Annotated in this window: 55 protein-coding genes, 1 tRNA gene and 1 pseudogene (2 of these 57 only partly in view); 23 read left to right on the top strand and 34 right to left on the bottom strand. The window is 66.2% G+C overall.

The window, feature by feature from the left end; genetic code table 11:
- Together KW843_RS05410 and KW843_RS05405 are read left to right on the top strand one after the other, a co-directional pair.
- Positions 1–1,059, top strand: partial view of a sensor histidine kinase gene (locus KW843_RS05410; protein WP_218294047.1) — the 3' portion only. It extends 411 nt beyond the left edge of the window; the window shows 1,059 of its 1,470 coding nt (coding positions 412–1,470); the start codon falls outside the window, past its left edge; its stop codon occupies positions 1,057–1,059.
- Positions 1,056–1,481 carry an RNA-binding S4 domain-containing protein gene (locus KW843_RS05405; protein WP_218294046.1) on the top strand — a complete coding sequence of 142 codons (426 nt, stop codon included), beginning with the start codon at positions 1,056–1,058 and terminating at the stop codon, positions 1,479–1,481. Before KW843_RS05410 ends, KW843_RS05405 begins: the two co-directional genes overlap by 4 nt.
- 127 nt (positions 1,482–1,608) lie before the next feature.
- Here the strand turns inward: KW843_RS05405 and KW843_RS05400 are convergent, their stop codons facing one another.
- Both KW843_RS05400 and KW843_RS05395 read right to left on the bottom strand, forming a co-directional pair.
- Positions 1,609–2,973: a heavy metal sensor histidine kinase gene (locus KW843_RS05400; protein ID WP_218294045.1), complete on the bottom strand. Its 1,365-nt coding sequence runs from the start codon at positions 2,971–2,973 to the stop codon at positions 1,609–1,611.
- Entirely contained in the window at positions 2,970–3,659 is a 690-nt protein-coding gene (locus tag KW843_RS05395) for a heavy metal response regulator transcription factor (protein ID WP_218294044.1), read from the bottom strand. The genes KW843_RS05400 and KW843_RS05395 overlap by 4 nt, the downstream gene beginning before the upstream one ends.
- A gap of 165 nt (positions 3,660–3,824) precedes the next feature.
- Here KW843_RS05395 and KW843_RS05390 point away from each other — a divergent pair, with 165 nt between their 5' ends.
- Entirely contained in the window at positions 3,825–4,175 is a 351-nt protein-coding gene (locus KW843_RS05390; RefSeq protein WP_218294043.1) for a DUF4148 domain-containing protein, read from the top strand.
- A gap of 144 nt (positions 4,176–4,319) precedes the next feature.
- On the opposite strand, the gene KW843_RS05385 is transcribed toward KW843_RS05390, so the two are convergent.
- Both KW843_RS05385 and KW843_RS05380 read right to left on the bottom strand, forming a co-directional pair.
- Positions 4,320–4,760 (bottom strand): DUF6691 family protein, encoded by a 441-nt coding sequence (locus KW843_RS05385; protein WP_218294042.1) that lies wholly within the window; start codon positions 4,758–4,760, stop codon positions 4,320–4,322.
- A 51-nt stretch (positions 4,761–4,811) separates the two neighbouring features.
- Entirely contained in the window at positions 4,812–5,246 is a 435-nt protein-coding gene (locus KW843_RS05380) for a YeeE/YedE family protein (RefSeq protein ID WP_218294041.1), read from the bottom strand.
- A 100-nt stretch (positions 5,247–5,346) separates the two neighbouring features.
- Here KW843_RS05380 and KW843_RS05375 point away from each other — a divergent pair, with 100 nt between their 5' ends.
- A complete protein-coding gene (locus KW843_RS05375) occupies positions 5,347–6,207 on the top strand; it encodes an MBL fold metallo-hydrolase (RefSeq protein WP_218294040.1) in 861 nt (286 codons plus the stop codon).
- Positions 6,208–6,609: 402 nt separating this feature from the next.
- Here KW843_RS05375 and KW843_RS05370 read toward each other — a convergent pair whose 3' ends face one another.
- Positions 6,610–7,290: a GntR family transcriptional regulator gene (locus KW843_RS05370; protein ID WP_218294039.1), complete on the bottom strand. Its 681-nt coding sequence runs from the start codon at positions 7,288–7,290 to the stop codon at positions 6,610–6,612.
- Positions 7,291–7,481: 191 nt separating this feature from the next.
- On the opposite strand from KW843_RS05370, the gene KW843_RS05365 reads away from it, so the two are divergent.
- From KW843_RS05365 to KW843_RS05355, 3 genes are read left to right on the top strand one after another with little or no spacing between them, the layout of a single operon-like run.
- Complete coding sequence (locus KW843_RS05365) at positions 7,482–8,360, top strand: NAD(P)-dependent oxidoreductase (protein ID WP_218294038.1); 879 nt, start codon at positions 7,482–7,484, stop codon at positions 8,358–8,360.
- Between the two features lie 52 nt (positions 8,361–8,412).
- A complete protein-coding gene (locus tag KW843_RS05360; RefSeq protein WP_218294037.1) occupies positions 8,413–9,402 on the top strand; it encodes a tripartite tricarboxylate transporter substrate binding protein in 990 nt (329 codons plus the stop codon).
- Positions 9,403–9,447: 45 nt separating this feature from the next.
- Positions 9,448–10,122 (top strand): RraA family protein, encoded by a 675-nt coding sequence (locus KW843_RS05355; RefSeq protein ID WP_218294036.1) that lies wholly within the window; start codon positions 9,448–9,450, stop codon positions 10,120–10,122.
- Positions 10,123–10,241: 119 nt separating this feature from the next.
- On the opposite strand, the gene KW843_RS05350 is transcribed toward KW843_RS05355, so the two are convergent.
- The 3 genes from KW843_RS05350 to KW843_RS05340 all read right to left on the bottom strand — a co-directional run bounded on the left by KW843_RS05350 (position 10,242) and on the right by KW843_RS05340 (position 15,225).
- A complete protein-coding gene (locus tag KW843_RS05350; protein ID WP_218294035.1) occupies positions 10,242–13,082 on the bottom strand; it encodes an ATP-binding protein in 2,841 nt (946 codons plus the stop codon).
- Between the two features lie 29 nt (positions 13,083–13,111).
- Positions 13,112–14,440: an ABC transporter substrate-binding protein gene (locus KW843_RS05345; protein WP_218294034.1), complete on the bottom strand. Its 1,329-nt coding sequence runs from the start codon at positions 14,438–14,440 to the stop codon at positions 13,112–13,114.
- Between the two features lie 92 nt (positions 14,441–14,532).
- The gene (locus KW843_RS05340) at positions 14,533–15,225 is read right to left on the bottom strand and encodes a response regulator transcription factor (RefSeq protein WP_218294033.1); all 693 of its coding nucleotides are present in this window, start codon (positions 15,223–15,225) and stop codon (positions 14,533–14,535) included.
- A gap of 127 nt (positions 15,226–15,352) precedes the next feature.
- Here KW843_RS05340 and KW843_RS05335 point away from each other — a divergent pair, with 127 nt between their 5' ends.
- Positions 15,353–16,255 carry a LysR family transcriptional regulator gene (locus KW843_RS05335; protein WP_218294032.1) on the top strand — a complete coding sequence of 301 codons (903 nt, stop codon included), beginning with the start codon at positions 15,353–15,355 and terminating at the stop codon, positions 16,253–16,255.
- A 28-nt stretch (positions 16,256–16,283) separates the two neighbouring features.
- On the opposite strand, the gene KW843_RS05330 is transcribed toward KW843_RS05335, so the two are convergent.
- The 9 genes and pseudogenes from KW843_RS05330 to cysS all read right to left on the bottom strand — a co-directional run bounded on the left by KW843_RS05330 (position 16,284) and on the right by cysS (position 26,506).
- Positions 16,284–17,285: a tripartite tricarboxylate transporter substrate binding protein gene (locus KW843_RS05330; RefSeq protein ID WP_218294031.1), complete on the bottom strand. Its 1,002-nt coding sequence runs from the start codon at positions 17,283–17,285 to the stop codon at positions 16,284–16,286.
- 215 nt (positions 17,286–17,500) lie between these two features.
- Positions 17,501–18,958 carry an aldehyde dehydrogenase family protein gene (locus tag KW843_RS05325; protein ID WP_218294030.1) on the bottom strand — a complete coding sequence of 486 codons (1,458 nt, stop codon included), beginning with the start codon at positions 18,956–18,958 and terminating at the stop codon, positions 17,501–17,503.
- Positions 18,959–18,983: 25 nt separating this feature from the next.
- A complete protein-coding gene (locus KW843_RS05320) occupies positions 18,984–20,585 on the bottom strand; it encodes a GMC family oxidoreductase (RefSeq protein ID WP_218294029.1) in 1,602 nt (533 codons plus the stop codon).
- A 722-nt stretch (positions 20,586–21,307) separates the two neighbouring features.
- Positions 21,308–21,400: transfer RNA gene (locus KW843_RS05315), tRNA-Ser, on the bottom strand.
- A gap of 45 nt (positions 21,401–21,445) precedes the next feature.
- A pseudogene (locus KW843_RS05310) lies at positions 21,446–22,022 on the bottom strand (ACT domain-containing protein); the annotation flags it as partial.
- Positions 22,023–22,031: 9 nt separating this feature from the next.
- Entirely contained in the window at positions 22,032–22,997 is a 966-nt protein-coding gene (gene tilS / locus KW843_RS05305; protein ID WP_218294028.1) for a tRNA lysidine(34) synthetase TilS, read from the bottom strand.
- A gap of 202 nt (positions 22,998–23,199) precedes the next feature.
- Positions 23,200–24,177: an acetyl-CoA carboxylase carboxyltransferase subunit alpha gene (locus tag KW843_RS05300; protein ID WP_218294027.1), complete on the bottom strand. Its 978-nt coding sequence runs from the start codon at positions 24,175–24,177 to the stop codon at positions 23,200–23,202.
- A 226-nt stretch (positions 24,178–24,403) separates the two neighbouring features.
- Positions 24,404–25,075 (bottom strand): DNA-3-methyladenine glycosylase 2 family protein, encoded by a 672-nt coding sequence (locus KW843_RS05295; protein ID WP_218294026.1) that lies wholly within the window; start codon positions 25,073–25,075, stop codon positions 24,404–24,406.
- A 48-nt stretch (positions 25,076–25,123) separates the two neighbouring features.
- Positions 25,124–26,506, bottom strand: coding sequence for a cysteine--tRNA ligase (gene cysS / locus KW843_RS05290; RefSeq protein WP_218294025.1), 1,383 nt, complete (start codon positions 26,504–26,506; stop codon positions 25,124–25,126).
- A gap of 214 nt (positions 26,507–26,720) precedes the next feature.
- On the opposite strand from cysS, the gene KW843_RS05285 reads away from it, so the two are divergent.
- From KW843_RS05285 to KW843_RS05260, 6 genes are all read left to right on the top strand, one after another.
- Positions 26,721–27,803 (top strand): tetratricopeptide repeat protein, encoded by a 1,083-nt coding sequence (locus KW843_RS05285; RefSeq protein ID WP_218294024.1) that lies wholly within the window; start codon positions 26,721–26,723, stop codon positions 27,801–27,803.
- A gap of 94 nt (positions 27,804–27,897) precedes the next feature.
- Positions 27,898–29,193 carry a L,D-transpeptidase family protein gene (locus tag KW843_RS05280; RefSeq protein WP_218294023.1) on the top strand — a complete coding sequence of 432 codons (1,296 nt, stop codon included), beginning with the start codon at positions 27,898–27,900 and terminating at the stop codon, positions 29,191–29,193.
- Positions 29,190–29,771 carry a peptidylprolyl isomerase gene (locus KW843_RS05275; RefSeq protein ID WP_218294022.1) on the top strand — a complete coding sequence of 194 codons (582 nt, stop codon included), beginning with the start codon at positions 29,190–29,192 and terminating at the stop codon, positions 29,769–29,771. The genes KW843_RS05280 and KW843_RS05275 overlap by 4 nt, the downstream gene beginning before the upstream one ends.
- Positions 29,772–29,807: 36 nt before the next feature.
- Complete coding sequence (locus tag KW843_RS05270) at positions 29,808–30,314, top strand: peptidylprolyl isomerase (protein WP_218294021.1); 507 nt, start codon at positions 29,808–29,810, stop codon at positions 30,312–30,314.
- Between the two features lie 33 nt (positions 30,315–30,347).
- The gene (locus tag KW843_RS05265; protein ID WP_218294460.1) at positions 30,348–31,133 is read left to right on the top strand and encodes a UDP-2,3-diacylglucosamine diphosphatase; all 786 of its coding nucleotides are present in this window, start codon (positions 30,348–30,350) and stop codon (positions 31,131–31,133) included.
- A 36-nt stretch (positions 31,134–31,169) separates the two neighbouring features.
- Entirely contained in the window at positions 31,170–32,003 is an 834-nt protein-coding gene (locus tag KW843_RS05260) for a zinc-dependent peptidase (RefSeq protein ID WP_218294020.1), read from the top strand.
- Positions 32,004–32,091: 88 nt separating this feature from the next.
- Here KW843_RS05260 and mdeB read toward each other — a convergent pair whose 3' ends face one another.
- The gene (gene mdeB, locus KW843_RS05255; RefSeq protein ID WP_218294019.1) at positions 32,092–34,761 is read right to left on the bottom strand and encodes an alpha-ketoglutarate dehydrogenase; all 2,670 of its coding nucleotides are present in this window, start codon (positions 34,759–34,761) and stop codon (positions 32,092–32,094) included.
- Between the two features lie 101 nt (positions 34,762–34,862).
- Here mdeB and KW843_RS05250 point away from each other — a divergent pair, with 101 nt between their 5' ends.
- Complete coding sequence (locus tag KW843_RS05250) at positions 34,863–35,330, top strand: Lrp/AsnC family transcriptional regulator (RefSeq protein WP_218294018.1); 468 nt, start codon at positions 34,863–34,865, stop codon at positions 35,328–35,330.
- Positions 35,331–35,342: 12 nt separating this feature from the next.
- Here the strand turns inward: KW843_RS05250 and KW843_RS05245 are convergent, their stop codons facing one another.
- Positions 35,343–36,356: an AraC family transcriptional regulator gene (locus tag KW843_RS05245; protein WP_218294017.1), complete on the bottom strand. Its 1,014-nt coding sequence runs from the start codon at positions 36,354–36,356 to the stop codon at positions 35,343–35,345.
- Positions 36,357–36,430: 74 nt separating this feature from the next.
- Here KW843_RS05245 and KW843_RS05240 point away from each other — a divergent pair, with 74 nt between their 5' ends.
- Positions 36,431–37,678, top strand: a complete 1,248-nt coding sequence (locus tag KW843_RS05240) for an MFS transporter (protein ID WP_218294016.1) — start codon at positions 36,431–36,433, stop codon at positions 37,676–37,678.
- Between the two features lie 46 nt (positions 37,679–37,724).
- On the opposite strand, the gene KW843_RS05235 is transcribed toward KW843_RS05240, so the two are convergent.
- The 6 genes from KW843_RS05235 to KW843_RS05210 all read right to left on the bottom strand — a co-directional run bounded on the left by KW843_RS05235 (position 37,725) and on the right by KW843_RS05210 (position 41,994).
- Positions 37,725–38,624 (bottom strand): DUF3014 domain-containing protein, encoded by a 900-nt coding sequence (locus tag KW843_RS05235; RefSeq protein WP_218294015.1) that lies wholly within the window; start codon positions 38,622–38,624, stop codon positions 37,725–37,727.
- Between the two features lie 149 nt (positions 38,625–38,773).
- Entirely contained in the window at positions 38,774–39,445 is a 672-nt protein-coding gene (locus tag KW843_RS05230; protein ID WP_218294014.1) for an alpha/beta hydrolase, read from the bottom strand.
- A gap of 52 nt (positions 39,446–39,497) precedes the next feature.
- Positions 39,498–40,334, bottom strand: coding sequence for a class III extradiol ring-cleavage dioxygenase (locus KW843_RS05225; RefSeq protein ID WP_218294013.1), 837 nt, complete (start codon positions 40,332–40,334; stop codon positions 39,498–39,500).
- Between the two features lie 110 nt (positions 40,335–40,444).
- Positions 40,445–40,867, bottom strand: a complete 423-nt coding sequence (gene arfB, locus KW843_RS05220; protein WP_218294012.1) for an alternative ribosome rescue aminoacyl-tRNA hydrolase ArfB — start codon at positions 40,865–40,867, stop codon at positions 40,445–40,447.
- A gap of 76 nt (positions 40,868–40,943) precedes the next feature.
- A complete protein-coding gene (locus tag KW843_RS05215; protein ID WP_218294011.1) occupies positions 40,944–41,423 on the bottom strand; it encodes a type II 3-dehydroquinate dehydratase in 480 nt (159 codons plus the stop codon).
- A gap of 220 nt (positions 41,424–41,643) precedes the next feature.
- Positions 41,644–41,994: a hypothetical protein gene (locus KW843_RS05210; RefSeq protein ID WP_218294010.1), complete on the bottom strand. Its 351-nt coding sequence runs from the start codon at positions 41,992–41,994 to the stop codon at positions 41,644–41,646.
- A 172-nt stretch (positions 41,995–42,166) separates the two neighbouring features.
- On the opposite strand from KW843_RS05210, the gene KW843_RS05205 reads away from it, so the two are divergent.
- Positions 42,167–44,002 carry a glutamine--tRNA ligase/YqeY domain fusion protein gene (locus tag KW843_RS05205; protein WP_218294009.1) on the top strand — a complete coding sequence of 612 codons (1,836 nt, stop codon included), beginning with the start codon at positions 42,167–42,169 and terminating at the stop codon, positions 44,000–44,002.
- A 132-nt stretch (positions 44,003–44,134) separates the two neighbouring features.
- On the opposite strand, the gene KW843_RS26975 is transcribed toward KW843_RS05205, so the two are convergent.
- Positions 44,135–44,965 (bottom strand): serine hydrolase domain-containing protein, encoded by an 831-nt coding sequence (locus tag KW843_RS26975; protein ID WP_370628454.1) that lies wholly within the window; start codon positions 44,963–44,965, stop codon positions 44,135–44,137.
- A 636-nt stretch (positions 44,966–45,601) separates the two neighbouring features.
- Here KW843_RS26975 and KW843_RS05195 point away from each other — a divergent pair.
- Complete coding sequence (locus KW843_RS05195) at positions 45,602–45,919, top strand: hypothetical protein (protein WP_255594544.1); 318 nt, start codon at positions 45,602–45,604, stop codon at positions 45,917–45,919.
- A 78-nt stretch (positions 45,920–45,997) separates the two neighbouring features.
- On the opposite strand, the gene KW843_RS05190 is transcribed toward KW843_RS05195, so the two are convergent.
- The 3 genes from KW843_RS05190 to KW843_RS05180 form a co-directional block, all read right to left on the bottom strand.
- Positions 45,998–46,162: a hypothetical protein gene (locus tag KW843_RS05190; protein WP_218294007.1), complete on the bottom strand. Its 165-nt coding sequence runs from the start codon at positions 46,160–46,162 to the stop codon at positions 45,998–46,000.
- Positions 46,163–46,335: 173 nt separating this feature from the next.
- Entirely contained in the window at positions 46,336–46,686 is a 351-nt protein-coding gene (locus KW843_RS05185; RefSeq protein WP_218294006.1) for an RNA-binding protein, read from the bottom strand.
- A 122-nt stretch (positions 46,687–46,808) separates the two neighbouring features.
- Complete coding sequence (locus tag KW843_RS05180; protein WP_218294005.1) at positions 46,809–47,048, bottom strand: hypothetical protein; 240 nt, start codon at positions 47,046–47,048, stop codon at positions 46,809–46,811.
- Positions 47,049–47,403: 355 nt separating this feature from the next.
- Between KW843_RS05180 and KW843_RS05175 the strand changes: the two genes are divergently transcribed.
- Positions 47,404–47,733, top strand: coding sequence for a hypothetical protein (locus KW843_RS05175; protein ID WP_218294004.1), 330 nt, complete (start codon positions 47,404–47,406; stop codon positions 47,731–47,733).
- Between the two features lie 151 nt (positions 47,734–47,884).
- Here the strand turns inward: KW843_RS05175 and KW843_RS05170 are convergent, their stop codons facing one another.
- The 3 genes from KW843_RS05170 to KW843_RS05160 all read right to left on the bottom strand — a co-directional run bounded on the left by KW843_RS05170 (position 47,885) and on the right by KW843_RS05160 (position 49,484).
- A complete protein-coding gene (locus KW843_RS05170; RefSeq protein ID WP_218294458.1) occupies positions 47,885–48,511 on the bottom strand; it encodes a flavodoxin family protein in 627 nt (208 codons plus the stop codon).
- Positions 48,512–48,590: 79 nt separating this feature from the next.
- Entirely contained in the window at positions 48,591–49,064 is a 474-nt protein-coding gene (locus KW843_RS05165; RefSeq protein ID WP_218294003.1) for an SRPBCC domain-containing protein, read from the bottom strand.
- Positions 49,065–49,160: 96 nt separating this feature from the next.
- The gene (locus KW843_RS05160; RefSeq protein WP_057272387.1) at positions 49,161–49,484 is read right to left on the bottom strand and encodes a helix-turn-helix transcriptional regulator; all 324 of its coding nucleotides are present in this window, start codon (positions 49,482–49,484) and stop codon (positions 49,161–49,163) included.
- A gap of 209 nt (positions 49,485–49,693) precedes the next feature.
- On the opposite strand from KW843_RS05160, the gene KW843_RS05155 reads away from it, so the two are divergent.
- Positions 49,694–50,011 (top strand): DUF2322 family protein, encoded by a 318-nt coding sequence (locus tag KW843_RS05155; RefSeq protein WP_218294002.1) that lies wholly within the window; start codon positions 49,694–49,696, stop codon positions 50,009–50,011.
- A 148-nt stretch (positions 50,012–50,159) separates the two neighbouring features.
- Positions 50,160–50,624 (top strand): SRPBCC family protein, encoded by a 465-nt coding sequence (locus KW843_RS05150; RefSeq protein WP_218294001.1) that lies wholly within the window; start codon positions 50,160–50,162, stop codon positions 50,622–50,624.
- A 128-nt stretch (positions 50,625–50,752) separates the two neighbouring features.
- Here KW843_RS05150 and KW843_RS05145 read toward each other — a convergent pair whose 3' ends face one another.
- A complete protein-coding gene (locus KW843_RS05145; protein ID WP_218294000.1) occupies positions 50,753–51,535 on the bottom strand; it encodes a transporter substrate-binding domain-containing protein in 783 nt (260 codons plus the stop codon).
- Between the two features lie 400 nt (positions 51,536–51,935).
- Here KW843_RS05145 and KW843_RS05140 point away from each other — a divergent pair, with 400 nt between their 5' ends.
- Positions 51,936–52,184, top strand: a complete 249-nt coding sequence (locus KW843_RS05140) for a hypothetical protein (RefSeq protein WP_218293999.1) — start codon at positions 51,936–51,938, stop codon at positions 52,182–52,184.
- Between the two features lie 132 nt (positions 52,185–52,316).
- On the opposite strand, the gene KW843_RS05135 is transcribed toward KW843_RS05140, so the two are convergent.
- Positions 52,317–53,615: a phosphatidylserine/phosphatidylglycerophosphate/cardiolipin synthase family protein gene (locus tag KW843_RS05135; RefSeq protein WP_218293998.1), complete on the bottom strand. Its 1,299-nt coding sequence runs from the start codon at positions 53,613–53,615 to the stop codon at positions 52,317–52,319.
- A 148-nt stretch (positions 53,616–53,763) separates the two neighbouring features.
- On the opposite strand from KW843_RS05135, the gene KW843_RS05130 reads away from it, so the two are divergent.
- Positions 53,764–54,517 carry the 5' portion of a peptidoglycan DD-metalloendopeptidase family protein gene (locus KW843_RS05130; RefSeq protein ID WP_218293997.1) on the top strand. 173 nt of this gene lie beyond the right edge of the window, so the window shows 754 of its 927 coding nt (coding positions 1–754); it begins with the start codon at positions 53,764–53,766; the stop codon falls past the right edge of the window.

Here is a 54,517-nt window from a genome sequence, read left to right as displayed (position 1 = left end):
CGCGACCGCGACGTGCGCGTGGCCGTCCTGCTGCAGCCCGTGGCCAGCTCCGAAGGCCGGGCCATGGCCGTGATCCAGGTGGCAGAGACGCTCGAAGTGCGTGAAACGCTGGCCCTGCAGATCCTGCGCAACACGTTGCTGCGCCAGGCCCTGCTGATTGCCGTGATCGCCCTCACCGTGGTGCTGGTGGTGCAGCGGGCCATCCATCCCGTGCGGCAGCTGAGCCTGCAGCTGCAGGACCGCCGGGAGGGCGACCTGAGCCCCATCGCCGCCCCCTCCACGCCGCGCGAACTGCAGCCGCTGATCGACGCCACCAACGAAGTGATGCAGCGCCTGCGCCACCTGCTGCGCCACCAGAAGCGCTTCGTGCGCGATGCCTCCCACCAGCTGCGCACCCCCCTGGCCGTGCTGAAGACCCAGGTGCAATCGGCCCTGCGGGGCGACGTGGAGCCCCGGCAGGCCCTGCACGAGATCAGCGACACGGTAGACCGCGCCACCCAGCTGGCCAACCAGATGCTGGCGCTGGCGAAGGTGGAGCAACTGCGCCAGCAGAGCGCACCGCCCACCACGCGGCTGGACGATGTGCTGCGCACCGTGGCGCTGGAGATATCACCACTGATCGCGCAGCGCGACCTGGACTTCGGCATACAGACCGTGCCCGCGCGGGTCCAGGCCCACGAGTGGATGCTGCGCGAACTGAGCCGCAACCTGCTGCACAACGCCGTGCGCCATGCGCCGCAGGGCAGCGAGCTGACGGTGGACCTGCGCACCGACAGCCACCATGTGGCGTTGACCCTCAGCGACCAGGGCCCCGGCATCGACGGCGAGCTGGCGGCCCGCCTCTTCCAGCCGTTCTCGGCGGGCGACGTGCGCGCCGGCAGCGGCCTGGGCCTGGCGATCTGCCGCGAGATCGTGGAGGCCATCGGGGGCAGTATCTCGCTGACCAACCGCGTGGTGGGCCACCGGGTGGCGGGCCTGGATGCCGTTGTACGCCTGCCACTGGCTGCGCCATCGGCTGACAGTGCAAACCACGCACACGCGTCACAATCCTCCGCATGAACACCTCGGAGACAATGCGGCTGGACAAGTGGCTCTGGTGCGCCCGCTTCTACAAGACGCGCAGCCTGGCCACCGAAGAGATCGGCAAGGGCCGCGTGACGGTCAACGGCCAGCTGGCCAAGCCTGCACGCGACCTGCGCTGCGGCGATACCGTGGCCTTGCGCCAGGGCCCCCTCGCCCGCACGGTGCTGGTGCGGGGCCTGAGCGGGGCGCGCGGACCCGCCCCCATTGCGCAGCAACTGTACGAGGAAACGGCGGACAGCATCACGGCGCGTGAACAGGCTGCCGAACAGCGGCGGCTGGCCCCCGAACCCGCCGCCACGCTGCAGGAGGGCCGCCCCACCAAGCGCGACCGGCGCGATATCGAGCGCGTGGGCGCGCGCAGCTGGGGAGACCGCTGGAGCGCGTCGATCGACGAATAGGCCGTCCCCGAAACACCCGACCAGGCTCCGTGCCACCAGCCCTGGCTTGAAACACGCCAGGAGCAGGAGGGCCCGCCCCCGGGGGCTCCGCCTCCTTCGGCCCCGCGCGGACAGGATCGCCCCCTGCCTAGCTGGCAGGCAGCTCCAGGCCGATGGCCGTCACCCCGCCAGACGATGTGGCCACCGTCCGCCCGCCATGCATGCGGGCTATGGCGTCCGTGATGGCCAGGCCCAGGCCATGGTTCCTCTGGCCGTGGGCCCGCGAGGGATCCGCTCGGAAGAATCGGTCGAACAGCCGCGCCAGCACCTCGGGCGCCACGGTCTCCCCCTCGTTGACGACCATCACTCCGCCCCCGCCTCCCGGCAGGGGAGCGATGCGCACCTGCACCGCCGTACCCTGGCGGGCGTGGCGCACCGCATTGCCGATGAGATTGGACAGCGCTCGGTGCAGCAGCGGGACATCGAACTGCCCCGCCGCATCACCCGAGATGTGCAATGCCAGCCCCGCGTCCGCCAAGGCGGCCTCGTGAAATTCCGCCACCTGCGCCACCACCCGGGCGAGGCTGGGGGTGGACTCGCGGCGGGCGCCCGCGCCCCGGTCGGCCTGGGAAAGAAAAAGCATGTCGTTGACGATGCCCGTGAGGCGCTGCAATTCCTCCAGGTTGGAGGCCAGCACCTCGCCCAGCTCTCCCGCATTGCCCGCGCCGCCGCCAAGCAGCCCGCGCAACGCCAGCTCGTTGCTGGCCTGCAATGTCGCCAATGGCGTGCGCAGTTCATGGGCCACATCCGCGTTGAATCCCTCCACCTGGACATAGGCCTTTTCCAGCCGGCCGAGCAGGCCGTTGAACTGCTCGACGAGCGGCTGCAACTCGGCGGGCTGCCCTTCCGTGCCGAGGCGCTGGTGCAGCGTGTCGGGCGAAAGCGCCCGCACCTGCGCCGAGAGGGCGCGCACGGGCGACAACCCCAGGTGGACCAGCGTGAAGCCGCCCAGCGACACCACCACCGCGCCCGCCAGCGCAGCGACCCACAGCGTGACGGCCATGCGGCGCAGCAACTGCTCATCGGCCTGGATGTCCAGCGCCAGCCATACCCGCAGCACGCGGCCGGGCGCCTCTGGGCGCTGGGACGCCACCTCGAAGCTGCGCTCGCGCCAGGCCAGCAGCGGCGGATCGCCCCGCGCAACACGGGGGTAGAGCACCTCCCCCTCCCCGGTCGACACCCGCAGCCGGAAGTTGTCGTGCCCGGCCAGGAAATCATCCAGCAGATGGACGTCGTTCCAGGGCTGCGGCATGGGGTGCATTCCCCCGCCCGACAAAAGATGCCGCACCACGGCTTCCTTCTGCTCCAGCTGGCTGTCCTGCCGTTCGCGAAATCCCGCCGCCGTGACCAGATACACCAGCAGGCACACGGCGCCCAGGCCCGCCAGGCTCTGCGCGGCAAGCCACCAGGACAGCCGCCGGCGCAGCGACCCGGGTGCACGCGTGCCCGTCATGCGCCGCGCGCTTCCATCACATACCCCATGCCACGGATGGTGTGCAGCAGGGGTTCGGGAAAGGGCACGTCCATCTTGCTGCGCAGCCGCCGGATGGCGACCTCGACCACATTGGTCTCGCTGTCGAAGTTCATGTCCCATACCTGGGCGGCGATCTCGGTGCGCGAGAGCACTTCCCCCTGGCGGCGCAGGAAGAGCGTGAGCAACAGAAACTCCTTGGCCGTCAGGTCCAGGCGCTGGCCCGCGCGCGTGGCCTTGCGCCGCAACAGGTCCACTTCCAGGTTCGCCAGTTGCAGCACCGTGGCGCACGCCGATCCTGGTTGCGCCGCCCGGCTGCGCCGCACGATGACCTCGATGCGCGCCATGAGTTCGGAGAAAGCAAACGGCTTGACCAGATAGTCATCCGCGCCCGACTGCAGGCCCAGCACGCGGTCCTCCACCTTGGTACGGGCCGTGAGCATGAGCACAGGGGTCTGGCGGGTCTTGCGCAGCGCGGCAAGCAGGCTCAATCCGTCGATGCCGGGCAGCATCACGTCAAGCACCAGCAGCGCGTAGTCGCCCTCCAGGGCCATGTGCAGGCCATCGACCCCGTTGTGCGCCACGTCCACCACATATCCGGCCTCCGCGAGCCCCTTGCGCAGGTAGTGCGCAAGCTTGACTTCGTCTTCGATGAGCAGAACTTTCATGCCCGGATTGTCAAAGAACATGGCGGGGGCCGCGATTACAAATTCGTCAGGCAGCGGTGGGCACCCTGTCGGCATGGCGTTTTTACAGTATCCCCATGCACTGGCAGGCACCTGCGGCCAGGGCATGCAACCCCGGATCACTCCCCCTGAAAGGAAACACCCTCCATGTCCCGCAAAACCATCCTCAACGCACGCACCGCCTTGTTCGCGCCATTGGCAGCGCTCGCCATGGCGATGCCTGCCGTCGCCACCGCCTCATCCCTGTATCACCCGGCGGGCGGCGAGGTGGGCTACACCACGCACCCGGACCACCTGCAAGGGGGAAAGCAACGCAGCGACGTCCTGCGGGACATCGAAGCCGCCCGCAAGGACGGCAGCCTCGCCCTGCTCGCGCGCGGCTATGCCCTGCCGCAAAGGAATACCGGCACGCCCAAGACACGCGAACAGGTGCAGCGGGAATTCCTGGAGACGCCCGCCGCGGAGAAGCAGCGCCTGCAGGAAATGCACGGGGGCTGATGCCCCCCACGGATGCAGCCCCGCCAGCAAGGGCCCGGGCCAGCACCCCACCCGCAGTCACCGGTCCCTCCGGTCTGTGAAAGCGCCGCCTCGACCCAGCCACCATTTCTGCAAGCGTGGATCGTGCGGGCCCGTCCGCATCAATCAGCCAGCACGGGTGGCGCGCAAGGCCCGGCGGCGCTCGATCCATTCGAAACCGGCCATGCCCACCAGCATGGCCCCCACAAACGCCATGGCCTTGGGCTCCCCGGCCCCGACCGACACGATGGCGGGCCCCGGACAGAACCCCGCCATCCCCCACCCCACGCCAAATAGCAGGCTGCCAGCCACCAGGCGCCTGTCGATGCCGCGCGATGCAGGCAAGTGCATGGCCCCGCCCAGGAAGGCCCTGGTGCGCCGGCGCGCCACGGCAAATGCGAGGGCACTCACCGCAACGGCCCCGCCCATCACAAAGGCCAGTGAGGGATCCCACAGCCCCGTCACATCCAGAAACCCCACGACCTTGCCCGGATCGGTCATGCCCGAAACCACAAGGCCCAGGCCAAAGACCAGGCCGACGGCGAATTCAGCGATACGGTGGCGCATGGGCCGCTCCCAGAAAATTGAAAATGTTGACCACCGGCATCCGCAACGCCGTCAGGACAGAACGTGCCGGATGACAAAAACACTGGCAAAACCCGTCCCCATGAAGGCCAGCGTGGCCACCAGTGATCTTGGCGACAGGCGCGCCAGGCCACACACGCCATGGCCGCTGGTGCAGCCCCCGCCGTAGCGGGTGCCAAGGCCCACCAGCAGGCCGGCCAGCACCACCATTGCCCAACTGGCATCGATCCGGGGGCCCTGGCTGGCGCCCACCACACCGCGGTAGAGCGCGGGCGCGGCCAGCAGGCCCAGCACCAAGGCAATACGCCACGCAATATCTCCGCTGCGCGGCCGCAGCAGCCCTCCGACAATGCCGCTGATGCCCAAGACCCGGCCATTGAGCAGCACGAAGCCCGCGGCCGCGAGCCCCAGAAGAATGCCCCCGGCCAAGGCAGACCAGGGGGTGAAATGGTTCCAGTCGATCTGCATGCGCGGTACTCCTTAGGCGGAAAGGGAATCGGGTGGATTGTAAAACAATATATTTTTATACAAACTATAATTTTCTTTATTGATTTCGACGGGTACCCCCATGCAACCACAGGTCCACGCCTTCTTCGACCCCTCCACCCACACCGTGACCTATGTGGTGTTCGATCATCCCGGAGGCCACTGCGCCATCCTTGATTCCGTCCTTGACTATGACCCCAAATCGGGCCGCACCAGCACCGCGGCGGCGAGCGAGGTGATGGCCTTCGTGACGGCGCAGCAACTCACGGTCCAGTGGATTCTGGAAACCCATGCCCATGCAGACCACCTGTCGGCCGCGCACCACCTGCGGGAAGCGCTGGGCGGCAAGATCGCCATCGGCGCCGCCATCACCAAGGTGCAAAACACCTTCAAAGGCATCTTCAACCTGGAGCCCGGTTTCCGGGCCGACGGCAGCCAATTCGATCATCTGTTCGCCGACGGGGAGGCATTCGCCATTGGCACCCTGCAGGCCCGGGCCCTGTCGGTACCGGGCCACACACCCGCCTGCATGGCCTTCCAGGTAGGCAACGCGGTATTCGTCGGCGACACCTTGTTCATGCCCGACGTGGGCACGGCACGGTGCGACTTCCCGGGCGGCGACGCACACATGCTGTACCAGTCGGTGCGCAAGCTGCTGGGCCTGCCACCCGAAACCCGGCTGTTCATGTGCCACGACTACCCGCCCGCAGGCCGCGAGCCCGCGTGGGAAACCACCGTCGCCGAGCAGCGGGAACGAAACATCCACGTCCACGACGGCATCACCGAGGCTGGCTTCGTGGCCATGCGCACCCGCCGCGACGCGACACTGGACATGCCTGTGCTGATCCTGCCGGCAGTACAGATCAACATCCGCGCGGGGGAGGCTCCGCCAGCGGAAAGCAACGGGATCTCCTACCTCAAGATTCCGCTCAATGCGCTGTGACGCCACGCCCAACTGACGCGGCTTTGTCCGACACCGCGGGAATTGCGTTCGCTTTACGATGCCCTCGTCGCTATCCTCTGGCGACACCCTCCCCTCTTGCCTTGAGCAAGTTCAAGCCCGCTTCGTGCGGGCTTTTTTTCGAACGTCCTTGCGCCGAGGCTCCCGGCGCGCGCCCGCTGATAGATCAAGCGGCGCTGGTCCTACAGGCGAAGGGATGGCGTCCGGAGCACCATGAAGCTGCCGGTGTGTCAGGCATCGGTAGATGAAGCGTTTGGGCCCGCCTCGTGCGGGCCCCTTTTTAAGCCAGCTACTTCCTCGCCGTGCCACCCGGGGCGGCCCCTGGAAACAGCCCATTTTCTCCATAGGAACTCCGCACCTTCTTTCGAGCCCAATACGGGTAACTTATCGAGAGGAAGATGGAGGGGTTGCGCCGTCCTGCCGGTACTCGACCCGGTGTTTCATGAACCGGTGGTAGGACATGCGCAGATGCAGCTGCATGACCTGCCGGGCCAGCTCACCATCCCTGGCGCGCACGGCAATCGCCAGATCGCGGTGATGGTGGAGGCTTTGCACCAGTTCTTCGGGCGTGTAGATGTAGAACGAGCGCTTGATGATCGGCATGTCGATCATGGTCGCCAGCATGGTCTTGAGGCGCGGCGAGCCCGACGCCTCGATCAGCGCGTGGTGGAAATCCCGGTTGGCGGACTGCACCTCGGCGATGCCATCGTGGCCAGCGGCAATGCCGGCCTCCATGCGCTGGTTGCTGGCCTCCAGCTCATCGGCCAACCCCTCGCCGCCGCGCGTGGCCGCGAGGAACGAGGCATACGGCTCCAGCAGCATGCGCAACTGGAAGGTCTCCTCCACATCCCAGTCGCTCCACTCCGACACCCGGATGCCCTGGCCCGCGCCATCGGTCGCCAGGCCGTCTTCCACCAGGCGGTGCAGCGCATTGCGCACTGGTGTGCGGCTCAGCCCCAGGTCGCGGGCGATGGGCTCTTCCTTGAGCTGCTCACCCGGGCGGTAGTGCCCGCCGATGAGCCGCTGCCGCAGAACCTCGTACGCCTTGTCTTTCACGTTTTGCACTGTTTTTGCACCAAGGGGATGGGATGGAGTGCGCTCATTCTAGGTGAGCCGTGCAGTCAATGCCGCCTCTGGAGGCGACTTCAGAAAAATACAAAATAAGTGCAAATTCACCTTGATCTACGGGAAATCCCTATGAAACCACTCCCGTCACACTCAATAAGATGGCATAAATGTTTTAAATTTGTACTTTCATGAAAATCGCAATCCTGGGTGGTGGAATGGTCGGCGCCTGCTACATGCAGGCCTTCCTGGAGCAGGGGCACAGCCTGGCGGGCCTGTGCGACCTGCAGCCAGGCGCAGCGGTGGCTGCCGCCGTGCAGGCCGCCGGTGCGCAGGTGCATACCGCGCCCGGGGCCTGGCTGGCCGGGGCCGACGTGGTGGTGAGCGCCGTGTTCGGCACCGTGGCGCGCAGCCTGTTCGAGGCCTGTCTGCCCCATCTGCAGGATGGGGCGCTGTATGTGGACATGACCACGGCCGACCCCGGCGAGATGCGTGAATGCGGCGAGCTGGCCCAACGCGGCGCACACGGCACGGCGGTCCACTTCGTGGACGTGGCTATCACAGGGGCCGTCAACCTGGGCGGCAAGAAGACGCCGCTGCTCGTGGCCGGCGGCAAGGCCGGTTTTGTACAGGAATTGTTCTCGCCCTTCGGTGGATCGGTCCGCGTGGTGGGCGATCAGCCGGGCGATGCCGCCTCGCTCAAGCTCTTGCGCAGCATCTACACCAAGGGAGTCGAGGCGCTCGCGGTGGAATGCCTGGTCACGGCCCAGCAGATGGGCCTGCGCGAGCAGTTGTATGCCGTGCTGCAGGATATCGACGAGACACCGCTGCGCACGCTGATGGAATCCATGGTGCGCACGCACATCCCGCACGCGGCGCGCCGCCGCAACGAGGTGGCCGAGGCGCAGCAGCAGATGGCCCGCCACGGCCTGGCGCCGGTCGTCTCGCCCGCCGTCGAATCGTTGTTTGCCGCCACCGCACAGGCCCATGCGGCACAGCCTTTCACCGGCACCTCCACCGACGAAGCCATCGCCTGGCTGGGCCGCCACGTGCTCGCCAGCCACCCTTGATCAGCGCGCACCCCGCGCCCACCGACCGACATCACTACAGGAGACATTCGCAATGACCTTGACTCGACGCACCCTGGCCCTCGGCGGCCTGCTGGCCATGGCGGCCGCCACGGCAACCATCGCCCCGGCCCATGCCCAGGGCAACTACCCGCAACGGCCCATCAAGTTCATCGTGCCCTTCCCGGCGGGCGGCGGCACCGACAACCTGACCCGGCTGGTCGGCACCAAGCTGACCGATGCCTACGGCTGGGCCATCGTGGTGGAGAACAAGCCCGGCGCCGGCGGCAACCTGGCGCTGGACCAGACGGCCAAGGCCCCCGCCGACGGGCTGACCCTGGTGATGGCGCAGACCGACAACGTGGTGCTCAACCCGCTGCTGTACACCAAGCTCACCTACAACCCCGACAAGGACCTGCGCGCCGTGGCCCTGGTGGCCGCCGGCCCGGCCGTGCTGGTGGTGAACGCCGACTCGCCCTACAAGACCCTGGACGACATCATCCAGGCCGCGAAGAAGGACCCCGGGCGCCTGAGCTTTGCCACGCCGGGCACCGGCACCATCTCGCACATCATCAGCGAGGCCTGGCAGAAAAGCTCCAACGTGAAGTTCACGCACGTGCCGTTTCGCGGCATGGCCCAGGCCATGCCCGACCTGCTGGGCGGGCGCATCGACATGTACATGGGCTCCATCCCCACGCTGCTCTCGCACATCCAGTCGGGCAAGGTACGCGCCATCGGCGTGACCACCGCGCGCCGCTCCAAGCTGCTGCCTGACGTGCCCACCTACACCGAGTCCGGCATCAAGGGCGTGGAGCTGGCCAGCGTGTGGGGCGTGATGGCCCCGGCCGGCACGCCGGACGCCATCGTCAGGCAGCTCAACGAGGCCATCAACAAGGTGGTGAACGCACCCGATACCGCCAAGAAGATCGCGGACTCCGGCGCCGAGCTCATCACCGGCACGCCCGACGACATGGCCAGGCTCTATGCCAGCGACCGCGCGCGCCTGGCGCCCATCGTCAAGAGCTCGGGCACCACGCTCGACTGATCACTCCACCCATCACTTATCCACCATCCCAGTGAGAACCACACCATGATCGGCTGCCAAATCTTGAAGCGCCAACGCGCCGTGAGCCTGGAACTGGCCCGGCAATTCCTCGACGTGCCCGTGGCCAACGTCAGCGACTGCATGTCGCGCATGACGGCCGGCGGCCCACGCCTGCGCCCCATGCACGATGGTACCGCCATGGCCGGCCCGGCCCTCACCATCAAGACCCGCCCTGGCGACAACCTGCTGATCCACAAGGCCTTGAAAATCGCGCAACCCGGCGACGTGATCGTGGTGGACGCGGGCGGCGACCTCACCAACGCACTCATCGGCGAGATCATGGTGGGCGAAGCCAAGCTCAAGGGCTTTGCGGGCATCGTCATCAACGGCGCCATCCGCGACAGCGCCGTGCTGCGAAAGGACAGCTTCCCCGTGTTCGCCGCCGGCGTCACGCACCGCGGCCCCTACAAGGATGGCCCCGGCGAGATCAACGTGCCCATCGCCATCGACGGCATGGTCATCGAACCCGGCGACCTGGTCATCGGCGACGACGATGGCCTGCTCTGCGTGCCCTACGGCCAGGCCGAGCAGTTGCTGGCCGCTGCGCACAAGAAGCAGGAGATCGAGGCCGTGATGGTGGCGGAGATCGCGGACGGCTCCCAGGACAACGCCTGGATAGATGCTGCGCTCAAGCGGGCCAATTGCGCGACGGAGGAATAGGTCGGGCGTATTTGCCCCATCCATGGCTCAGCAGCGCCCGGCAGACGGATTGCGCGTTGAGCATGGCCGGGGCAGCCCACCGGTCAATCCTGGCGGGATTGAATTCGATGCCGGAGCATTCACCAGCGCGAGGGGCTGGCCGGGTGGGGCTCCGCATCGTGCGATGCAACGGCGTCGCGCATTTCCTTCAGCCCACGTTCCGCGCATGACCGCAGCTCCTGCAGCGGGATGGCAAAGGAGCGTTCGCCTGCAGCTTCCAGCGAGGCCAACGAATGCAGCGTCTGAGCCAGTTCACCAAGTCGATTGAGGCCAAAGCTTCCTGCCGTGCCCGCAAGATCGTGCGCTTCCTTGCGCAGCCGAGCCCGGTCGTTGTCCGTGGCGGCCTGCTCCAGGCGCCGCAGACGCTGGGTGCAGTCCTGTTCGAATTTCGCCGTCAAGGCGCTGAGCTCTGCGGGGGACAAGCCTGCGCGCATTTCCTCCAACGCGGCGGGATCAAAGTCCACGCCATATCTTTCCCTGGCCTGCAATGCAATCGTGGCAGGAACATGGCGCGCCCTGGCTTGCATGTCGCCCGGCAGAATCCAGCGGTGGAGCGTGTCCCAGAGATTACTCTCCAGGACAGGCTTGATGAGATGGTCGTTCATGCCCGCCTGGCGGGACCGCTCGATGTCCCGCGCCGTGGCGTTGGCTGTCATGGCCACGATGGGCAGCGCAGCGAATCTCGGCTGTGCGCGCAGCTCGCGCGTGGCCGTAAGCCCGTCCATGATGGGCATCTGCATATCCATCAGCACGGCGGCGTAGGTGCCATCGGGGGCGGACTGCAGTTTGTCCAGTGCGGCCGCCCCGTCCTCGGCCAGGTCAACACGCATGCCCCCGGCTTCCAGCAGGCCGCGCGCCACGAGACGATTGAGTTCGTTGTCGTCCACGACCAGCACGCGCAAGCCGCTCAGTCCTGCGATATCGGGCGCTGCCTGAGGGAGGTGCGCGATGTGTTCCCCGGAGGCCGGCGTGGTCCTCTGAACCAGCGCGGTAAACCAGAAGGTGCTGCCGACTCCCGGCGTGCTCGCCACCCCCACGGCGCCGCCCATCAAGTCGGCCAGGCGGCGGGAGATCGCCAGCCCCAAGCCCGTGCCGCCGAAGCGGCGGGTGATGGAGGCATCGGCCTGGTGAAACGCCTGGAACAGCCCGGCCTCCTGGTCGGGCGAGAGGCCGATCCCCGTATCCCGCACGGCGCAGCGCAGCAACAGGCCTTGGCTGTGTTCGTTCGCCAGCTGCAGGTGGATGGAGACCGTGCCCCGTTCCGTAAACTTGATGGCATTGTTGACATAGTTGATGAGGATCTGCCCCATCCGGTGCGAATCGCCAAACACTGCCGTTGGCACGTCGCTGTCCACGTCAATCTGCAGCTCGAGCCCCTTTCCATCGGCCTTGTCGATGAACATGCCAGCGACATCACCAACCATCTGGCGCGGCTGAAAAAGCGCATGCTCCAGAACCATGTGGCCACCGTCGATCTTCGAGAAATCAAGAATGTCGTCGACGATGCCCAGCAGATGCCGGCCAGCCCGCTGCATCTTCTCGATCCGCTCGCGCTGCGGGCTGTCCAGCCGGTCTTTGAGCGCTAGCTGGGTCAATCCCAGGATGGCGTTCAGTGGCGTGCGGATCTCGTGGCTCATCATCGCCAGGAACTCGGCCCTTTCTTCCGCCGTGCGTTCGGCCTCCTCCTTGGCTTTCGATAGCGCATGGGCCTGCAACTGGGCCTGCGTCACATCCAGCCATACACCGTTGAACAAGGCGCCTCCGTCGGGGGTTCGCCGCGCTGTCGCCAGCGTCTCGAGCCAGACCGTCTGGCCACCCCGCTCCATTTGCACCGCGAAGTGAACCGGCTCCAGTGTGCCCAGGCTGTTCATGAACCGATCGCGCGCCGTATCGCCCGCGTTTCCGTACTCAACGCCGATCCGGCCCTCGTCCCCCAGCAGTTCCCTTGCGGTGCGGCTGTGCAGATCCTCCGCCTTGTCGCTCACATACAGATAGCGGCGGGTGCCATCCGGCTGCACATGGAGCTGAAACACCGCGCCGGGAATCGCGCTGGTCAGGTCTACGAGTTGCTCCGACAGGCGCCTCGCCTCGGCGCTGGCGGCGACTTCGATGGCCAGGCGGTCTGCGCGTTGCATGCTGTCCTTGAAAACCTGCATCGCCTTCGCCATGGTACCCACCTCGTCCCGGCGGTCGGTGCCCAGCACCGGGGTGTCGTATTGGCGCAAGGTGAGCTGATGCATGCCTTGCGTCAGACGCGCGATGGGTCTTGATATCTGATGAACCCCCACCCACCCGGAAAGCGCCATCACGAACAGCAGGCCCAGGCCCACGCCGAGCAACGTAGTCGCCACCGTGGTGCGCGTCGCTTCGCCCAGTTGCTGGCTCGCTTGCTGGAAGCCCGCGACAGATCTGCTGCGCAGCTGCGCCATGTCCCGCTGCAGGGACCGCAGCACCGGCTCGAACTCATCGTGGATGATCTGCAAGGCGCGGTCGCCGCGCCAGCGGGCGGCGGATTCAACGATGCGGTTGGCCTGTGCAAAGGACAAGTCGGCCTGCTGGCCGATGGCCTGCAGGGCAGCTGCTTCATCCGGCATCAGCGACAGCACCGAAGCAACCTTGGCGTTGAACCCCCCATGCAACCGCTTGAGCGATTCGAGCTCCGCCAGCATCGTTGCTTCCTCCTGCGCGGTCAGGACGGCATACACGATGCGGTTGGATTCCGACAGCAATAGCGCAGCATCGCTCAGCTCCAGGGCACCTTGTGCCTCCTTTGCGATGAGGTGCGTGTATCGCTGGTCGATGCTGCGCATCTGGGTGGTGGCGTAGACCGTGATCGCCACGGAAATCAGGCCCATCAAGGCGACCAGGAAAACGATCTTTGCCGCCAGGCGCCAATGTGAAATGTGTCTTGCGAGGAACATGGTCAGAGGTACGGTGGATGGGCGACGGCTTATCGGCTGGCCTGTGCGATGGCGCCGCGAAGGGCTTTGACCGCGTCGGGCGTGTTCAACTCCCCCTTGAAGTGCCGGGACACGACCTCGTAGATGGCGGTCTTGACCGCCGGAGGGTTGGCGTTGCCCATTGCGATGGAGCCCATCATCGCCCGGCGCATGTTGGCGTTGCGCATGTCGGTGATGTTGCGGCGCCCGCAGCTGTTGAAGCGCTGGTTGGACACATCCACCCGCGCCGGCGCGGCACCAGTTCGCAGGTTCACGTCTTCCTGGAGCGCCGGGCCCATGACGACCGTGGCGAACGCGGCCTGGGCGGGTTGCCGGCCTTGAGGCTGGCGCAGAAAGACGAACTGATCGCTATTGAACAGGTAGACCCCCTGGGTATCGGGAAACCTCCAGCAGACGTATTCCCGCCCGGGCGCCAGGCCCATTGCCGTGAATTCGCCGTCCACCCAGGAGCCCTGCACCTGCAAGAGGGCTTCCCCCCGGCTGACCAATGTCGTTGCCTCGTCCCAGCGCCGTGTCGGAAAACGGGGCCCCAGGTAGCCCGCCAGCTGTTTCATGCGGTCAAAGATCAGCGTCAGCCGGGCCTCATCGAGCACGCCGGGATCCAGGTCGATGAATGCCTTGCGGTAGAACTGCGCGCCCCCGACCCCCACGGCCACGGACTCGAACAGCAACGTGTGCTCCCACGCTTCGTGGCCAATGGCCAGCGGCAACACGCCGCTGGCCTTGGCCTTGTCCAGCAGGGCAATGAGATCCGCCCAACCGTCTGGCGCCTGCGCTGCCCCAAGCTGCTGTGCCAGTGCCTTGTTGACCCACAGCCAGTTGGTGGAATGGGCGTTGAAAGGGGTCGCCACCCATGAACCGTTCCATTTGGACAAGCGTTGAATGTCCATGGGAACGACCTCGTCCCATTCTTCGCGCATTGCAATGTCGTCCAGGTTCTCCAGCAAGCCCTTGCGGGCCCAGGCATGGATTTCAAATCCGATCATCTGCGCGACCGTGGGAGCTTCGGGGCCCAGCCGGCGCTTGGCGAGCGCTTCGGTATAGCGGGCCGTCCCACTGCCGGCAGACGAGTGCTCGGCCCATCCCACGCCATTCAGCAGGGCATGGTCACGAACCGCATTCATGCTGGCACGCTCTCCGCCCGCGACCCACCAGTGCATGACCTTGACACCCCCTTGCGGTGCCTTCGGCGTTGCGCCCCATCCGGGCAGGGCGATGGCCGCGAGCCACAAGGCAAGGCAATGAAGCGAAAAGCGATGGGACATGGTCAGAGGGGAAGAAAAACGAGAGACCGCGGGAAGATGGGAGACCGTGGACATGCCGCCTATGGCGCAGGCAGGTGCAACCGGAATACCAAGGCTGCGCCTTCGAACCTACGGACCTGCAAGGCTGCAGCCACCCCAGCCCATCATCACCCGGATTGGTGAATCTTGTCGAGCCGGTAGCCGATCCCATAGACGGCGGAAAGTGCATAGCCGCTGTCCGGGGTCAGGAGCAATTGGGTCCGAATCCGTGAGGCGTGTGTGTCAAGCGTGCGGGTGTGGACATCCCTGGCGTCTGCCCATACCTTCTCGCGCAGATGGTCCCGCGACATCAAGCGCCCGAGGTTCTGAAAGAGGCACAACGCGAGTTCGTATTCCTTGTTCTTCAGCTCGATGCTTTTGCCGTCGAGCACGACCGTCCGCGTGCTGGGTTCAAACCGGTACCGACCGAAGTCCAGCACATCCGCCATGACGGTCGGGTGCGCCCTGCGTAGCAACGCTTGAATACGCGCCAGCAACTCACCCATGCGGACGGGCTTGGTCATGAAGTCATCGCCGCCAGAGGTCAGCCCCTCGATGACATCCTGCTCGCCGTTGCGCCGGGTGAGGAACAGAATCGGCATCGCATCGGGCCTGACCTTGCGGACGGCCTGGGCAACCTCCGGCCCGTCCATATCCGGCAGGTGCCAGTCCAGTATCAAGAGGTCAAACGTCTGATGGCGCAAATCCTTGAGGAGGGATTCGCTTGTCATGTACGCATGGCACACGTGCCCCGCACCTTGGGTCGCGGCGCGAAGGACATCTTGCAGAAGGGCATCGTCTTCTAGAACGGCGATACGCATGGCACCTGGAGCATTGAAACAATGGCCCAAGCTTACTGTGTTTGCCCTGACGGGGCTTTGCCTCCCGAACCAAGGACTCCTGAGGTAGCCTCAGGGGCAGAGTCCACTGAATTCGACAAAGGGCCACATGGCGAAAGTAAATATCCTGCATCTCCAGACGCTGTGCCAGATTGCACAGCTAGGCAGTTTCCAGGCCACTGCGGACCACATGTACACCACCCAGCCCACGGTTTCCGCGCGCATGCGGGAGCTGGAGGGAAGGCTGGGCTTTCCGGTGTTTCACAAGCGTGGCCGCAGAATGGACCTGACGACGCAAGGGCGGGAGCTGGTTCAGCAGATCAAGCCCCTCCTGGCCGCCATCGATGATGTCATTCACACGCTCGACGATGCCTCCCATGCCTCGGGGCTCATACGCCTGGGCATTGCCGGCCTGATCGGCCAGACCTGGTTTTCGCAGTTCATTACCGCTGCGCGGGCGGCCATGCCGCAACTGAATTTTGAGGTGGAGGTCGGGCAGACCTCGCTGAGCGTCAACAAGCTGGAGACGGGCCACCTGGACCTGGTGTTCATGGCCACGCCTTCCCTGACCTCCGACCGCTTTCATGTGGAGCCCATAGGCTCTGTCGACGTGATGCTGGTGGGCTCGCCGGCCCTTGTGGGGCGCGAGGGTGACCAATCCGCGACCCACTGGCTGGAACTGATGCGCTCGCAGCCGGTGTGGTCGCTGTCCAAAGAATCGCCCATGCATCCGATCCTGGCGAAACTCGTCAAGGAGAACAGCCTCCGCATCAAGATCGATATCTGCGGCGATGTATTGACACTGAAGGAGCTGCTCCGCTGCGGCACGGGCATCGGCTTGATGACCTATCCCCTGATTGAATCGGAATTGAAAAGCGGCGAACTCATTGCGCTGAAAGGCGCACCGGCTTTTCCCCGCATTTCCTTCAATGCCGCGTGGGGCATGGACCAGAGCCAGACCGTCATCCGCAAGCTGGTGGCCTTGGCCAGGACCATCTCCACGTTCCAATGAGACTGGGAGGCCGGGAGAGCCTTTGCCTCTACTCCGGTTTCACGCCCGCTTCGCTCAAGAGCTTTTGCCAGCGCGCCACTTCCTCGGCCAGCAGCTTCTCGGCGCCTTCCGTGCTGCGCTGCGCGGCGCTGGGGACCGCCAGGCCCATTTGCCTGTAACGCTCCAGCAGGTCCGCTTGGGCCAGCGTCTTGTTGATGGCCTCGTTGAGCGTATTGACCGTCGCCATGGGAACGCCCTTCTTGACCAGCAGCATGTTCCAGATGGTGTAGTTCAAATTCTTGTAGGAGGTCTCGCTGGCCGAGGGAACGTTCGGCAGCACGCCCACGCGCTGCGCGCTCAGCACCACCAGCCCCTTGATCTTGCCCGATGCAATCGAGCCGACCGCCGTGCTGCTGCTTTCCACGGTGTAGTCGATCTGCCCGGCCATCACATCGGACGTCGCCTGGGCCGCGCCACGATAGTGAACGGGCGGCACGTTGATGCCCAGGCCTGCGTTGAGCAGCACGCCCCCCAGGAAGGCGCCCGAGCCGACGCCCGCATCGCCGAAGTTCATTTTTGCGCCATGGGTCTTGGCATAGGCGGCGAATTCATCCAGGTTCGACGCCGGGAAATCGGCGCGCACCGAAAGCACCTGCGGAGCATCACCCACGGAGGCGAGCGGGGTGAAGTCCTTGAGAACGTCGTAAGGCAGATTTTTGTAGACCGAGGCATTCGCAGCCAGCGTTCCGACATTGCCCAGAAGGAGGGTGTAGCCATCGGCCGCGGCCCTGGCCACACGCGACTGGCCTATCGATCCCCCGGCACCGGGAACGTTCTCCACGACGATCGGCTGTTTCAGTTCCTGAGACAGGCCTTTGGCCAGCATTCTGGCCAAGACGTCTGTCGCCCCCCCTGCGGTATATGGAACGATCAAGCTGATGGGCCGCTCGGGATAAGGCCCGGCCTGCGCCCCCAGGCTCAACGCCAGCCCCAGGGGGCCCAGCACGACGCGCACGATCTTCGAGATGCTGAAAGTCTTCTTCGTATTCATGGTTTGTCTCCAAAAAAATCAAGCAACGGTCGGTTTCATCTTTTGCCGCCAGGCCGCCCCACGACAAAAGGCGGCCTCCTCGGGAGGCGGTGGCCACACGCGGTGGGCCAGCGTGGCGGCCACTCTTCGAACGGCAAGCAAAGGCCATTGCGCTCAGCAAGGGCGCATGCGGGCTGGTGAAATTCGCGGCGTCCGCTGCGGGGCGCCGAGCCATCTCAGGCCGGGGTGCTCAGCGAAAACGTCACGACCTTTTCGTCGGTCATGTCGCGGATCGCATACTTCGGACCTTCGAAGCCGTAGCCGCTGTCCTTGACGCCGCCATAAGGCATGCCGTCATTGCGCGAGCTGGAGGTTTCGTTCACATGCAAGCCGCCCACGCGCAGATGGCGGGCCATGTAGAAAGCGGTGTTCACGTCATTGGTGAAGACACCGGCGGCCAGGCCGTAGGGCGTGGCATTGATGCTGTCGATGACCTCGGACACCGTCTGGAACGGCATCAGGGTGACGACCGGCGCGAAGATTTCCTGGTCCACCACCTTCATCCCGGGTCGCACGTCGGCCAGGATCGTCGGCTCCAGCACGGACCCTTCTCGCTGGCCGCCCGTGACCAGCCGTGCGCCCTGGGCCACCGCCTCGAGCACCCAGGCCTGCGCGCGCATGGCCTCTTTCTCGGCAATCATCGGCCCCACATCGGTCCCGGCCTGCCGCGGATCGCCGCTCTTGAGCGCGCGCGTGGCCTGTTCCAGCCGGGCCGCGACTTCCTCGACCCGGGATTGCGCCACATACAGGCGCTGGATCGACGTGCACACCTGGCCCGCCTTGCGGAACGTGGCACGCAGAATGCGCGGCAAGGCCATGTCGAGATCGGCGTCTTCACAGATCACCGTGCAGGCGATGCTGCCCAGTTCGAGCTGCGTGCGCCGGCTGCCCGCCTTTTGCTGGATGATGCGGCCGACCCGCGTGCTGCCGGTGAAGGTGTAGAAGTCGATGCCCTGCTCGTCCAGCAGCCATTCCCCCGCCTCCGCGCCTTCTCCATGGACCAGGGAAATGAGTTCGGCGGGCCAGCCGGCCTCCAGCAGAACGTCGCAGATCAGGCTGGCAGTCAACGGGGTGTATCCAGAAGGTTTCAGGATGACCGCATTGCCCGCGGCAATGGCCGGTGCGATTTTGTGCAGCAAGGCGTTGAACGGCGCATTGAAAGGCGTGATGGCGCACACGACGCCCACCGGCGTGCGCAGGGTAAAGGCAATGCGATCTTTCTGGCCGGGGTTGCCATCCATGGGGATCATCTCGCCGCAGATGCGCTTGGCCTCCTCGGCCGAGATTTCCAGCGTATCCAGGCCGCGGTCGATTTCACCGGACGATTCTGCCGCGGTGAACCCCGCCTCCAGCACCATGATGTCGATGAAGCGCTGTCTGCGGGCCTGGATGATCTCCGCCGCCTTGCGCAGGATGCGTGAACGCTTGTAGCCGTCCGGCGCCTGCTTCACATGGCGGCGCGCCACGGCCACGGCCTGCCGGATGTGCTCCCGGGAGGTCTGGTCCACCTGGGCGATCGTCTCGCCCGAGTAGCGGTCGCGCACGGCGAAGCTGGCGCCGCTACCCACGCGTTGCCCCGCGATCAGGCTCAGCGTCGAAACGGATTCGAGAACTTGGGGAAGGGATGCTGACATTGCGTTGTCTCCAGTCATAGATGCTTTACTTCGCCAAAATCATGTCGGCCGCCTTTTCGCCAACCATCAGGCTGGCGGCCAGGGTGTTGGCGGACGGAACCTGGGGCATGACGGACGCATCCGCGACGCGCAGGTTTTCGCAGCCATGGACCCGCAGCGCGGCATCGACCACGGCCATGCGGTCCTCGCGCGGACCCATCTTGCAGGTGCCCACCATGTGATAGCCGGTCGTGCCCTTCTGCCGGGCATAGTCCAGCCACTCGTCGTCGGTGGCGATGTCCTTGCCAGGCTGCAGCTCCTTCACCAGGTAGGGCGCCATCGCCGAGGAGGCCATCAGTTGCCGGGCGAGCTTCAGCGCTTCGACCAGCGTGCGCTGGTCCAGCTCATGGCTGAGAAAGTTCGGCTGGAGCAGCGGCGCCTGCAGCGGGTCCCTGGACTGGATGTGCACATAGCCGCTGCTTTCAGGCCGCTGCTGCCTGGCGCCCGTGCTCATGCCCGGCATGTCGTCGAGCACGTAGTTGCTGCCCTCCTTGTAGCTGGCCGGCGTGAACAGGATCTGGATGTCGCCGCGCGCGGGGCTGAGTGGGGTTCGCCAGAAGACATGCACGAGCGAAGGGCTCAGCGCCAGGATGCTCGGCTTGCCCGCGAACCACCTGAGCACCTCCTTGCCCAGGCGCCATCCCCGGGACAACTCGTTGAGCGTCGTGGCGCCTTGCGCCCGCGCAATGCTGCGCACCGTATAGTGATCGCGAAAATTCGCGCCCACACCAGGCAGATGCTGCTTGACGGCGACGCCATGCGGGCGCAGCAGCTCGGAGTCTCCAAGGCCTGACAGTTGCAGGATCTTGGGCGAGTTCACGGCCCCCGCGCTGAGGATCACCTCCTTGTTGGCGTAGACCGTGTGCGACGCGCCATGCCGGATGTACTTCACGCCAACGGCGCGATGGCCCTGGAACAGGACTTCCGACACCACGGCGTTTGTCTTCAGTTGCACCCGACCGGTCTGCATTGCCGGCCGCAGGAAAGCATCGGAACAATTGACGCGCCGGTTCCTGTGGATGTAGCGCTGGAAATACCCCGCGCCCAGCTGCTCCCTGCCGTTGTAGTCGGGGTTGCAGGGAATACCGAATTCCTCGCATCCCTTGATGAAGGCATCGCACAGCGGCGAAGCCCAGTCGGGATTCGTGATGGGCAGTTCCCCGGCCGTGCCGCGAAACTCCGGATCGCAAGGCCCCAGCCGGCGCTCCGAACGCTTGAAGTAGGGCAGGACGTCGGCATAGCCCCAGCCGGCATTTCCCATTTTTTCCCAGTCATCGAAGTCCTCGCGCTGACCGCGCGAATACACCAGGCCATTGACCGAGCTGGAGCCCCCCACCACCCGCCCCTGCGGCATGGCAATTTTTCTGTTGTGCGTCGCGGCGGCAGGTTCGGTCTGGTAGTTCCAGGTGATCTTCCCGCCGTACAGGGTTTTGACGAAACCGACAGGAACGCGAATGAAGAAATCCTTGTCCTCGGAACCCGCCTCGATGACGCAAATGCTGTGATGGGTCCGCTCGCTCAGCCTTCTGGCGATGACTGAACCCGCCGGCCCTGAGCCGACGATGATGTAGTCCACGTACTCGTGCATTGTTGGTTCTCCGCCGTGCTTGCGGCGCGTTTGATCTAACTTGCACGTAGACTAAGCCCGCAGAAACATTCAAACAATCAATCTTTTTTTATATAAAAACATAGGCATTTTTTATACTTTTAATGGGCAGCCACTTCGACGACTGGAAAATCAAGAAGTAGCCTGTTGATATCCACACAAAGCTGAACGGGCGCGCACAGAGCCGAGCGCATCGGCCGCACGCCCGGCACCGGCCCGAATCCTGTGGACGGCACCAAGAGCCTGCGCGTACCGGCGGGAGACACGGCCCCCCTGATTCACGCTGCAGGAGGTCGAACCAGCGCTGGCAGACCTGTGCAAGTGCTGCAGCCCGGAGGGGGCGGCGCTTTTTGAGTTCGCGACCTTTGCGGGGCTGCGCGTCAGTGAGCCGACCGGGCGGCAGCCGTGATCGGGCGATCAGCGGGGCGGCCGCAAGCAGTTGGGAGAGTCATCGGTGGTGTTCGCGCCCTGATGCCTGGCACTCATCGCGGGAGCTGGCTCGTAGCCTTCAGGTGGTGGCGCGGGACTGCGCCAGGCGACTCCCCAACGCGGACCGCGAACGCAACCCGGCTGTCCGTCAATGCGGCGCGAGGCCCCTCAGGACGAAGCACGGGCAACCGGGTGAAATGCCCGTTGCGGTGCCAGTTCCTTGGGCACAAAAGAGAAAAGCCCCGAGTGAATCAATCACTCAGGGCTTTTGCGTCTGGCGGAAACGGAGGGATTCGAACCCTCGATGAGGCTCTACACCCCATACTCCCTTAGCAGGGGAGCACCTTCGGCCACTCGGTCACGTTTCCAATCCCGCTATTATGCCCCATTTCCGGGGCGCTTCTGGCGGGTGAGGCGGCTTGCTGGTCCAGCTCGAACGCCTTGCGCAGGCTGCGCACGGCCAGTTCGACGTACTCCTCGTCGATCACGACGGAGGTCTTGATCTCGGAGGTAGAGATCATCTGGATGTTGATGCCCTCCTCGCGCAGCGTGCGGAACATCTTGCTCGCCACGCCCACGTGGCTGCGCATGCCGCTGCCGACGATGCTCACCTTGCAGCAGCTGGTGTCGCCCACGACCTCCTGCGCGCCCAGCACGGGCACCACTTTCTCCTTGAGCAGCTCGACGGTGCGCGCGCAATCGTTGCGGTGCACGGTGAAGCTGAAGGTGGTCTTGCCGTCCTTGCCCACGTTCTGGATGATCACGTCGACCTCGATGTTGGCATCGGCCACGGCGCCCAGGATCTGGTGGGCGATGCCCGGCTTGTCGGGCACACCCAGCACGGAGATCTTGGCTTCGTCGCGGTTGAATGTGATGCCGGATACGACGGCTTGTTGCATTTTTTGTCTTTTTCAAAAGTGATCCGCGTGCGGACCTGGCTTCTTCGTTGACGTCGATGCACCAGGGCGTGAAGCTGGACAGCCCGCGCATGGACATCACTTAGGGGGCCAACACCTCTGGACTGTACCAATCGAGTTCCGGCCCGGACCGGACGGCAAAACCATGCCCGACCTTGATGTGGATGCGGTGGCCGCGTGTGGTGCACGACTGCACCTGGTCGAGCAGTTCATTCAATTGCGCCGCGGCCGCCGTGGTGTGGTGCTCGACGCGCAGCCAGTGGCGCAGCACATTGGCCTGCCGGGCGCGGTTCAGGCCCTGCAAGGCCCGGATGCGCGGCGGTGCGCCCACGATGGCCAGGTCCTGCAGTGCAAGTTCTTCCAGCAGTTCGTCCGCCTGCGCAGCATGCAGGGCGGACCGCGCAAAGGTGTCGCGAAACGCAGGGAATGCGGCCTCCAGCACGGGCAAGATCCTCGCGCGGATGCGGTTGCGCGTGAAGCGCTCATCGGCATTGGTCGGGTCTTCCACCCAGCCCTGCCCCTGTGCCCGCAGCCACTGGCGCACGTCAGCCCCGGCCACCCGCAGCAGGGGGCGGTGCCAGTCAATGCCCGCGCGGCGCCATCGGGCGGGCATCGCCGCCAGCCCGGCCACACCGGCCCCGCGCGACAGGGCCAGCACGAGCGTTTCGACCTGGTCATCCGCGTGCTGCGCGATTGCTATTGATTTAATAGCATCATGCGCTTGACTGGCAAGCGCTACCGCCTCAAATGCCTTGTACCTTGCCTGCCGTGCAGCGTCTTCCGGGCTTTGCCCCGGCGCGTGGCGGGCGTCCGGGCGCTGCACCGCCAGCGGCACATCCAGGGCTTGGCACAGGTCTTCGCAGTGCCGCGCAAAACCGTCAGCCGCTGGCTGCAAGCCATGGTGCACGTGGATCGCCCGCACCTGGCCAGGCCAGCGCCGGGCGCATGCCAGCAGCAGCGCCGTGGAATCCGCACCGCCGCTGAATCCGACCGCCAGGGGCAGCGCAGGCTCGAAGGCCTGCATGGCCGCGTCGAAGGACAAGGTCATGTCCATGCCTCCCCGTGGCGCCAGGGCAAGGGCCAGGAACCTGTGGCGGCGTCAACAACAACAAGGGCAACAAGGGGGCGGCGGCACATGGCGGCCGATTATCGGCGCCTCCCGGCCACGGCAACGGCGGAGAACCCTGTCCAGAAGCACCAACGGCCCCGCAGGGCCGTTGGTGTTGGGCAGGAAAGCGTCCCCGGAACCGTCAGCGGCTCTCCGCCTTGGTGTCGCTGAACCGGCCGTAGCTTTGCAGGCGGTCATAGCGGCGGTCCAGCAGGTCCTTCGTCTTCAGGTCCGCCACCTGGCGGAACGCATCGCCCAGCGCGCGCTTGAGGAAGGCCGCCATCTGCTTGTGGTCGCGGTGGGCGCCGCCCACGGGCTCGCTGACGATCTTGTCCACCAGGCCCAGCGCTTTCAGGCGGTGGGCGGTGATGCCCAGGGCATCGGCGGCTTCCTGCGCTTTTTCGCTGGTTTTCCAGAGGATGGAGGCGCAGCCTTCGGGGCTGATCACGGAGTAGATGGCGTACTGCAGCATCACCACCTGGTCAGCCACGCTGATCGCCAGCGCGCCGCCGGAGCCGCCCTCGCCGATGATGGTGGTGATGATGGGCACTTCGAGTTGCGCCATCTCGAAGATGTTCCGGCCGATGGCCTCGGACTGGCCGCGTTCCTCGGCATCGATGCCAGGGTAGGCGCCGGGCGTGTCCACAAAGGTGAACACGGGCAGCTTGAATTTCTCGGCCGTCTTCATGAGGCGTAGGGCCTTGCGGTAGCCCTCGGGCTTGCTCATGCCGAAGTTGCGCATCGCGCGCTCCTTGGTGTCGCGCCCCTTCTGGTGGCCCAGCACCATGCAGGCATGGCCGTTGAAGCGTGCCAGCCCCCCCACGATGGACAGGTCGTCCGCGTAGTGGCGGTCGCCGTGCAGCTCCACGAAGTCGGTGAAGATGTCGCGCACGTAGTCGAGCGTGTAGGGGCGCTCGGGGTGGCGGGCGATCTTGGTGATCTGCCAGGGCGACAGCTCGCTGTAGATGTCCTTGGTGAGCTGCTGGCTTTTCTTGCTCAGCTGGTCGATCTCTTCCGAGATATCGACGGCACTCTCGGTCTGCACGTAGCGCAGTTCTTCGATTTTGGATTCGAGTTCGGCAATCGGCTGCTCGAAATCCAGAAAGGTCTTTTTCGCCAACGTTGTTCTCCTTGGGGCGCGCCGGGGTGCGGGCGCCACGAATGGCACGCACTGTAACCGACGCGTTACGAGTTTGGTATGACGCTTGTCCAACAAATAAAAAGTCCGCTGTCCCGGGCGCTGCGCACCACCTACAGCCCACGAAACGGGCGCGCCCCACGAGGAGGGCCGCCGCGCTCGCGGCGCTCCCGGGCACGCGGCGCACGGGGACCCAGGGGCATCTCGCTCAGTACGCCACGGGAAGCGGATCCAGCGATCGCCAAATATACCAAGTCGCCACGCTGCACCAGGGCTTCCAGGCCTCGGCCACTTCGCGGGCATCGCTGCGGCTGACCGGATCGCCCGAAAAGTAATTCTGGCTGATGCCGGTGATCAGCCCCACGTCGTCCAGCGGCAGCACGTTGGGGCGCATCATGTAGAAGATGAGGAACATCTCGGCCGTCCAGCGACCGATGCCGCGGATGGCCACCAGTTCGGCAATGATGGCCTCGTCATCCATCGCGGCCCAGTCCTTCACGTGCAGCTTGCCGCCCTCGAAGTGCATCGCCAGGTCCACCAGGTAGTCGACCTTGCGCGCAGACAGGCCCGCGGCCCGCATGTCGTCGATCTTGAGCTTGAGCACGCTGGCGGGCTTCATGCTGCGGGGCATCGCGGCAAAGCGCTCCCACACGGTCTGCGCGGCCTTCACCGAGATCTGCTGGCCCACGATGGAGCGCGCGAGCGTGGTGAACGCATCGCCGCGTGTCTGCAGCGCCGCGTCGCCAAACTGGGGAATCAGGCGCTTCATCACCCGGTCCTTCTTGACTAGGTGCTTGCAGGCCTCCGCCCAGTAGTCGGGCGTGGCCAGCGCCGGCTCGGCCACAAGCACTTCGGATGCTATCCTTTTAGAAGCTGCCACCGGGCGTCCCATCTGCCCAGCAGGCGTTTTCCATGACAAACACAACGATCACTGCGCGGCTTCCCAGGTGGTGCCAGCGGCGGAGTCCTTGAGCACGATGCCCTGGGCCAGCAATGCATTGCGGATGCGGTCGGCCTCGGCGAAATCCTTGCCCGCCTTGGCAGCGGCGCGCGCGGCGATCCGGGCCTGGATTTCGGCTTCGTCCATACCGCCCGCCCCGGCCTGCAGGAAGGCCTTGGGGTCGCCCTGCAGCACCCCCAGGCAACCACCCAGCGCCTTGAGCAGCCCCGCCAGTTCGACAGATCGGGTCTTGTTGACCTCACCGGCCAGGTCGAACAGCACGGCCATGGCTTCGGGGGTGCCGAAGTCCTCGTCCATCGCGGCCTTGAAGCGGGCGGCATGCGGCGCCGCCCAGTCAATGGCCGCCACCTCGGCGGGCGCCACGAGGTTCAGGGCGGTGTACAGGCGCTTCAAGGCCTGGCGCGCGTCGTCCAGGTGGGCATCGCTGTAGTTCAGGGCGCTGCGGTAGTGGGCCCGCACGATGAAAAACCGCACCGTCTCGGCGTCGTACTTCGCCAGCACGTCGCGGATGGTGAAGAAGTTGCCCAGCGACTTGCTCATCTTCTCGTTGTCCACGCGCACGAAGCCGTTGTGCACCCAGAAGCGCGCCAGGGGCTTGCCATTGGCGCCTTCGCTCTGGGCGATCTCGTTCTCGTGGTGCGGGAACTGCAGGTCCATGCCGCCGCCGTGGATGTCGAAGGTCTCGCCCAGCGTGGCGCCGCACATGGCCGAGCACTCGATGTGCCAGCCAGGGCGGCCCGAGCCGAATTCGCTGTCCCACTTGGCCTCGGGTGGCTCCTCGGGCTTGGAGGATTTCCACAGCACGAAATCGAGCGGGTCTTCCTTGCCATCGAGCACGGCCACGCGCTCACCCGCGCGCAATTCGTCGAGCGACTTGCCCGAGAGCTTGCCGTAGCCGTCGAACTTGCGCACGGAGTAGTTCACGTCGCCATTGCCGGCGCGGTAGGCCAGGCCCTTGCCTTCCAGCGTGCCGATCAGCGAAAGCATCTGGGGCACGTATTCGGTGGCGCGCGGCTCCAGCGACGGGGGCTCGATGCCCAGCGCCGCGATGTCGGTGTGCATGGCGGCGATCATCTCGTCCGTGAGGGCACGGATGGTGATGCCCCGCTCCAGCGCGCGCTTGATGATCTTGTCGTCAATGTCCGTGATGTTGCGCACATAGGTGACGCGGTAGCCACTGCTTTTCAGCCAGCGCTGCACGACATCGAACGCCATCATCATGCGGGCGTGGCCGATGTGGCACAGGTCATAGATGGTCATGCCGCACACGTACATGCGCACATGGCCAGGTTCGAGCGGGGAAAACTCCTCCAATGCACGCGACAGCGTGTTGTAGATGCGCAAACTCATGGGATTTCAGTCACGGGGGATGGGGTGGTTGGGTGAAAAAGGTTCACCCGGCAGCAGGGGGCAAAGGCCCCTGGAGGGAGTTGGCCCAGCAAGGGGCCTCCAGCGAAATCACCCGCGGCAACAGCGCACCGTCATGACAACCCCCTCAGCTACAATCCGCCGCAGTATAAGCCCCCGCCCGGGACAGACGCTGCCCAACACCCTTGAATCCCCCATGAAGCAAGTCCGACGCACCCTCCCCCACCTGCTGCGCCTGCTGGCACTGACCGCGCTGCTGGGCACCGGTGCGGCCCATGCGGACGACTATGCGGAAATCACCCAGCTGATCAAGGCCGGCAAGCCGGCCGAAGCCCTGGTGAAGGCCGACCAGCGCCTTGCCGCCGCCCCGCGCGACCCACAGCTGCGCTTCTTGCGCGGCGTGGCGCAGGCGGACTCGGGCAAGCCCGGCGATGCGATCACCACGTTCACCAAGCTCACGGAAGAGTATCCCGAGCTGCCCGAGCCCTACAACAATCTGGCGGTGCTGTATGCCAGCCAGAACCAGCTGGACAAGGCCCGCACGGCGCTCGAAATGGCGATCCGCACCAACCCGAGCTACGCCACCGCCCATGAGAACCTGGGCGACATCTATGCCAAGCTGGCCAGCCAGGCCTACAACAAGGCGCTGCAGCTGGATGCGGCCAACGCCAGCTCCGTCAAGCCCAAGCTGGCGCTGATCCGCGAGCTGTTCACTGCGGAAGCCGCCGCCGGCAAGCCCGCCCGCCCCGGGGCCGCGGCTCCCGCGCCGGCACCAGCCGTGGCGGCCACGCAGCGGCCCGCCGCAACGGCACCCGCCGCTGCAGCGCCCGTGGCAGCCCCTTCACCGGCGCCTGCCGCGCCAGCGCCCGCACCCGCTGCCGCGGCATCCCCCGCTCCGGCCATTGCCGCGTCGCCCGCCGCCGCTGCCGGCGATGCGTCCCTGCAGGCCGCCGTTACCGCGGCCGTGCAGGCCTGGGCCGCCGCCTGGTCCGCCAAGGACATGACCGCCTACCTCGGCGCCTACGACAAGTCATTCGATCCTCCCGGCCGCCAGACCCGTGCCGCCTGGGAAAAGGAGCGTGAAGCGCGCATCGTCGGAAAATCCAGGATCAGCGTGCAGATCTCCGACATCTCGGTCGCGGTCAACGGCGACAAGGCCACGGCCCGTTTCCGCCAGGCCTACACGGCCGATGCGCTCAATGTCGCCAGCCGCAAGACGCTGGACATGGTGAACCACAACGGCCGCTGGACCATCGTTCGCGAATCCACCGGCGGCTGACCGTGACGAAGCGCGGCGCAGCCGGCCCTGCGATGGCGGCGGCGCGCGCTGTTTCTGCCTCCCTGCCCTGACCTGACCTGAAACGATTTCGCACATGCTTGTGGCGTTGTCCGCACGAAGCCGCCCGGCCGTGGCGGGCGCCCTTTGCCTGGCGGCGCTCCTGCACGCAGCCCCGGTGCTGCCCCAGAGCGCCAAGTCCCGGGGCGCGGCGGCCGCCACCTCGGCCCGGCCCATGCAAGCCGCGGGCTCCACGGCACCCGCCCTGCGCGATGGACAGGCGGAGGCGCGCCTCATGGGGGTGTACCAGCTCATCGCCGAGGGCCGCCACCGCGAAGCGCTGGCGCAGGCCGAGGCCCTGGCGCGCGACTATCCCAACTTCCAGCTGGCGCAACTGGTGGTGGGCGACCTGCTGATGGCGCGCACGCGGCCGATCCGCCGCCTGGGCGATGTGCCCGAGCCCGATTCGGCCCGCAGCATCCAGACGGCTGCCACGCTGGAAGAGCTGCGCAACGAATCGCGCCAGCGCGTGGATGCCCAGCGCAGCCGCCCCCCGGCGCACAGCATCCCGGCGCAGTTCCTGGAGCTCTCGCCCCGCTCCCGCCATGCCATCGCGGTGGATGCCTCGCGTTCGCGCCTGTACCTGTTCGAGAACACCCCCAAGGGCCTGCAGCTGGTCGCCGACTACTACGCTTCGGTCGGCAAGCTGGGCATCGAGAAGAACCTGGAAGGCGACCAGCGCACCCCGCTGGGCGTCTACTTCATCACCAGCCGGCTGGACCCCGCCACGCTCAAGGACTTCTACGGCGCGGGCGCGCTGCCCATCAACTACCCCAACCCCCTGGACCAGAGCCGGGGCAAGACCGGTGGCGGCATCTGGCTGCACGGCACGCCGCCCGACCAGTTTGCCCGCGCGCCCCTGGCCACCGATGGCTGCCTGGTGCTGGCCAATCCCGACCTCGAACGCATCCTGCGCACGGTGGAGCCCCGCTCCACGCCCGTGGTCATCGCGCGCCAGCTGCAGTGGGTGGCACCGCACGCGGTACAGGCGGACCGCAAATCCTTCGACGCGGTGCTCAACGCCTGGCGCAGCGCCAAGACCGAGGGCGACATGAGCCGCCTGATGGGTTTCTACGCGCCGGACTTCCAGAGCTACCGCAAGAAACCGCTGCAAGAGTGGTCCCAGGTGCTCCAGGCCGAGACCCGCGCATTGCGGGGCAGGGAACTACACCTCAAGGACAAGTCTTACCTGCGCTGGACAGATTCCGCCGACACCATGGTGGTAACGTTCGGCGAAGTCGCCGCAGGCGCCCGCACGGGCCCCGTCAAGCGCCAGTACTGGGCGCGGCGGGGCCAACAATGGCAGATATTTTTCGAAGGAGTGATTGGATGATTTCCAGAAGAAATTCGACCCTGGCGCTTGCCAGCATTGCGCTGACAGCTATTTTTTCAGTAGCGTCCGTACAGGCGCAAGACGCCCCCAAGGTCAAGCTGTCCACCTCGATGGGCGACATCGTGGTGCAACTCGACCCGGCCAAGGCGCCCAAGACAGTGGAAAACTTCCTGGGCTACGTCAAGGACAAGACCTATGACGGCACCGTGTTCCACCGCGTGATCGATGGTTTCATGATCCAGGGCGGCGGCTACACCGCCGACCTGATTCCCAAGCCCACCAAGGCCCCGATTCCGCTGGAAGCCGGCAACGGCCTCAAGAACGACAACTACACCATCGCCATGGCGCGCACGGGCAACCCCAACTCGGCCACGTCGCAGTTCTTCATCAACGTGAAGGACAACGCGATGCTCAATGCTCCCAGCCCCGACGGCCATGGCTATGCCGTGTTCGGCAAGGTGGTGAGCGGCACCGAGGTGGTCGACAAGATCAAGGCCGTGGCCACCGGCAACAAGGGCCCGCACCAGAACGTGCCCACCGCCCCCGTCACCATCAACTCCGCCACCCTGGTGAAGTAACCCATTTTTGATTGACTGATTGAAAGAACCCTTGCCATGAGCAACCCCCAAGTCGAACTGCACATCGCCGGCTACGGCGTCATCACCCTCGAACTCGACGCCGCCAAGGCGCCCAAGTCGGTCGAGAACTTCCTGGCCTACGTGAACAAGGGCCACTACAACAACACCATCTTCCACCGTGTGATCCCCGGCTTCATGGTGCAAGGCGGCGGCTTCGAGCCCGGCATGACACAAAAGGGCACCGACGCGCCCATCGAGAACGAAGCCAACAACGGCCTGAAGAACGCCAACTACACCGTGGCCATGGCCCGCACCAGCGACCCGCACTCGGCCACCGCCCAGTTCTTCATCAACGTGGCCGACAACGGCTTCCTGAACCACACCGCCCCCTCGGCCCAGGGCTGGGGCTATGCCGTGTTCGGCAAGGTGGTTGGCGGCGCCGACGTGGTCGACAAGATCAAGGCCGTGAAGACGGGCCGCAAGGGCTTCCACGACGATGTGCCGAAGGAAGACGTGATCATCGAGAAGGCTGTCGCACTCTGATCTCGCGTTGATCTGACCTCCGTCTCCGTGACGATGACCGTGCCCCGGTTCGAGGAGCTTGCCGCTCCCGCGCACTGGCGCACGGTCGATTTCATTTCCGACCTGCACCTGCAGGCCAGCGAGCCTGCCACCGTGGCCGCCTGGCAGGACTACCTGGCCGGCACCGAAGCGGATGCCCTCTTCATCCTGGGCGATCTGTTCGAGGTCTGGGTGGGGGACGACGCCATCGGCGAAACCGGCAGCTTCGAGGCCCAGGGCTGCGCGGCCCTGCGCGCGGCGTCGCAGCGCCTGCCCGTGTACTTCATGCACGGCAACCGCGACTTCCTGGCGGGCCCTGCGTTCCTTGCGCAGTGTGGCATCACCGGCCTGGCGGACCCGACGGTCCTGGTGTTTGACGGCCAGCGCTTCGTGCTGAGCCATGGCGACCTGCTGTGCCTGGACGATGTGGACTACCAGCGCTTTCGCGTGCAGGCCCGCAGTGCCGGGTGGCAGCAGCAGTTTCTGGCGCAGCCCCTGGCGACGCGCCGCGCGCAGGCACGCGGCATCCGCCAGGAGAGCGAGGCGCGCAAACAATCGGGCGCCATCTATGCCGACGTGGACGGCCCGGCTGCCATCGCCTGGCTGCAGGCGGCCCAGGCACATACGCTCATTCACGGCCACACCCACCGTCCCGCCGACCACGCACTGGCCCCCGGCTTGCGGCGTGTGGTGCTCAGCGACTGGGACGCGGCCGCATTGCCGCCCCGCGCGGAAATACTGCGTTTGTCCCGCGCGGGCTTGGAACGGCTGCCCCTGGCCCCCAAGTACCAGCGATCCTGAACTGCGCGGGGCTTCACCTCCCGCCGCCTGATCGCCATGCCCCCTCTCCTCCACCGGCTCTGGAGCCGTGTCCGCGCCACCGTGTCCCCCGTGCCCGACATCTCGGCCACGCTGTGGCTCCAGACCCTGCAGCGCTACCCGTTCCTGGCGGCGCTCTCGCTGCACGACCAGTCCAAGCTGCGCGCGCTCAGCGCCCTCTTCCTGCACCACAAGGAATTCCACGGCGCGCACGGCCTGGTGGTGACCGATGCCATGGCCATCGACATCGCGGCCCAGGCCTGCCTGCCCCTGCTGCACTGGGGCGACCCGGCCCGGGCGCTGGACTGGTACGACGATTTCGTGGGCATCGTGCTGCACCCCGGCGAGGCCGTGGCGCGCCGCAAGACGGTGGACGAAGCCGGTGTGGTGCATGAACATACGCAGGTGCTGCTGGGCGAGGCCATGGACCGCGGCCCCATCATGCTCAGCTGGGCACACGCCTCCAACGGGCGTGAGAACACTGAGCGCGGCCACAACGTGGTGGTGCACGAGTTCGTTCACAAGCTCGACATGCGCAGCGGCGAGCCCAACGGCTGCCCGCCATTGCCCGCAGGCTTCATGGGCACGCGCACAGGGCGCGCGGCCTACGAAGCCTGGTGGGCCGCCTGGGAGCCCGCGTACGAACAGTTCCGAGAACGCGTGATCCTGGCCGAGCGCTTCGGCGCGGAACGCCCCTGGCTGGACGCCTACGGGGCCACATCGCAGTCCGAATTCTTTGCCGTGGCCTGCGAGGCCTACTTTGTGAACCGGGACCGGTTCGCGCAGGAGTTTCCGGCGCTGATGCCGGTGCTGGACGCGTTTTTCAAGCGGCCCGCTGTGGCAAGTGCATGACCGTTCCCCGCGTCATGCGCCCCACCGCCGCCAGTGAAGAAAGCGCCACAAAGCGGCGTTGGCCAGGAGGCGGCGCCGTCCACACACCCTACCCCGCCAATGCAAACCGGGCTGCGCGCGCCACCGCCGCCGCATCCACCCCAAAAAACACCCGCAGCGCCGCCCGTGTATCGCTGCGCCCAAAACCGTCCGTTCCCAATGTCATGAATCGGCGTCCTCCAGGCACGAACGCGCGCACGGTCTCCGGCACGGCGCGCACATAGTCGGTGGCGGCAATCACCGGGCCGCGTGTGCCCGCCAGTTGCTGCGTCAGCCACGCCACGCCGGGCCGCGCCTCCCCCTGCAGCGCACGCTGTTCGCAGGCCACGCCGTCGCGGGCCAGCTCGCTCCAGCTGGTCACGCTGAGCACGGTCACGTCCACGCCCTCGCCTGCCAGCAGTTCGGCTGCCTTGACCACCTCGGTCAGGATGGCGCCGGAGCCCATCAGGGTGACGCTTTTGGATGAAATTGGCCCTTCACGGCCGTCCATCAAGCGCGGATAGCTCCTGAAAACATAGCAACCTCGCAGCACACCTTCTGCCGCATCGGCAGGCAGGTCGGGCTGGGCGTAGTTCTCGTTCATCAGCGTCACGTAGTAGAAGACGTCGCGCTGCTCGGTCACCATCTCGCGCATGCCGGCGTCGATGATCACGGCCATCTCGCCCGCGTATGCCGGGTCGTAGGCCTTGCAGTTGGGGATGGTGGCGGCTACCAGGTGGCTGGAGCCGTCCTGGTGCTGCAGGCCCTCGCCGCCCAGCGTGGTGCGGCCCGAGGTGGCGCCCAGCAGGAAGCCGCGCGCACGCTGGTCTGCGGCGGCCCAGATGGCGTCGCCCACGCGCTGGAAGCCGAACATCGAGTAGTAGATGTAGAACGGCAGCATGGCCAGGCCGTGCACGCTGTAGCTGGTGGCCGCGGCCGTCCAGCTGGCGATGGCGCCGGCCTCGCTGATGCCTTCTTCCAGAATCTGGCCGTCCAGCGCCTCGCGGTAGCTCAGCACCGAGCCGATGTCCTCGGGCGCATAGCGCTGGCCCACGCTGCTGTAGATGCCGACCTGCTTGAACAGGTTGGCCATGCCGAAGGTGCGCGCCTCGTCGGCCACGATGGGCACGATGCGCGGGCCCAGCGTGGCGTCCTTGAGCAGGCTGCCCAGCATGCGCACGAAGGCCATGGTGGTGCTCATCTCCTTGGCCTGCGGCTGCAGCGCGAACTGCGCGTAGCCCTCGATGGCGGGCACGGGCAGCGCATCGCAGGCCGTCTCGCGGCGCGGCAGGTAGCCGCCCAGGTTCTGGCGGTGGCCGCGCAGGTAGCGCATCTCGGGGCTGTCTTCGGCGGGCTTGAAGAACGCGAGGCTGGTGGCCTGCTCGTCGGACAGGGGCAGGTTGAAGCGGTTGCGGAACTCGATGAGGTCCGTCTCGTCGAGCTTCTTCTGGCTGTGCGTGGTCATCTTGCCCTGGCCGGCCGTGCCCATGCCGTAGCCCTTCTTGGTGTGCGCCAGGATCACGGTGGGCTGGCCCTTATGGGCGCTGGCTGCAGCGTAGGCGGCGTGGATCTTCACCAGGTCGTGCCCGCCGCGTTTCAGGCGGTCGATCTGCTCGTCCGTCATGCCCTGGGCCAGGGCCGCGAGCTCGGGGTTCTGGCCGAAGAAGTTGTCGCGGTTGAAGCGCCCGTCCTTGGCGGCAAAGGTCTGCATCTGGCCGTCCACCGTGCCTTCGAGCGTGCGCACCAGCGCACCGGTCAGGTCGCGGGCGAACAGGCCGTCCCAGTCGCTGCCCCACACGAGCTTGACCACGTTCCAGCCCGCACCGGCGAACAGGCGCTCCAGCTCGTCGATGATGCGGCCGTTGCCGCGCACCGGGCCGTCCAGCCGCTGCAGGTTGCAGTTGACCACCCAGACCAGGTTGTCGAGGCCTTCCCGCGCGGCCAGGGTCAGCGCGCTCATGCTCTCGGGCTCGTCCATCTCGCCATCGCCGAACACGCCCCAGACCTTGCGCGCCGAGCAGTCGAGCAGGTTGCGGTGCGTGAGGTAGCGCATGAAGCGCGCGTGGTAGATGCTGCTGATGGGACCGATCCCCATCGACCCCGTGGGAAACTGCCAGAAGTCCGGCATCAGCCAGGGGTGGGGGTAGCTCGACAGGCCCTGCGCGCCCGCACCCGGTGCCGTGAGCTCCTGGCGGTAGTGTTTCAGGTCCTGCTCGGACAGGCGCCCTTCGAGGAACGCCCGCGCATACACGCCCGGCGCGCTGTGCGGCTGGAAGAACACCAGGTCGCCCCGGTGCTGGCCTTCGCCCAGGCCCTCACGGGCACGGAAGAAGTGGTTGAAGCCGCTCTCGAAAAGATCGGCCGCGCTGGCGTAGCTGGCGATGTGGCCGCCCAGTTCGCCATAGGCCTGGTTGGCGCGCACCACCATCGCCAGCGCGTTCCAGCGCACGATGGAAGCCACGCGCTCCTCGATGGCGAGGTCGCCGGGGAAGACGGGCTGGTCCTGCACCGCCACGGTGTTCACATACGGCGTGTTCAGGTCCGGCTGCCAGCCGATGCGCTGCGCGCGCGCCAGGCGCACCAGTTCCTGCAGCATGTGCCGCGCCCGCTCCGGGCCTTCGGTGGCGACCAGCGCCAGGAAGGCGTCGCGCCACTCGGCGGTTTCTTCGGGGTCCGTATCGGCCAACGGTGCGGCCGATGCCGGCGTGAGCAGGTGGTGGTGTGCGGTGGGGGCGTTCATGCCGCAACTGTAGCCATTGCCGCCCCGAATGGGATGCCGTTGTAGCCCACCAAAGCGCCCATCACAGCATTTCATGCGGCCAACAGACTACACTGCAGCACATGAAGCTGGATACCCTGGATTTGCGCATTCTGGCCGAGCTGCAGGCCGACGGTTCCCTGTCCAACGTGGAGCTGGCGCGGCGCGTGCACCTCTCGCCCTCGCCGTGCCTTGCGCGCGTGAAGGCGCTGGAGGCCGCGGGCGTCATCAGCCGCTACGTCGCACTGGCCAACGCGGCCGCCCTGGGCCTGGGGCTCAACGTGTTCATCAGCATCAGCCTGAAGACGCAGAGCAAGGAGGCGCTGGGCGACTTCGAGCAGCGCATCGCCGAGCACGACGAGGTGATGGAGTGCTACCTGATGAGCGGCGACAGCGATTACCTGATCCGGGTGGCCGTGCCCGACATCGGGGCGCTGGAGCGCTTCATCCTGGAGCGCCTCGCCCCCATCACCGGAGTGGAAAAGATCCGCTCGAGCTTCGCGCTCAAGCAAGTGCGCTACAAGACGGCGCTGCCGCTGCCCCGGGCGTAGGGCCCCTTTTTTTCACTCCGCCCGCGCAGTGCTCGGCGGGTGGCCAATGATGCGCTTGTACGCCCGGCTGAACGAGGCCTCCGACTCGTAGCCCAGCCGGTGGGCCGCCACGGCCACGCGCATGCCGTCGCGCGCGATCCAGCGGCGCGCCTGCGACATCTTCACCTTGGCCACGTAGCGCGCCGGGCTCTCGCCCATGGTGCGCGTGAACGATTCGGAAAAGCTCGAGCGCGACGCGCCCATCAGGTCAGCCAGCAGCGGCACGTTCCAGTCGCGCTCGGGCTCGGCGTGGATGGCGGCGATCACCTTGCCGATGCGCGGGCAGCGCACGGCGGCGATCCAGCCCGTGGGGTTGTTGCAGCTGCACTCCACCCAGGCGCGGATGATGCTGGCGGCCAGCGCATCGGCCAGGCGCGCGAGGATCGCGCAGGCGCCCATGCGGTCCTGCTCCACCTCGCGCTCCATGGCGTCGAGCAGCACCGGCACGGTGGTGTCGCGCCGGGCCAGGTCGCCGGCCATCATCACCGCCGGCATCATGGCCATCAGCGGGTGCAGCGGGTCGAGGTTGAAGCGCAACGCGCCGCTGAACAGCACGTCGGGGGCCAGCGGCGGAGGTGGCGCGACGGGGGCCCCCAGGGGCGCGTGGCCCGCATCGCGGCCGTCCACCAGGTAGATGTTCTCGGACACGGGCTTGCGCGCCAGCGAATCGATGTCCACCGGCGGCACGTCGGGCGAGCTGGCCAGCACGTGGAAGCTGCCGTGCGGCAGCAGCACCGCATCGCCCGGGTTCAGGCGCTGCCAGTCGGTACCCGGCGTGCGCAGCCAGGCTCCGCCATGGCCCACGAAGTGGAAACGCGCCGAGCGCTGCGCTGGGAAGGCGATGGCCCACGGCGGCTGCAGCACGCAGCGGCCATACTCCACGCCGTCCAGGCGCAGGCCGAGCAGGATCTGGGTCAGCAGGTCCGGCGGCTCCGCGAACGGCTGCTGGGGGATCTGGTTGAAGGGTTTGGACAAAAAGTCAAGCATCTCGGCTTTTACGGCATGGAAACGCCGCCATCTTATCCCTACGATGGCCTTCCATCCATCCCTAGGCCTTTCCCGTGTCTTCCTCTCCTTCCTGCTCCGCCTGCCTTGATGCGCCCACTGGTGCCGTCGTTGCCGAGGCTACGCCCGCCCCGCATTCCACCCCCGATCCCACCGAGGCACGCTGGGCCGCCGTGGCCTCCATGGCGCTGGGTGTCTTCGGACTGGTCACGGCCGAATTCTTGCCCGCCAGCCTGCTCACCGCCATGGCCAGCGACCTGCGCGTGAGCGATGGCGCCGCAGGCCAGGCGGTCACCGTGACGGCGCTGGTGGCGGCGGTGGCCGCCCCGTCGCTGCCGCTGCTCACGCGCCGCATCGACCGGCGGCTGGTGATGATCGCCTTCACGCTGCTGCTGGTGCTGTCCAACGCGATGTCGGCCTTGGCCGGGAGCCTGGCCACGCTGCTGGTGGCGCGGGTGCTGCTGGGCGTGGCGCTGGGCGGCTTCTGGTCCATGTCGGCCGCGCTGGCCATGCGGCTGGTGCCCGCCTCGCTGTTCGCGCGGGCCATGTCGTTCATCCTCACCGGGGTGTCGGTGGCCACGGTCTGCGCGGCGCCCATCGGCGCGTGGATGGGCGACCTGTGGGGCTGGCGCAGCGCCTTCATCGCGGCGGGGGGCATCAGCCTGATCACGCTGGCCGTGCAGCTGGTGGCGCTGCCCGCCCTGCCCCCGCGCGACAACCCCAACCTCAAGGTGCTGGGCGAGCTGCTGCGCCGCCCGCCCGTGCGCGTGGCGCTGCTGGCCGTGCTGCTGGTCATCTCCGGCCACTTCGCAGGCTTCACCTACATCCGCCCGCTGATGGAGCAGGTCACGCACCTGTCGGTGGCCACCATCACGGCGGTGTTGCTGGGCTATGGCGTGGGCGGTTTCTTCGGCAACTTCGTGGGCGGCTGGATCGCCGGGCGCAGCGAGCGCCAGGCCATCGTGGCCGGCGGTGCCGTCATCGCCGCGCTGGCCGCCGTGCTGCTCGTGGCCGGGCAGTCGGCGGCCATCACGGCCGTGGCCGTCACGCTGTGGGGTTTTGCGTTCGGCGCCTTCCCGGTGGGCTTCCAGACCTGGATCGTGCGCGCCGCTCCCGACCAGGCCGAGGGCGCGGGCGGACTGCTGGTGGCGGCGTTCCAGATCGCCATTGCCAGCGGCGCCATCTTCGGCGGCCTGATGGTGGACCATGTGGGCGCGCTGGGCGGGCCGGCGTTTGCGCTGGCGGCGCTCACGCTGGGCACTCTGCTGACCCTGCGGCACGGGCCGCGCCCGGCAGCCGCCTGATCGGCCCCCACGACCCGGCAACGGGCCGGGTGGTCCCGCCGCCCCCTCACTGCGCGGGTTTGCGTGCGATCTCGCCGGTCGCCACGCGCTTGCGCAGATCGCGGATCAGCGCCTTGGCGCGGGCCTCGTTGGCGGGCCCCATGCGCACCAGGATCTTCTGTCCGCTGGACAGCGATTCCAGCGCCGGGTCCACGAATTCGTAGCGCACCCAGGGGCGCAGGTTCGGCACATCGGTATTCACCGGCGTGAGCTTCACGCGCAGCGGGCCCTGGGGTTCGGGCGCCAGCAGCAGGTGGTCCAGCACGGCCACCAGGCGGTCGTTGAAGTAGCGCCTGGGGTAGCCCAGTTCTTCATACGCCTGCTGGAACAGCGGATACAGCCGCGCATACAAGGCCACGGCGGACTCCATCGACACGGCCTCGGCAAAGGCCAGAAAAGCGCTGTAGCGCGCGGCATTGGCGGCCGCGATGGTGGTGGGCGCTTCGCCTGTGCGGTCCACCGCAAACCGCTGCGGCATGGGTTGCACGGGCCACATGCGCGAGGGGGCCTGGGCACGGCCCAGGTTGTCCACCGTGGCCACCAGGCGGCGGACAAAGCCGTCGGTGATCAGGAACGATGCGAGCTTGTCGCGCCCCACCAGTCCAGACAGCAGCTCGACGACGCGCGCGTCAGATTCGGCCAGCGCGGGCAGGGGCGTTTCCGCCGGGGCCAGTGCATCGACCGGGTTCTGCGGCCCCGAGGCTTCGGGCAGGGGCGGTGGAGCCACAGGCGCTTCGGGCGCGGCCGCCACGGGGGGCGGCGCAACCGGCGGCTCTGCCTTGCGCAGCCAGAACCACCAGGCAGCTGCGGCGGCCACCGCGCAGGCCAGCACGGCGGCAATGACCCAGGGGGAGGAGGATGTGCGCTCCGGCGTTGGGCGGAACTCGGCAGTCTCTTGATCGGGCATCGGGTCTCCTTCAAAACAGGAACAACCCTTGTCCGAGCGGCTTCGGCGCCGGGCGTTCCCTGTCCATCCCACGTGGGGATGGACTTGATTGGAAACCCGCGGGACACCGCGCCGGTAACGCGATGTAGGCCGCCCGCCGAAACCCGCGCTTAAAACGCCGTGGGGGTGGTGGACAGCGACTCCAGCCACGCCACCGTGGCCGCCAGCTCGGAGGGCCGGATCTCGTGCGCGCTGGGGAACTCGTGGTACGCCACCGTCACCGGCAAGGGCGCCATGTGGTGGGCGATGGCCTGTGCATGGGCCAGCGGGATCACGTTATCGTGCGTGCCGTGGCTCAGCCACAGCTGTTTGCCGCGCAGGGCATCGGGCGGCGCCGCCAGGGGCACCGCCTGCGCCAGCAGGCGGCTGTGCCAGACCATCGCCGCCTGCATGAGCGCTGGCCGGGTGAGCAGCAGCGACAGCGCCATGATGCCGCCCTGGCTGAAGCCCCCCACCACCACGCGTTCGGGCGGAATGCCCAGCTGCTCGGCGGCCGATTCGATGGCCTTGGCGACCAGCGCGCGGCTTTCGGCCTCCTGCGCTTCGTTGATGGTGCGTTCCCCGCTGGGCTCGATGGAAAAGTCGAACCACGCATGCGAGCCCGGCCCCATGCGAAACGGTGCACGCAGGCTCAGCACATGAAAGCGCTCGGGAATATGAGGCGCCAGGCTGAACAGGTCCTGTTCGTTGCTGCCCACCCCATGCATCAGCACCAGCAGCCAGGGGCGGGGCGCGGTGGCGGCAGCAGGGCGCTGCAAGAAGGTGAGCGGTAGGTTGAGCATGGACAGGCGCCTCGGGCAGTTTTTATGGAGAACGGATGAAAAAGCCTGCGGGTCAATGCGCCGGTTCCAGGGCGAACGCGTCCATCGACAGCATGCTGTACATCACCTCGCGGCTCAGGTAGTGGGCATGCAGGTCGTCCCCCGCGGCGCCCAGCGCAAAAAAGATGGGCAGGAAGTGGTCTTCGGTCGGGTGCGCGCGGCTGGCATGCGGGGCCTGGCTGCGGTAGTTGAGCAGCGCGCTGACATCACCGCGCGCCAGCGCTGCTTCGATCCACCGGCTGAATTCCAGCACGTACGGCGCGGGCTCCCGGGCGCCGCCAAAGAACTCGGCCAGGTTGTGCGTCATGCTGCCCGAGCCGACCACCAGCACGCCCTGGCTGCGCAGGCCGCGCAAGGCGGCGCCCAGTGCATACACCTCGGCCGGGCCGGCGCCCACGGGCAGCGCCACCTGCACCACGGGCAGGTCGGCCTCGGGAAACAGGTGCATCAGCGGCACCCAGGCCCCGTGGTCAAACGGACGGGCCGCGTCGCCCTGCGCGGCCATGCCCGCGGCCTGCAGCAGCCCCAGCACCTCCTGCGCCAGCGCGGGGGAGCCGCTGGCGGGATACTGCAGCTGGTACAGCGCGGGTGGAAACCCGCCAAAGTCGTGCCAGGTGGCGGGCTGCGGCCCGGTCATGACCTGCAGGGAGCGCGCCATCCAGTGCGGCGACATGATCACCACGCCGCGCAGGCCGGGATATTGCCCCTTCAGGCTTTCGCCCCACTGGGTGAGCGCAGGGCCGGTGGTGCCGGCGGCGATGGCAAACAAGGGTGCCCCGTGCGACACGAACAGCGCGGGAATGGCGCCGTGGGGCGCGGCAGTGGCGGGGGTTTGGGCTGTGGCAGACATGGCAACTCCATCCGGTAATGCCTTGAATGTAGGACCGATGGGCCCCGCTACCAAGCCCTGTACGCCAGACAGATTGTTCTACCCATGGTGCCAATGCGGCGAGACTCCGCTCACGAACCATCCCCCCCACCGCGCACCCTACCCCGCAGCGCCTTGGTCTCGCCGCGCTGGGTCTTGCCCTCCAGGCGCCGCTGTTTGGAGCCATAGGTAGGCTTGGTGGCGCGCCGCACGCGGGGCGGCACCGCGACGCTGTTGACCAGCGCGTTCAAGCGCTCCAGCGCATCATTGCGGTTTTGGTCCTGGCTGCGGTACTGCTGGGCCTTGATGACCACCACGCCTTCCTGCGTGATGCGGGTGTCGCGCAGGGCCAGAAGGCGCTCCTTCACGTCCCCGGGCAGTGAGGAGGCGCCCACGTCAAAGCGCAGGTGCACCGCGCTGGAAACCTTGTTGACGTTCTGTCCGCCCGCGCCCTGGGCACGCATGGCGGTGATCTCCACCTCGTCCTCGCGCACCTCAAGCGGTCGTGGCGCCATGTTTGCCCTGTCGTGCCGGAGCCGGAATGTGCGGTTAACGCGGGAACGGCAGAAGAAGAGTGAACTTCCCGGCGGCTCAGGCCGCGGGCGGCTGCTGCGCCAGCAACTGCGCCAGGCCGTCGATGGCCAGGCCGTAACCCAGCACGCCAAAACCGCACATCACCGCCTTGGCCGCAGCCGCCATGTACGAATGGTGGCGATAGGCCTCGCGCGCGTGCACGTTGCTGATATGCAGCTCGATCAGCGTGATGCCCGTGCCCTTGGTGGCATCGTGCAGGGCGATGCTGGTGTGGGTGTAGGCCCCGGCGTTGATGACCACGCCCGCCAGCTCGCCCGCCGCGTGCAGGCGGCCGGCCTCGTGAATCCAGTCCACCAGCGCGCCTTCGTGGTTGCTTTGATGGAACCGCAACGCGAAGCCGTGGCGATCACACGCGTCGGCGCAGAGCTTTTCCACGTCGGCCAGCGTGGCTGCGCCATACACGGCGGGTTCACGCGTGCCCAGCAGGTTCAGGTTGGGGCCATTCAGGACAAAAACGGTTTTTTTCTTCACAGACATGCAGCACTCCGGGGCTAGGCACCTGCCACGCTGGCAGGCCAGAGTGCGCGATTATGCGGCGGCCCGCAGGCGCCGGCCCCTTCAGGTACGCCCCACGAGAAAAGCGGCCCCGAAGGGCCGCTGTAAAAGGCAGCCTGTGCAAAGACGCTGCCTGTGAGCGACTGGCGCCCAAGAGGTTGGTTGCAACAATCAGCAGACGGGCCCGCGGGCCCGTCGCCGATCAACGGTCCCAATGGCGATTGTGTCCATGGCCACGATAGCCGTGGTCATGGTGTCGATGGTGGCGGTACCCACGGTCACCGTAGTACACCACGGGTGGAGGGGCGTAATACGCTGGGGGCTGCGTGTAGTACACGGGCCGGGGTGGCGCGTAGTACACGGGCGGCGGGGCCACGTACACCGGGGCGGGTGCGTAGTAGCCATTGCTGGCCCCCACCACCACGCCGGGCACGCCGATACCAACCGACCAATTCACGTCGCCGCGGGCCTGGGCTGCGCCCGTGCCGGCCAGCAATGCCAGCGCCACGCCAGCCGAGGCGGCAATGGCATAGATAGAACGGGTTTTCGTCATGGAAATCTCCTGTTTGAGCGAGGGCAGCCAGCCAAATGGACTCACCTCACCGGTACATAACGCACCAAGTAGCCGAAAGGATGGCATAAAACTGTCTTTACGTTGTGTCTGGACGTATACGCGCCTGTTTCCATGCGTAAACCTTCACGAAACCGGCGCCTAAAATGGCCCAATGAGCACCCCAAACCCCGCCAATCCTGCCGCCGGCACCCCCGGCGCTGCCCCCGCAGCATCCCTGGAAACCACCAAGCCCAGCAACTTCCTGCGCCAGGTCATCGAAAACGACCTGGAAAAAGGCACCTACGCCTCCCGCCGCTGGGGCGGCAGCCCGGGCGACGCCGCCCACCACGCCATCGGCCAGCCCGACCCCGCCAGGATCCGCACCCGCTTCCCGCCCGAACCCAACGGCTACCTGCACGTGGGCCACGCCAAGAGCATCTGCATCAACTTTGGCCTGGCGCGCGACTACGGCGGCGTGTGCCACCTGCGCTTTGACGACACCAACCCCGAAAAAGAAGACACCGAATACGTCAATAGCATCATCGACGCGGTGAAATGGCTGGGTTTTGACTGGAACGGCCACCCCAGCGCCCCGCCCTACCAGGCGAGCGACTATTTCGACTTCATGTACCGCGCGGCGGAGTACCTGATCGAGGCCGGCCACGCCTACGTGGACGAACAGACCGTCGAGCAGATCCGCATCAACCGCGGCGACTTCAGCAAGCCCGGCACCGACAGCCCCTTTCGCAGCCGCACCCCGGCCGAAAACCTGGCCAAGTTCCGCGAGATGAAGGCCGGCCTGCACGAAGACGGCTCCATGGTGCTGCGCGCCAAGATCGACATGGCCAGCCCCAACATCAACATGCGCGACCCGGCCATCTACCGCATCCGCCGCGCCACGCACCACAACACCGGCGACACCTGGTGCATCTACCCGATGTACACCTACGCGCACCCCATCGAGGATGCGCTGGAGCAAATCACCCACAGCCTGTGCACGCTGGAATTCGAAGACCAGCGCCCGTTCTACGACTGGCTGCTGGAGCGCCTGACCGAAGGCGGCCTGCTGGCCAGCCCGCCCCCCCGCCAGTACGAATTCGCGCGCCTGAACCTCACCTACGTCATCACCAGCAAGCGCAAGCTCGCGCAGCTGGTGTACGACCACAAGGTCAGCGGCTGGGATGACCCGCGCATGCCCACCATCGTGGGCCTGCGCCGCCGGGGCTACACGCCCGAGGCCATCCAGACCTTTGCCGAACGCATCGGCGTGACCAAGAGCGACAGCTGGATCGACTACAGCACCCTGGAAGGCTGCCTTCGCGAAGACCTGGAGCTCAAGGCCTTCCGCGGCATGGCCGTGCTCAACCCCGTCAAGCTGGTGCTCACCAACTGGGACGACGTCATGGGCGCGGGCCACCTGGAGCCCTGCACCCTGCCCTCCCTGCCCCACCCCCCTGAAGGCGTGGAAAGCCCCGAGCGCCACTTCACCATCGGCAAGGAAGTCTGGATCGAACGCGAAGACTTTGAAGAAGTGCCCCCCAAGGGCTACAAGCGCCTGTTCCCGGGCAACAAGGTGCGCCTGAAGGGCGGCTACGTCATCGAATGCACCGGGTGCACCAAGGATGCCGCCGGCAACATCACCGAAGTGCTGGCCACCGTGGTGCCCGACACCAAGAGCGGCACCCCCGGCGCCGACAGCGTGAAGGTCAAGGCCGCCATCACCTGGGTGGGCGTGGCCGACGGCGTGAATGCCGAAGTGCGCATGTACGACCGCCTGTTCCTGGACGCCCAGCCCGACGCAGGCGGCAAGGACTTCATCGAAAGCCTGAACCCGAACAGCCTGAAGGTGGTGACAGCCATCGTGGAGCCGTCATTGGCCAATGCACGGCCAGACGACAAGTTTCAGTTCGAGCGGCATGGGTATTTTGTGGCGGACCGGGTGGACCATGCGGCGGGGAAGCCGGTGTTCAACTTGGCGGTGGGGTTGAAGGATTCCTGGGGGAAGTGATTTCTCTGTGAACAAAGAAGGGCCAGCAGACTGTGAGGTCTGCTGGCCTTTTGCTTTTGGACTGATGACAGCTTGGGGCCCAACACTGTCATATTCGCTTTTTGAAAGCAGACGCTAAGAGGACACGCATCGTCAATCACCAGACTTCAGGGACGCCGACAACCGCTTGACGACCTCCTCCTCTGCAAGGCCTTCGTCGGAACCTGCGTGAAAGACAGCACAAGTCGCCGTGTTAGAACCGTTGGCTCTGCGATAGACGGCCACCACGCTGCCCGGCCCAGCACCGGTGTGCCCACACAATGTCGGCCCCGTATGCAACACGCCTTGCATCAGCCCGAGGCCGTATGCCGGCGACTTCCATGGGCGCCCAGGAAGAGGTCCGCCAAGGGCGCGTGCAGCTTGCATCTCCTGCACCAGCAAATCAGGCAGAAGGTGTCCAGCCATCAGGCGGTCTAGAAAGAGGGCAGCGTCGGAGAGAGAGCCAACAAGCAAGCCGTGATAAACCCATCTCGGGTCATAAGTCGAAATGGCCCCCATGCACAAGCCTTCCAAGTCAGCTGGCGTCTTTGCGCTACGAACTCTCAGCAGGCCCAAGGGCGCCAACGCTTGTTGCATAAGCGCTTCCTCAAGTGCGAGACCTGTCGCACGCTCGATAAGTCTCGCTACGTACAAGTAGCCGACGTTCGAATACTGCCACCCCACTCCAGGGGCATAACGCAACCTCGTGGCATCGAGGCGTTGCAACATTTCATCCGCCTGCCAGGGCGCATCGCCGCGAGCAACGGCAGCGTGGTACTCGACAAGTTCACCGTAGTCAGCCAGCCCGGCTTCATGTCTCAGCAGCTGACGCAACGTGAACGGACCTTCAAGGACTACGTCATCGAGTCGAACAATCCCATCACGCACCAGTGACAGAGACGCTGCCGCTAGAACTGTCTTCGTAAAGCTCCACCAAGGAACCATCACATCTTGTTCTCCGTGCCGCACTAGTGAACCGTTTGATACGAGAGAGAAATATGTCAAGGGGCGCATTGGACTGAAAAATTGGGTTGACGCATTGAAGGTCCGATCCTGGCCGTTATGAGCCAAACTACCGAAAGATATGGTCGGCGAATTGGCGCGACCTACATTGGGTTGAAGCTATGCCTGAATATCAATGGTCTTGCTTATCCTGCGGGGCATCGAACAGCCCTGCAGCCTTGGAATGCATCGCATGCAGTTGCCCTGCAGCATGCAACTCTGATGAGCTACTGAAATATCGAGAGCAATATGTTCAGCAAGGCGGTATCGTTGGGCCCGCCGCTGCCCCCACCTTGGATGCAACGAACTATGCCGCACTAAAGGTACTTCTGTCCCTTCCACTTTTTTTGCTAGGTTGGTGGCCATTTGGTCAGCAAAAACGGAAGACAAAGTAGCGTTTCAGCGTCTAACCCACCACTCAAGCGAACCAACATTCTGCGGGCCGCTAGCTCAGTTCATTGAGCGTCCGCTTTCACGATTCACCACCGGCAGCTTCTGGCCGTAGACAGACTTCTGCCTGCCGATTCCCCGCACGGCACCAGGCGGTGGGCGCCGCGCTTTTACGGTACAAACACCGCCATGCCTCACACCCAGCCCTTGTCGGCCACGTTCACTCCCACCTTCGCCCACGTGCCGGCCGGCCCGGTGGCGGGCCCCTTGCAGTTGTTGCCGCTCAACGCCGGGGTGGTGTCAGTGCACACCGCCGATGGCGCGCATGTGGGTTCGCTCAAGCTGGTCGGCGGGGTCTGGAAGTTCAAGGCCATGGGCTACAGCGCTGCCGGTGGCATGGAACCCGGCCACGGCCCGCTGACGGATCAGCACAACATGCAGTTCGCCACGCTTGATGCATCAGAGGTGAGCGCACGCCTGCTAGGCGCTTTGGGAAGCCCTCCGTAGGAGGCCTCCAGGCGGGCCTAGGTTGGCCGGCCATTTTTTTCTTCACGGACGGCGCCGCTTCCGCGCCCCTTGCGGACATCAATGGGTGCCATCGTTCGTCTGTTTTCCCGTCAATGCGGAGCAAATCAGCTCCACGGCGAAGGCAAGCCCCAGGACGACCCCGCCTGCGGTTGAAGACCCCAGGAAGAGCAGCGCCAGCCCCAGGACGAGCGCAGCCAGGGAGAACCAATGGATGGATTTCATGTGATGTGCTTCCTTGGTTTGCCGTTCTTCAGCTCACCAATGGCTGGATTCTGCCCCAGTGCACCGCGCGCGCAAGGTGGCCCGCGCCGCTGTGGGGATGGCTCCATGCCGCTGGGCCGGGACGAAAAAAAACCGGCTCCGCGGAGCCGGTTTTTCAGAGGAAGCTGCCGGGTTCAGTAGCGCCCGCCGCCGTAGCCACCCGTGCCGTAGCCGATGTCCGAGCGTTTGCTGGCACTGTAGCCGCCCGCGCTGTAGCCACCCGAGCCGCCACCCTCTTCGCGGGGGCGGGCGAGGTTCACGACAATCGCGCGCCCATCGACAGACATGCCGTGCAGCGCGGTGATGGCGGCCTGGGCGACTTCGGCGGACGCCATTTCCACAAAGCCGAAGCCCTTGGAGCGGCCGGTCTCGCGGTCCATCATGACCTTGGCGGAGGAAACCCGGCCAAACTCGGCAAAGTTGCTTTCCAGGCTGGAATCGGTCACGGAATAGGGCAAGTTGCCCACGTAGATCTTGGTGCTCATGGAGGAGCCTTTCTGAAGGAGGGCGCGCAACGCAGGGCGCACCGTTGGGACAAGGGTGTGCGGACCGGATGTCCGCCACAACGAGGAAGCGTGGATGGGGTCTGCGGTGGGCAGGCCATCCATCAGCACACGGGGGGATGCGGCATGCACGTTTGCAGCCAGCCCTGGGTAACGGCAAAGAGCCGGGCGGCTTCGCGCGAGGCAAAGGCTTTGTCGAAACGGAAGACACGGCAGTAGCTGCCGTTGCCTTGGGAACGGTGGACCGAGAAGGAGGCGCGGAAGCGGCCGCAGTCGGTCGGGTGTGTCGCGGGCGAAACGACGTACTGGCCCATGGAAATGGCGGTCTTTGAAATCTGGTTCATTCAGGATCGCAGGCTTGGAAATCGACCTGCGTGAGCATCGAGGGACTCGGTGGGCTGCAGCTCTACAGACCCACTGGGCGACAAAGGTCGCAAAAGGCGGCTGGCCTGGGGCGGATGGCCGCCACAGAGCAGGCGTTGCGGTGACGGCACGCGTTAAGGGCCGTGACTGCAACCCACTCAGTATATATCAATTCGCATTTGAATTTGAATTAATATTCTTTTTGGTTTTAAAAGGCGCGAATTGGGCAGTGCCGGAGCATCCGCGCCAGCAATGCGCCGGGTTTTGCTACGCTTGCCGGCGCTGCCTGCGCGTGTTCCCGCTGCGCCGGTGGTTCTTTTTTCCTCCTGTCGCTCCATGCCCCGCCGCAAACTCCACCACCACGTCTATGTCGTCGAGCTTTCGAAGGACGTGCTGAACGAGCCCCGCTTTCGCAAGAACAACCCCGGCTACATCGACGGCAAACCCTGCGTGTACGTGGGCATGACGGGCCTGGACCCGGACGTGCGGTTTGACAAGCACAAGGCAGGCATCCAGGCGAACCGGTTTGTACAGCAGTACGGCCTGCGCCTGCTGCCCGACCTGTACGAAGGCTTCAACCCCATGAGCTACGAAGACGCGGTGGACCGGGAGATCGAGATCGGCATCGACCTGCGCTCGGCGGGGTTTGGGGTGTGGCAGGCCTGAACCGGTGCCCGCGCGCGCAGGGGCCGGTGCGTCCTTCTTCCTGGAATCGATTGCGCTTCAGTTTTGATAGCTGCCAGCGCTTATCCATCCAGCTCCAGCAGCCCATTTCACTGAAATCTCAGCGCGCTGGCCAGAAGGCCACAAGCCAGCCTCAGTGCACACGCCCCCGCACAAACTGCAGCGTGGTGTGGGCCACGCGTTCCCCCAGGTACCGCGCCGTGGCCAGGTCTGCCTCTGGCGGCACCACGTCGGCACCCTGGTCGGTGTTGGACTGCGCCGCGGCGCCCAGCCAGAAGCCCAGGCGGTTCAGGTCTTCCTCCGACCCGGTGGACGAGCAGTTGCCCGGGGGCAGCGCCAGGTTCACCCAGTGCATGCCGTGCTGCGCGGCGAACAGGGCCATCTGCATCAGGGTGGAAAGCTTGTCCCCCGAGCGCGAGCCCGAGTTGGTGAAGCCCGCGGCGATCTTGTCCTTCCAGCCGAGGCCTTTGGCCATGACCACGTTGGACGTGGCTTCCTGGAAGGCCTTGAACTGCGACGAGGCGCTGGCGACATAGGTGGGCGCGCCGAAGATGATGGCGTCGGCGGACGCGAGGTCATTCCACCGTGAGGGCGCTTCTTCCACGGTCATGAGGAGGGGCTCGGTGCCCTCCACCTGCGCCACGCCTTCTTTCACGGCCTGGGCCTGCCGGGCCGTGTGGCCATAGCCGCTGTGAAAGACGATGGCAATGCGCACACCAGGGGCGCGGGTGGGTTGGAGAGTGGGCGTCGTCAGGGTCATGTTCATGCTTGAGTTCATGGGTTGAGAAACTGTGGGTGAGGGATATGAGGGAGGTTGGCTAGGCCGTGGCAGGCTGGCGTTAGGGGCCTTCGCGGCTGTGCACCACCTGCTCCAGGCGCTCCAGAATGCGCGGCCACAAGCCGCCCATGCGCTCGAAGCTGATGCCATCGTTGGGCCGGAAACCCGCCTGCTCCATGCGCAGCAGCGTGCCGCCGCCGTGCTCCTGCAAGGTCCAGGTGATGTGGGTGATGAGCCCATTGGCCGACTCGGTGCCGTTGCCCCAGCGGTAGGCGAGCTGGCTGGGTTCCTCCACCAGGGTCACCTCGCAGTGCGTCACGCCCGACCAGCCCGGCAGGGGCTGCGCGCGCAGCGTGAAGCGGTGCCCCACCTCGGCCACGAAGTCGTTTGGCATGAGCCACTCCTGCATCAGCCAGGACTGGGTGAGCGCGCGCCAGACCTTCTCGCGCGGGTGGGGTAGCTGCCGCTCGAACACCAGGGACCGGGTGCCTTGCGCCGTGGGGGTGGGGCCATGGGATCGGGTTGCGTCAGCCATGGCGCACCGCCTGCAAGGTGAGCGCGACGGCAGCCTCGGGGCTGGAACGGTGATGGCGGTTCTGCATGGTGTCTTTGCTGGAGTGGAGTTGCGCAGTCATTGGTCCATGCGTCCGAGCAGGTTCTCCAGGTCATCCAGGCGCTGGTTCCAGAAGCCGGCATAGACGCTCATCCAGTCCACCAGGGGCGCCAACCCTTCGCGCCGCACCTGGTAGTAGGTTTCGCGCCCGGCACGGCGGTCTTCCACCAGCCCCGCGCGCTTGAGCACGGCCAGGTGCTTGGACACCGCAGGTTGCGAAATGTGGGAATGCCCCGTCAGCACGTTCACGGTCTGCTGCCCCTCCCGGGACAGCTGCTGGAAGATGGAACGGCGCGTGGGGTCCGACAACGCCGCGAAGGTCAGGTCTTCAGGGGATTTCACAGGATATAACTCATTGGTTATGGATGACGAATAATAACCAAACGGCTATGAATTGGTCAATCCTTCGTAAAAAGATTCAGGCGCGCTGCGCGGGACACGGGATCGTTTGTGCGGCCCACCGGGTGGCACGACAATGCGGGCCCACACGATCCATCCATTCGCTGCGGGCCGGGGAATCCGCCCGTGGCACCCACTCTTTGTCCTTGCCCATGAATTTCGCAAACCGCCTTCAGCTGCTTCCTTCCACAAGCCACCTCGCCGCCCTGCACCTGCTGGACGCTGGCGGCCAGGTGCTGGCCACCATCGAGAACAAGCCCGGCCAGACGGGTTCGCTGGCCGTGTATGCCGCGCTGGCGGCGCTGTATGGCGGCCGCATCACGCCCGCGGCCGCCACCCTGGGGCTGGAGTGGTACGCCGAGCATGTGGCCGACGCGCAGGCCTTCCCGGGCAAGCACCCCAACATCGACCGGCTGCTGGCCTGGGCCCAGGGCAGCGAGAGTTTTGGGGCCCGCATGGTTTCCGCCTGAAACGAAAAAAAGCCGCGGTGGCAGCGGCGGCTTGTCGAAAACGCGCGGGCCCGTTCGTCGTCAGGGTGTGAACACGTTGAATGAGCGATATGGTTGAGCGGCTCACGCCTTCATCCACCCTGATGTCCACCCCCAAGGAGACCCCAGCATGACCACCAACACCACCCCCACAGGCACCGTCACCCTGCACCGCGTGCTGCGCGCACCGGCCGAGCGCATCTACCGCGCGTTCCTGGACCCCGACGCCATGTGCAAGTGGCTGCCGCCCCATGGGTTCACCGGCCGGGTGCTGAGCCTGGATGCCCGCGTGGGCGGCACTTACCGCATGCAGTTCACCAACTTCAGCAACGGCCAGACGCATGCGTTTGGTGGCGAGTATGTGGAGCTGGTGCCGGGCGAGCGCATCGTGCACACCGACCGGTTCGACGACCCCAACCTGCCGGGCGAGATGCGCACCACCATCCAGCTGAAAAAAGTGATCGTGGGCACCGAGGTGTCCATCGTGCAGGCGGGCATTCCTGCCGTGATCCCCGCCGAGGCGTGCTACTTGGGCTGGCAGGAGTCGCTGCAGCTGCTGGCGCTGCTGGTGGAGCCGGAGATTCCGGCGGAGTAAATCGGTGCCGGCCGGGCCATGCACACGGCCCCGGCGGCGGGGTGAACGGCGGCGCACCGGCAGGCGGTGCCGCGCCACGCGCCCGCCGCCCCAGCCCCTCCCCATCCCTCAATTCACATCACATCACTTCACTTCAGCCACTTGTCGGCGGCTTGCTTGATGGCGCCCCGGCTGTCCACCAGGCCCCACACGAAGCCCATCACGCGCACATAGTCGGCATCGTCGGTGGGCAGCATGAAGCCCAGGTAGTTCTTGGGCGTGAGCGGTGCATCCACGAACGCGGCGTGCAGGCGCGGGTCGGCCTTGGCATAGTGCAGGGCCTCGTACGTCTCGGTGATCATCACGTCGCCCTTGCCCTCAGCGATCAACGCGGGGATCTCGGCGTTCTTGTCGTGCGTGCTGACCTGGGCTGTTTTCAGGTTGGCCAGCACATAGGTTTCGTTGGTGCCCCCGGGGTTCTTGATGACACGCACCGTGGGCTGGTTCATCGCGTCCACGCTGGTGTATTTGGCCTTGTCGGCCGCGCGCACCAGGGCCACCTTGCCGAAGGGTGCGTAGCCGGGCAGCATGTCAAAGATGCGCATGCGGTTGACGTTGCGCGTGATGCCGCCCACCGCCACATCGAACCTGTCGCCCTGCAGGTCCTTCACCAGGTTGGGCCAGGTGGTGGGCACGTATTCGATCTTCACACCCAGCTCCTTGGCCATGGTCTCGATCACGTCGATGTCATGGCCCGAGTAGCCCGCGTCGGTCTTCATGGCAAACGGGCGGTAGTCGCCGGGCGTGCCCACGCGGATGACCTTGGCCTCCATGATCTTGTCGAGCCGGGGGCCGGCCTGCGCGGCCTGGCTGAAGGCAAGGCTGGCCACCACGGCGGCTGCGGCAAGGGCGAGGATTTTCTTGGGGATCATTTCGAGGTTCTCCAGTGGGTGAAAGGTGGCTTGGCGAAGGGTGTGGCAGCACGGTGCACCGGCCACGCGGGCCGCAGCGGCCGGCACACCCCGTCGCCGCAAACATTACAGCAGGCCCGCGGGCAAAAGCCAGGGGCGTTCATCCGGGGTGGTGCCAGCGGCGCAGGACGGGCATTGCACGCGTGCATGGATGCGCGTTGACGGCAGCGTTTGCACAACACCCCAGCGTCGCAAGCGGCGTGCCATGCAGGCCCGCACCGCGCAGGGGCCGGCATACTCAGGCTCCGTCCACGGCTCATGCTCTATTTTTTATAGCATATTGCGCTTGTCCAACAAGCGCTACACGCCCATTTCTTGTCAAACTCGGTTACCCTGCCCGGTTCAGCAACAAGGACTCGCCATGAAAAAACTCAACGTCACCATCCAACTCGAAATGACCGTGCCCGATGACTGGGAGCTGGCCGATACCTCCGAGGGCACGCCCGTCATCAAGCTGCCCGATGGCAAGTACATGGACATCGCCATCGAGCCGCTGTTTGCGGCCGACCCCGAGGACCTGTGGGCCAGCACCGACGACGAGGACGTGCTGGACGACATCCTCGACATGGTGGACAGCGAAGCGGTGACGTACGAGTTTGTGACGCACTGAGCGGTGGGACAGGGGGCAATGCCGGCGTGGGGCGCCCCCTCCCCACCCCGCATCCAAAGCAGAAAACTACACTTTTGATAGCAGCCGGCGCTTTCACCAGGAGCGCTGGCGCCCTATTTCACTCAAGCACCGTTACAGCTGCGAGCGCAGCCAGCCCGTCAGTTTCTCGTGCGCCTTCTCCCGCAGCGGGCGGTCCCGCCAGGCCTCGTACGTCACGCGGCGTGACCGCCGGATGTCGTCTTCAAACACCGCTGTCTGGCGCCTGGCGAATGCCGTGTCGTACACGTTGAGATTGGCCTCGTCGTTCAGGCGGAACGAGCGGTTGTCGAAATTGGTGGAGCCCACCGACACCAGCAGCTGGTCCACGATCATGACCTTGCAGTGGTACATGGTGGGCGTGTACTCATAGATCTCGGCCCCGGCCTGCAGCAGCTCGCCCCAGGTGGCGCGGGATGCGGCTTTCACCGTCTCGGTGTCAGTGTGTTCGCCGGGGGTGACCAGGCGCACGCGCACGCCGCGCGCCAGGGCGTCCATCAGCAACTTGCGGGTCAGTTCATCGGGCACGAAATACGCCACCGACAGGTCGATGCTGCGCTCGGCCGCCGTGATGGCCAGGTGGTACATGAGCTGCATGCTCTCGCTGCCGCTCGAAGGCGAGCTGGAGAACATCTGCGCCTTTTGCGTGCCCGCCGGCGCGATGGCCGGGAAGTACGCCTCGCCATGCAGCACCTTGCCGGTGACCTTGAGCCAGTTGTCCAGAAATGTGGCCTGCATCTGCGCCACGGCGGGGCCGCGCACCAGGTAGTGCGAGTCGCGCCAGTGGTCGGGGTCTTGCGCGTGGCCCGTCCACTCGGGCGCTATGCCCACGCCACCGGTGAACGCCACCTGCCCGTCCGCCACCAGCAGCTTGCGGTGGGTGCGGTTGTTCAGGCGCGCCAGGTTGTACCAGTGGGGCTTGTGGAACTTCTCGATCTGCACGCCCGCCTCCTTCATCTCGGCCAGGTAGCTCTCTTCCATCTTGGCGCTGCCCACCCAGTCGAGCAGCACATGCACCGGCACGCCAGCGCGGGCGCGCTCGCTCAGGGCGTCGGCAAACTGCTTGCCGATGTCGCCCGACCAGTAGATGTACGTCTCGAACGTGACGCTTTTTTGCGCTGCCTGGATGGCCGCCAGCATGGGCGGAAAGATCTGGTCGCCGTTGAGCAGCTCGGTCACCGCATTGCCGCCCACGATGCCCGGGCCCAGCAGGCTGCCCAGCGCGCGTTCGAACTGCGGGTGGGCGGTGCTGTACAGGCGCGGCAGTTGTTGCTGCACCTTCTTCTCGCCGGCCGTGAAGTTGAGCGCCAGCAACACCAGCGCGCCCGTGGCCAGGGCCGTGAGAAAAACCGTGAGCAGGGTGGAAGGGCGGCGGCGGTGGGCGGCTTTCGGCATGGCGCGATGGTAGGTGGCGGCCCGGCGGAGCAATGTAGGCGGACACCGCCAACACCGGGGGCACAATCGCTGGTGCGGGTCGCGACAGCGGCCGCATCGCACCGTCTCCCCAAACACACACCACTGCGCTTTTTATCCCTGCCCTGCCGTGTCTGAATCTGCCCGCCCTGCCCTCGTCCACCCCGCCCTCCCCATCAACCGTCGCAGCGCCCTGGTGGGAGCGGCGGGTCTTCTGGCGCAGCCCGCCATGCTGGGGCTGCTGCACGCCAAGCCCTTGCCACCCGCGCCCACCGTATGGCCCCAGGCGCTGCAGGTGCCGGGGGGCGTGGCGCGGCTGTCGCTCGGGCCCGCGGCCACGCGGCCGGTGGCGCAGGTGCGCCAGGGCGATGTGGATGTGCCGCTGCGGGTGGTGGGCGATGCCATCGAATGGACCGCCCTCGTGGGCATCCCGCTGGCCGCCGCGCCCGGCGATGCGTTCATCACCGTGCTGGCCGAAGGCGGCGGCAGCCCGCGCCTGGTGCACTACACCGTCGCGCACAAGCAGTACAAGGAGCAGCACCTGCAGGTGTCGCCGCGCACGGTGGACCTCTCGCCCGAGGACCAGGCACGCTACGAGCGCGAGCGCGAGCACCAGGCCGGGGTCATGGCCACCTTCACCGAGCAGCCCGCGGGCCAGGCGCCGGCATCGCCGCGCATGCGCGTGCCGGTGCCGGGGCGGCGCTCCAGCTCGTTCGGGCTGCGGCGCGTGTTCAACGGCCAGCCGCGCAACCCGCACAGCGGCATGGACATCGCCGCGCCCACGGGCACGCCCATCGTGGCGCCGCTGGCGGGCCGGGTGATCGACGTGGGCGACTACTTCTTCAGCGGCGGCACGGTGTGGCTCGACCACGGCCGGGGCCTGC

Source organism: Acidovorax sp. sif1233 (assembly GCF_019218755.1).
Lineage (GTDB): Bacteria > Pseudomonadota > Gammaproteobacteria > Burkholderiales > Burkholderiaceae_C > Acidovorax.
Note: the sequence above shows the minus strand (reverse complement) of the source record. Positions and strands in the feature narration are given on the sequence as shown.

Excerpts from the sequence above, each read along its gene's own strand:
- KW843_RS05135 (WP_218293998.1), bottom strand. The coding sequence starts at position 53,615 with ATGCCGAAAGCCGCCCACCGCCGCCGCCCTTCCACCCTGCTCACGGTT.
- KW843_RS05205 (WP_218294009.1), top strand. The coding sequence starts at position 42,167 with ATGAGCACCCCAAACCCCGCCAATCCTGCCGCCGGCACCCCCGGCGCT.
- KW843_RS05250 (WP_218294018.1), top strand. The coding sequence starts at position 34,863 with ATGAAGCTGGATACCCTGGATTTGCGCATTCTGGCCGAGCTGCAGGCC.
- KW843_RS05325 (WP_218294030.1), bottom strand. The coding sequence starts at position 18,958 with ATGTCAGCATCCCTTCCCCAAGTTCTCGAATCCGTTTCGACGCTGAGC.
- KW843_RS05180 (WP_218294005.1), bottom strand. The coding sequence starts at position 47,048 with ATGAACCAGATTTCAAAGACCGCCATTTCCATGGGCCAGTACGTCGTT.
- KW843_RS05145 (WP_218294000.1), bottom strand. The coding sequence starts at position 51,535 with ATGATCCCCAAGAAAATCCTCGCCCTTGCCGCAGCCGCCGTGGTGGCC.
- KW843_RS05155 (WP_218294002.1), top strand. The coding sequence starts at position 49,694 with ATGAATTTCGCAAACCGCCTTCAGCTGCTTCCTTCCACAAGCCACCTC.
- mdeB (WP_218294019.1), bottom strand. The coding sequence starts at position 34,761 with ATGAACGCCCCCACCGCACACCACCACCTGCTCACGCCGGCATCGGCC.
- KW843_RS05270 (WP_218294021.1), top strand. The coding sequence starts at position 29,808 with ATGAGCAACCCCCAAGTCGAACTGCACATCGCCGGCTACGGCGTCATC.
- KW843_RS05245 (WP_218294017.1), bottom strand. The coding sequence starts at position 36,356 with ATGCTTGACTTTTTGTCCAAACCCTTCAACCAGATCCCCCAGCAGCCG.
- KW843_RS05185 (WP_218294006.1), bottom strand. The coding sequence starts at position 46,686 with ATGAGCACCAAGATCTACGTGGGCAACTTGCCCTATTCCGTGACCGAT.
- KW843_RS05175 (WP_218294004.1), top strand. The coding sequence starts at position 47,404 with ATGCCCCGCCGCAAACTCCACCACCACGTCTATGTCGTCGAGCTTTCG.
- KW843_RS05375 (WP_218294040.1), top strand. The coding sequence starts at position 5,347 with ATGCAACCACAGGTCCACGCCTTCTTCGACCCCTCCACCCACACCGTG.
- KW843_RS05360 (WP_218294037.1), top strand. The coding sequence starts at position 8,413 with ATGACCTTGACTCGACGCACCCTGGCCCTCGGCGGCCTGCTGGCCATG.
- KW843_RS05400 (WP_218294045.1), bottom strand. The coding sequence starts at position 2,973 with ATGACGGGCACGCGTGCACCCGGGTCGCTGCGCCGGCGGCTGTCCTGG.
- KW843_RS05280 (WP_218294023.1), top strand. The coding sequence starts at position 27,898 with ATGCTTGTGGCGTTGTCCGCACGAAGCCGCCCGGCCGTGGCGGGCGCC.
- KW843_RS05335 (WP_218294032.1), top strand. The coding sequence starts at position 15,353 with ATGGCGAAAGTAAATATCCTGCATCTCCAGACGCTGTGCCAGATTGCA.
- KW843_RS05285 (WP_218294024.1), top strand. The coding sequence starts at position 26,721 with ATGAAGCAAGTCCGACGCACCCTCCCCCACCTGCTGCGCCTGCTGGCA.
- KW843_RS05320 (WP_218294029.1), bottom strand. The coding sequence starts at position 20,585 with ATGCACGAGTACGTGGACTACATCATCGTCGGCTCAGGGCCGGCGGGT.
- cysS (WP_218294025.1), bottom strand. The coding sequence starts at position 26,506 with ATGAGTTTGCGCATCTACAACACGCTGTCGCGTGCATTGGAGGAGTTT.
- KW843_RS05230 (WP_218294014.1), bottom strand. The coding sequence starts at position 39,445 with ATGCTCAACCTACCGCTCACCTTCTTGCAGCGCCCTGCTGCCGCCACC.
- KW843_RS05195 (WP_255594544.1), top strand. The coding sequence starts at position 45,602 with ATGCCTCACACCCAGCCCTTGTCGGCCACGTTCACTCCCACCTTCGCC.
- KW843_RS05140 (WP_218293999.1), top strand. The coding sequence starts at position 51,936 with ATGAAAAAACTCAACGTCACCATCCAACTCGAAATGACCGTGCCCGAT.
- KW843_RS05210 (WP_218294010.1), bottom strand. The coding sequence starts at position 41,994 with ATGACGAAAACCCGTTCTATCTATGCCATTGCCGCCTCGGCTGGCGTG.
- KW843_RS05170 (WP_218294458.1), bottom strand. The coding sequence starts at position 48,511 with ATGACCCTGACGACGCCCACTCTCCAACCCACCCGCGCCCCTGGTGTG.
- KW843_RS05355 (WP_218294036.1), top strand. The coding sequence starts at position 9,448 with ATGATCGGCTGCCAAATCTTGAAGCGCCAACGCGCCGTGAGCCTGGAA.
- KW843_RS05330 (WP_218294031.1), bottom strand. The coding sequence starts at position 17,285 with ATGAATACGAAGAAGACTTTCAGCATCTCGAAGATCGTGCGCGTCGTG.
- tilS (WP_218294028.1), bottom strand. The coding sequence starts at position 22,997 with ATGACCTTGTCCTTCGACGCGGCCATGCAGGCCTTCGAGCCTGCGCTG.
- KW843_RS05260 (WP_218294020.1), top strand. The coding sequence starts at position 31,170 with ATGCCCCCTCTCCTCCACCGGCTCTGGAGCCGTGTCCGCGCCACCGTG.
- KW843_RS05395 (WP_218294044.1), bottom strand. The coding sequence starts at position 3,659 with ATGAAAGTTCTGCTCATCGAAGACGAAGTCAAGCTTGCGCACTACCTG.
- KW843_RS05275 (WP_218294022.1), top strand. The coding sequence starts at position 29,190 with ATGATTTCCAGAAGAAATTCGACCCTGGCGCTTGCCAGCATTGCGCTG.
- KW843_RS05380 (WP_218294041.1), bottom strand. The coding sequence starts at position 5,246 with ATGCAGATCGACTGGAACCATTTCACCCCCTGGTCTGCCTTGGCCGGG.
- KW843_RS05265 (WP_218294460.1), top strand. The coding sequence starts at position 30,348 with ATGACCGTGCCCCGGTTCGAGGAGCTTGCCGCTCCCGCGCACTGGCGC.
- KW843_RS05345 (WP_218294034.1), bottom strand. The coding sequence starts at position 14,440 with ATGTCCACGGTCTCCCATCTTCCCGCGGTCTCTCGTTTTTCTTCCCCT.
- KW843_RS05385 (WP_218294042.1), bottom strand. The coding sequence starts at position 4,760 with ATGCGCCACCGTATCGCTGAATTCGCCGTCGGCCTGGTCTTTGGCCTG.
- KW843_RS05150 (WP_218294001.1), top strand. The coding sequence starts at position 50,160 with ATGACCACCAACACCACCCCCACAGGCACCGTCACCCTGCACCGCGTG.
- KW843_RS05390 (WP_218294043.1), top strand. The coding sequence starts at position 3,825 with ATGTCCCGCAAAACCATCCTCAACGCACGCACCGCCTTGTTCGCGCCA.
- KW843_RS05190 (WP_218294007.1), bottom strand. The coding sequence starts at position 46,162 with ATGAAATCCATCCATTGGTTCTCCCTGGCTGCGCTCGTCCTGGGGCTG.
- KW843_RS05365 (WP_218294038.1), top strand. The coding sequence starts at position 7,482 with ATGAAAATCGCAATCCTGGGTGGTGGAATGGTCGGCGCCTGCTACATG.
- KW843_RS05405 (WP_218294046.1), top strand. The coding sequence starts at position 1,056 with ATGAACACCTCGGAGACAATGCGGCTGGACAAGTGGCTCTGGTGCGCC.
- arfB (WP_218294012.1), bottom strand. The coding sequence starts at position 40,867 with ATGGCGCCACGACCGCTTGAGGTGCGCGAGGACGAGGTGGAGATCACC.
- KW843_RS05225 (WP_218294013.1), bottom strand. The coding sequence starts at position 40,334 with ATGTCTGCCACAGCCCAAACCCCCGCCACTGCCGCGCCCCACGGCGCC.
- KW843_RS05340 (WP_218294033.1), bottom strand. The coding sequence starts at position 15,225 with ATGCGTATCGCCGTTCTAGAAGACGATGCCCTTCTGCAAGATGTCCTT.
- KW843_RS26975 (WP_370628454.1), bottom strand. The coding sequence starts at position 44,965 with ATGGTTCCTTGGTGGAGCTTTACGAAGACAGTTCTAGCGGCAGCGTCT.
- KW843_RS05165 (WP_218294003.1), bottom strand. The coding sequence starts at position 49,064 with ATGGCTGACGCAACCCGATCCCATGGCCCCACCCCCACGGCGCAAGGC.
- KW843_RS05235 (WP_218294015.1), bottom strand. The coding sequence starts at position 38,624 with ATGCCCGATCAAGAGACTGCCGAGTTCCGCCCAACGCCGGAGCGCACA.
- KW843_RS05215 (WP_218294011.1), bottom strand. The coding sequence starts at position 41,423 with ATGTCTGTGAAGAAAAAAACCGTTTTTGTCCTGAATGGCCCCAACCTG.
- KW843_RS05350 (WP_218294035.1), bottom strand. The coding sequence starts at position 13,082 with ATGTTCCTCGCAAGACACATTTCACATTGGCGCCTGGCGGCAAAGATC.